Annotated in this window: 62 protein-coding genes, 1 tRNA gene and 2 pseudogenes (2 of these 65 cut by a window edge); 33 read left to right on the top strand and 32 right to left on the bottom strand. The window is 59.9% G+C overall.

What is annotated here, in order from left to right; genetic code table 11:
* Nucleotides 1-1,153 carry the 3' portion of a sigma-54-dependent Fis family transcriptional regulator gene (locus AACY44_RS20720; protein ID WP_339420837.1) on the top strand. The gene continues 665 nt to the left of window position 1, outside the view, so the window shows 1,153 of its 1,818 coding nt (coding positions 666-1,818); the start codon falls outside the window, past its left edge; its stop codon occupies nt 1,151-1,153.
* On the opposite strand, the gene AACY44_RS20715 is transcribed toward AACY44_RS20720, so the two are convergent.
* The 4 genes from AACY44_RS20715 to AACY44_RS20700 all read right to left on the bottom strand — a co-directional run bounded on the left by AACY44_RS20715 (nt 1,150) and on the right by AACY44_RS20700 (nt 5,311).
* Complete coding sequence (locus tag AACY44_RS20715; protein ID WP_339530956.1) at nt 1,150-2,082, bottom strand: FecR family protein; 933 nt, start codon at nt 2,080-2,082, stop codon at nt 1,150-1,152. The genes AACY44_RS20720 and AACY44_RS20715 overlap by 4 nt on opposite strands.
* Nucleotides 2,079-2,621 carry a sigma-70 family RNA polymerase sigma factor gene (locus tag AACY44_RS20710; RefSeq protein WP_339436949.1) on the bottom strand — a complete coding sequence of 181 codons (543 nt, stop codon included), beginning with the start codon at nt 2,619-2,621 and terminating at the stop codon, nt 2,079-2,081. The genes AACY44_RS20715 and AACY44_RS20710 overlap by 4 nt, the downstream gene beginning before the upstream one ends.
* A 129-nt stretch (nt 2,622-2,750) precedes the next feature.
* A complete protein-coding gene (locus AACY44_RS20705; RefSeq protein ID WP_339530955.1) occupies nt 2,751-4,862 on the bottom strand; it encodes a TonB-dependent receptor family protein in 2,112 nt (703 codons plus the stop codon).
* 179 nt (nt 4,863-5,041) lie between these two features.
* Nucleotides 5,042-5,311: a hypothetical protein gene (locus tag AACY44_RS20700; protein WP_339420845.1), complete on the bottom strand. Its 270-nt coding sequence runs from the start codon at nt 5,309-5,311 to the stop codon at nt 5,042-5,044.
* 239 nt (nt 5,312-5,550) lie between these two features.
* Between AACY44_RS20700 and AACY44_RS20695 the strand changes: the two genes are divergently transcribed.
* Nucleotides 5,551-5,832: a hypothetical protein gene (locus AACY44_RS20695; RefSeq protein ID WP_339420847.1), complete on the top strand. Its 282-nt coding sequence runs from the start codon at nt 5,551-5,553 to the stop codon at nt 5,830-5,832.
* 65 nt (nt 5,833-5,897) lie between these two features.
* Here the strand turns inward: AACY44_RS20695 and AACY44_RS20690 are convergent.
* A pseudogene (locus AACY44_RS20690) lies at nt 5,898-6,047 on the bottom strand (GAF domain-containing protein); the annotation flags it as partial.
* 185 nt (nt 6,048-6,232) lie between these two features.
* On the opposite strand from AACY44_RS20690, the gene AACY44_RS20685 reads away from it, so the two are divergent.
* The 3 genes from AACY44_RS20685 (at nt 6,233) to AACY44_RS20675 (ending at nt 8,475) form a co-directional block, all read left to right on the top strand.
* Nucleotides 6,233-6,367, top strand: a complete 135-nt coding sequence (locus AACY44_RS20685) for a hypothetical protein (RefSeq protein ID WP_339420849.1) — start codon at nt 6,233-6,235, stop codon at nt 6,365-6,367.
* A 28-nt stretch (nt 6,368-6,395) separates the two neighbouring features.
* A complete protein-coding gene (locus AACY44_RS20680) occupies nt 6,396-6,566 on the top strand; it encodes a DUF2256 domain-containing protein (protein WP_339420851.1) in 171 nt (56 codons plus the stop codon).
* A gap of 91 nt (nt 6,567-6,657) precedes the next feature.
* Nucleotides 6,658-8,475: a sensor domain-containing phosphodiesterase gene (locus tag AACY44_RS20675; RefSeq protein ID WP_339530953.1), complete on the top strand. Its 1,818-nt coding sequence runs from the start codon at nt 6,658-6,660 to the stop codon at nt 8,473-8,475.
* Here the strand turns inward: AACY44_RS20675 and AACY44_RS20670 are convergent.
* Nucleotides 8,426-9,175: a hypothetical protein gene (locus AACY44_RS20670; RefSeq protein ID WP_339438322.1), complete on the bottom strand. Its 750-nt coding sequence runs from the start codon at nt 9,173-9,175 to the stop codon at nt 8,426-8,428. The genes AACY44_RS20675 and AACY44_RS20670 overlap by 50 nt on opposite strands.
* A 476-nt stretch (nt 9,176-9,651) precedes the next feature.
* On the bottom strand, nt 9,652-9,969 hold the full coding sequence (locus AACY44_RS20665) for a hypothetical protein (protein ID WP_339420879.1): 318 nt from the start codon (nt 9,967-9,969) through the stop codon (nt 9,652-9,654).
* Between the two features lie 341 nt (nt 9,970-10,310).
* On the opposite strand from AACY44_RS20665, the gene AACY44_RS20660 reads away from it, so the two are divergent.
* From AACY44_RS20660 to AACY44_RS20650, 3 genes are all read left to right on the top strand, one after another.
* Complete coding sequence (locus AACY44_RS20660; RefSeq protein ID WP_339420859.1) at nt 10,311-10,586, top strand: hypothetical protein; 276 nt, start codon at nt 10,311-10,313, stop codon at nt 10,584-10,586.
* A 355-nt stretch (nt 10,587-10,941) separates the two neighbouring features.
* Complete coding sequence (locus AACY44_RS20655; protein ID WP_339428211.1) at nt 10,942-11,373, top strand: glycine zipper domain-containing protein; 432 nt, start codon at nt 10,942-10,944, stop codon at nt 11,371-11,373.
* Between the two features lie 216 nt (nt 11,374-11,589).
* Nucleotides 11,590-12,459, top strand: coding sequence for a sensor domain-containing diguanylate cyclase (locus AACY44_RS20650; protein WP_339428210.1), 870 nt, complete (start codon nt 11,590-11,592; stop codon nt 12,457-12,459).
* A 146-nt stretch (nt 12,460-12,605) separates the two neighbouring features.
* Here the strand turns inward: AACY44_RS20650 and AACY44_RS20645 are convergent, their stop codons facing one another.
* Nucleotides 12,606-13,115: a hypothetical protein gene (locus AACY44_RS20645; RefSeq protein ID WP_339420865.1), complete on the bottom strand. Its 510-nt coding sequence runs from the start codon at nt 13,113-13,115 to the stop codon at nt 12,606-12,608.
* 461 nt (nt 13,116-13,576) lie between these two features.
* A complete protein-coding gene (locus AACY44_RS20640) occupies nt 13,577-14,050 on the bottom strand; it encodes a hypothetical protein (RefSeq protein ID WP_339420866.1) in 474 nt (157 codons plus the stop codon).
* A 376-nt stretch (nt 14,051-14,426) separates the two neighbouring features.
* Between AACY44_RS20640 and AACY44_RS20635 the strand changes: the two genes are divergently transcribed.
* Nucleotides 14,427-14,981: a hypothetical protein gene (locus tag AACY44_RS20635; RefSeq protein WP_339530952.1), complete on the top strand. Its 555-nt coding sequence runs from the start codon at nt 14,427-14,429 to the stop codon at nt 14,979-14,981.
* A gap of 65 nt (nt 14,982-15,046) precedes the next feature.
* Here the strand turns inward: AACY44_RS20635 and AACY44_RS20630 are convergent, their stop codons facing one another.
* Entirely contained in the window at nt 15,047-15,271 is a 225-nt protein-coding gene (locus AACY44_RS20630) for a hypothetical protein (RefSeq protein WP_339456339.1), read from the bottom strand.
* Nucleotides 15,272-15,372: 101 nt separating this feature from the next.
* On the opposite strand from AACY44_RS20630, the gene AACY44_RS20625 reads away from it, so the two are divergent.
* The 4 genes and pseudogenes from AACY44_RS20625 (at nt 15,373) to AACY44_RS20610 (ending at nt 17,766) form a co-directional block, all read left to right on the top strand.
* Complete coding sequence (locus AACY44_RS20625) at nt 15,373-16,173, top strand: hypothetical protein (protein WP_339456337.1); 801 nt, start codon at nt 15,373-15,375, stop codon at nt 16,171-16,173.
* Nucleotides 16,174-16,215: 42 nt separating this feature from the next.
* Nucleotides 16,216-16,446: pseudogene (locus tag AACY44_RS20620) on the top strand (hypothetical protein).
* Nucleotides 16,447-16,457: 11 nt separating this feature from the next.
* A complete protein-coding gene (locus tag AACY44_RS20615; protein WP_155002921.1) occupies nt 16,458-16,694 on the top strand; it encodes a DUF4224 domain-containing protein in 237 nt (78 codons plus the stop codon).
* Between the two features lie 4 nt (nt 16,695-16,698).
* Nucleotides 16,699-17,766 (top strand): tyrosine-type recombinase/integrase, encoded by a 1,068-nt coding sequence (locus AACY44_RS20610; RefSeq protein ID WP_339530951.1) that lies wholly within the window; start codon nt 16,699-16,701, stop codon nt 17,764-17,766.
* 117 nt (nt 17,767-17,883) lie between these two features.
* Here AACY44_RS20610 and AACY44_RS20605 read toward each other — a convergent pair.
* Nucleotides 17,884-17,974, bottom strand: a tRNA-Ser gene (locus tag AACY44_RS20605).
* A 152-nt stretch (nt 17,975-18,126) separates the two neighbouring features.
* Here AACY44_RS20605 and AACY44_RS20600 point away from each other — a divergent pair.
* Nucleotides 18,127-18,798 (top strand): Bax inhibitor-1/YccA family protein, encoded by a 672-nt coding sequence (locus AACY44_RS20600; RefSeq protein WP_003174664.1) that lies wholly within the window; start codon nt 18,127-18,129, stop codon nt 18,796-18,798.
* 76 nt (nt 18,799-18,874) lie between these two features.
* On the opposite strand, the gene murB is transcribed toward AACY44_RS20600, so the two are convergent.
* The 8 genes from murB to AACY44_RS20560 all read right to left on the bottom strand — a co-directional run bounded on the left by murB (nt 18,875) and on the right by AACY44_RS20560 (nt 25,705).
* Nucleotides 18,875-19,894 (bottom strand): UDP-N-acetylmuramate dehydrogenase, encoded by a 1,020-nt coding sequence (murB, locus tag AACY44_RS20595; protein WP_339436956.1) that lies wholly within the window; start codon nt 19,892-19,894, stop codon nt 18,875-18,877.
* The gene (locus AACY44_RS20590; RefSeq protein ID WP_339421075.1) at nt 19,891-20,355 is read right to left on the bottom strand and encodes a low molecular weight protein-tyrosine-phosphatase; all 465 of its coding nucleotides are present in this window, start codon (nt 20,353-20,355) and stop codon (nt 19,891-19,893) included. The genes murB and AACY44_RS20590 overlap by 4 nt, the downstream gene beginning before the upstream one ends.
* The gene (gene kdsB / locus AACY44_RS20585; RefSeq protein ID WP_339530949.1) at nt 20,355-21,119 is read right to left on the bottom strand and encodes a 3-deoxy-manno-octulosonate cytidylyltransferase; all 765 of its coding nucleotides are present in this window, start codon (nt 21,117-21,119) and stop codon (nt 20,355-20,357) included. The genes AACY44_RS20590 and kdsB overlap by 1 nt, the downstream gene beginning before the upstream one ends.
* A complete protein-coding gene (locus AACY44_RS20580) occupies nt 21,116-21,301 on the bottom strand; it encodes a Trm112 family protein (protein WP_003174668.1) in 186 nt (61 codons plus the stop codon). Before AACY44_RS20580 ends, kdsB begins: the two co-directional genes overlap by 4 nt.
* A gap of 24 nt (nt 21,302-21,325) precedes the next feature.
* On the bottom strand, nt 21,326-22,336 hold the full coding sequence (lpxK, locus tag AACY44_RS20575) for a tetraacyldisaccharide 4'-kinase (protein WP_339530947.1): 1,011 nt from the start codon (nt 22,334-22,336) through the stop codon (nt 21,326-21,328).
* Entirely contained in the window at nt 22,336-22,764 is a 429-nt protein-coding gene (locus tag AACY44_RS20570) for an ExbD/TolR family protein (protein WP_339421069.1), read from the bottom strand. The genes lpxK and AACY44_RS20570 overlap by 1 nt, the downstream gene beginning before the upstream one ends.
* Nucleotides 22,761-23,396 carry a MotA/TolQ/ExbB proton channel family protein gene (locus AACY44_RS20565; protein ID WP_339421067.1) on the bottom strand — a complete coding sequence of 212 codons (636 nt, stop codon included), beginning with the start codon at nt 23,394-23,396 and terminating at the stop codon, nt 22,761-22,763. Before AACY44_RS20565 ends, AACY44_RS20570 begins: the two co-directional genes overlap by 4 nt.
* 83 nt (nt 23,397-23,479) lie before the next feature.
* Nucleotides 23,480-25,705: a DNA internalization-related competence protein ComEC/Rec2 gene (locus AACY44_RS20560; protein ID WP_339530945.1), complete on the bottom strand. Its 2,226-nt coding sequence runs from the start codon at nt 25,703-25,705 to the stop codon at nt 23,480-23,482.
* Between the two features lie 135 nt (nt 25,706-25,840).
* Between AACY44_RS20560 and AACY44_RS20555 the strand changes: the two genes are divergently transcribed.
* Nucleotides 25,841-26,356 (top strand): DUF2062 domain-containing protein, encoded by a 516-nt coding sequence (locus AACY44_RS20555; protein WP_339421063.1) that lies wholly within the window; start codon nt 25,841-25,843, stop codon nt 26,354-26,356.
* Between the two features lie 10 nt (nt 26,357-26,366).
* On the opposite strand, the gene AACY44_RS20550 is transcribed toward AACY44_RS20555, so the two are convergent.
* Together AACY44_RS20550 and AACY44_RS20545 are read right to left on the bottom strand one after the other, a co-directional pair.
* A complete protein-coding gene (locus AACY44_RS20550; protein ID WP_339530943.1) occupies nt 26,367-27,737 on the bottom strand; it encodes a sensor histidine kinase in 1,371 nt (456 codons plus the stop codon).
* Nucleotides 27,724-28,452 (bottom strand): response regulator transcription factor, encoded by a 729-nt coding sequence (locus tag AACY44_RS20545; protein WP_339438315.1) that lies wholly within the window; start codon nt 28,450-28,452, stop codon nt 27,724-27,726. The genes AACY44_RS20550 and AACY44_RS20545 overlap by 14 nt, the downstream gene beginning before the upstream one ends.
* A gap of 205 nt (nt 28,453-28,657) precedes the next feature.
* On the opposite strand from AACY44_RS20545, the gene AACY44_RS20540 reads away from it, so the two are divergent.
* The 4 genes from AACY44_RS20540 (at nt 28,658) to AACY44_RS20525 (ending at nt 33,337) form a co-directional block, all read left to right on the top strand.
* Nucleotides 28,658-31,411, top strand: a complete 2,754-nt coding sequence (locus tag AACY44_RS20540; protein WP_339436961.1) for a response regulator — start codon at nt 28,658-28,660, stop codon at nt 31,409-31,411.
* Nucleotides 31,412-31,434: 23 nt separating this feature from the next.
* Nucleotides 31,435-32,424, top strand: a complete 990-nt coding sequence (locus AACY44_RS20535; RefSeq protein WP_339438314.1) for a 2-hydroxyacid dehydrogenase — start codon at nt 31,435-31,437, stop codon at nt 32,422-32,424.
* Nucleotides 32,425-32,495: 71 nt separating this feature from the next.
* Nucleotides 32,496-32,936, top strand: coding sequence for a hypothetical protein (locus tag AACY44_RS20530; protein ID WP_339421055.1), 441 nt, complete (start codon nt 32,496-32,498; stop codon nt 32,934-32,936).
* Nucleotides 32,933-33,337, top strand: a complete 405-nt coding sequence (locus AACY44_RS20525) for an META domain-containing protein (protein WP_339436963.1) — start codon at nt 32,933-32,935, stop codon at nt 33,335-33,337. Before AACY44_RS20530 ends, AACY44_RS20525 begins: the two co-directional genes overlap by 4 nt.
* 108 nt (nt 33,338-33,445) lie before the next feature.
* On the opposite strand, the gene AACY44_RS20520 is transcribed toward AACY44_RS20525, so the two are convergent.
* Entirely contained in the window at nt 33,446-33,907 is a 462-nt protein-coding gene (locus tag AACY44_RS20520; protein ID WP_339421053.1) for a TlpA family protein disulfide reductase, read from the bottom strand.
* Nucleotides 33,908-34,022: 115 nt separating this feature from the next.
* Here AACY44_RS20520 and arsC point away from each other — a divergent pair, with 115 nt between their 5' ends.
* Genes arsC through AACY44_RS20505 form a run of 3 tightly spaced genes read left to right on the top strand, consistent with a single transcriptional unit; the run spans nt 34,023 to nt 35,378 of the window.
* Entirely contained in the window at nt 34,023-34,376 is a 354-nt protein-coding gene (gene arsC / locus AACY44_RS20515; protein WP_339436964.1) for an arsenate reductase (glutaredoxin), read from the top strand.
* On the top strand, nt 34,373-34,987 hold the full coding sequence (gene wrbA / locus AACY44_RS20510; RefSeq protein WP_339421050.1) for an NAD(P)H:quinone oxidoreductase: 615 nt from the start codon (nt 34,373-34,375) through the stop codon (nt 34,985-34,987). The genes arsC and wrbA overlap by 4 nt, the downstream gene beginning before the upstream one ends.
* On the top strand, nt 34,971-35,378 hold the full coding sequence (locus AACY44_RS20505) for a DUF2069 domain-containing protein (RefSeq protein WP_339421048.1): 408 nt from the start codon (nt 34,971-34,973) through the stop codon (nt 35,376-35,378). The genes wrbA and AACY44_RS20505 overlap by 17 nt, the downstream gene beginning before the upstream one ends.
* On the opposite strand, the gene AACY44_RS20500 is transcribed toward AACY44_RS20505, so the two are convergent.
* A complete protein-coding gene (locus AACY44_RS20500) occupies nt 35,375-36,046 on the bottom strand; it encodes a DNA-3-methyladenine glycosylase I (protein WP_010209632.1) in 672 nt (223 codons plus the stop codon). The two genes, AACY44_RS20505 and AACY44_RS20500, sit on opposite strands and share 4 nt — an antisense overlap.
* Nucleotides 36,047-36,113: 67 nt before the next feature.
* Complete coding sequence (gene ttcA / locus AACY44_RS20495) at nt 36,114-36,938, bottom strand: tRNA 2-thiocytidine(32) synthetase TtcA (protein ID WP_339436966.1); 825 nt, start codon at nt 36,936-36,938, stop codon at nt 36,114-36,116.
* Nucleotides 36,939-37,311: 373 nt separating this feature from the next.
* Between ttcA and AACY44_RS20490 the strand changes: the two genes are divergently transcribed.
* Both AACY44_RS20490 and AACY44_RS20485 read left to right on the top strand, forming a co-directional pair.
* Nucleotides 37,312-37,914 carry a Yip1 family protein gene (locus AACY44_RS20490; protein WP_065872086.1) on the top strand — a complete coding sequence of 201 codons (603 nt, stop codon included), beginning with the start codon at nt 37,312-37,314 and terminating at the stop codon, nt 37,912-37,914.
* Nucleotides 37,915-38,041: 127 nt separating this feature from the next.
* The gene (locus AACY44_RS20485; protein ID WP_065872224.1) at nt 38,042-38,536 is read left to right on the top strand and encodes a SprT family zinc-dependent metalloprotease; all 495 of its coding nucleotides are present in this window, start codon (nt 38,042-38,044) and stop codon (nt 38,534-38,536) included.
* A gap of 105 nt (nt 38,537-38,641) precedes the next feature.
* On the opposite strand, the gene AACY44_RS20480 is transcribed toward AACY44_RS20485, so the two are convergent.
* The gene (locus AACY44_RS20480) at nt 38,642-39,823 is read right to left on the bottom strand and encodes a CaiB/BaiF CoA transferase family protein (RefSeq protein ID WP_339421041.1); all 1,182 of its coding nucleotides are present in this window, start codon (nt 39,821-39,823) and stop codon (nt 38,642-38,644) included.
* Between the two features lie 157 nt (nt 39,824-39,980).
* Between AACY44_RS20480 and tusD the strand changes: the two genes are divergently transcribed.
* From tusD to AACY44_RS20450, 6 genes are all read left to right on the top strand, one after another.
* Nucleotides 39,981-40,373, top strand: a complete 393-nt coding sequence (gene tusD, locus AACY44_RS20475) for a sulfurtransferase complex subunit TusD (protein WP_339421039.1) — start codon at nt 39,981-39,983, stop codon at nt 40,371-40,373.
* A 1-nt stretch (nt 40,374) separates the two neighbouring features.
* Nucleotides 40,375-40,725: a sulfurtransferase complex subunit TusC gene (tusC, locus tag AACY44_RS20470; RefSeq protein WP_339456330.1), complete on the top strand. Its 351-nt coding sequence runs from the start codon at nt 40,375-40,377 to the stop codon at nt 40,723-40,725.
* Complete coding sequence (gene tusB, locus AACY44_RS20465) at nt 40,725-41,003, top strand: sulfurtransferase complex subunit TusB (protein ID WP_339436967.1); 279 nt, start codon at nt 40,725-40,727, stop codon at nt 41,001-41,003. Before tusC ends, tusB begins: the two co-directional genes overlap by 1 nt.
* Nucleotides 41,000-41,335, top strand: a complete 336-nt coding sequence (locus AACY44_RS20460; protein ID WP_339421036.1) for a TusE/DsrC/DsvC family sulfur relay protein — start codon at nt 41,000-41,002, stop codon at nt 41,333-41,335. The genes tusB and AACY44_RS20460 overlap by 4 nt, the downstream gene beginning before the upstream one ends.
* Entirely contained in the window at nt 41,332-42,333 is a 1,002-nt protein-coding gene (locus AACY44_RS20455) for a glycosyl transferase family protein (RefSeq protein ID WP_339436968.1), read from the top strand. The genes AACY44_RS20460 and AACY44_RS20455 overlap by 4 nt, the downstream gene beginning before the upstream one ends.
* 88 nt (nt 42,334-42,421) lie before the next feature.
* Nucleotides 42,422-43,420 carry a glutathione S-transferase family protein gene (locus AACY44_RS20450; protein WP_339421033.1) on the top strand — a complete coding sequence of 333 codons (999 nt, stop codon included), beginning with the start codon at nt 42,422-42,424 and terminating at the stop codon, nt 43,418-43,420.
* Nucleotides 43,421-43,454: 34 nt separating this feature from the next.
* Here AACY44_RS20450 and cysG read toward each other — a convergent pair whose 3' ends face one another.
* The 6 genes from cysG to AACY44_RS20420 are packed head-to-tail and all read right to left on the bottom strand — an operon-like array spanning nt 43,455 to nt 50,951.
* The gene (gene cysG, locus AACY44_RS20445; protein WP_339421031.1) at nt 43,455-44,849 is read right to left on the bottom strand and encodes a siroheme synthase CysG; all 1,395 of its coding nucleotides are present in this window, start codon (nt 44,847-44,849) and stop codon (nt 43,455-43,457) included.
* Entirely contained in the window at nt 44,850-46,130 is a 1,281-nt protein-coding gene (gene serS / locus AACY44_RS20440) for a serine--tRNA ligase (RefSeq protein WP_339421029.1), read from the bottom strand. It abuts the gene before it with no gap.
* A 15-nt stretch (nt 46,131-46,145) separates the two neighbouring features.
* Complete coding sequence (gene crcB / locus AACY44_RS20435) at nt 46,146-46,520, bottom strand: fluoride efflux transporter CrcB (RefSeq protein WP_339421027.1); 375 nt, start codon at nt 46,518-46,520, stop codon at nt 46,146-46,148.
* A complete protein-coding gene (locus AACY44_RS20430; RefSeq protein ID WP_339421025.1) occupies nt 46,520-47,842 on the bottom strand; it encodes a replication-associated recombination protein A in 1,323 nt (440 codons plus the stop codon). Before AACY44_RS20430 ends, crcB begins: the two co-directional genes overlap by 1 nt.
* Nucleotides 47,843-47,869: 27 nt before the next feature.
* Nucleotides 47,870-48,493 carry an outer membrane lipoprotein chaperone LolA gene (lolA, locus tag AACY44_RS20425; protein WP_339421023.1) on the bottom strand — a complete coding sequence of 208 codons (624 nt, stop codon included), beginning with the start codon at nt 48,491-48,493 and terminating at the stop codon, nt 47,870-47,872.
* 52 nt (nt 48,494-48,545) lie between these two features.
* Nucleotides 48,546-50,951, bottom strand: coding sequence for a DNA translocase FtsK (locus tag AACY44_RS20420; RefSeq protein WP_339421021.1), 2,406 nt, complete (start codon nt 50,949-50,951; stop codon nt 48,546-48,548).
* 497 nt (nt 50,952-51,448) lie between these two features.
* Here AACY44_RS20420 and aat point away from each other — a divergent pair, with 497 nt between their 5' ends.
* The 3 genes from aat (at nt 51,449) to infA (ending at nt 53,211) form a co-directional block, all read left to right on the top strand.
* The gene (aat, locus tag AACY44_RS20415) at nt 51,449-52,129 is read left to right on the top strand and encodes a leucyl/phenylalanyl-tRNA--protein transferase (RefSeq protein WP_339421019.1); all 681 of its coding nucleotides are present in this window, start codon (nt 51,449-51,451) and stop codon (nt 52,127-52,129) included.
* A gap of 55 nt (nt 52,130-52,184) precedes the next feature.
* Complete coding sequence (locus AACY44_RS20410) at nt 52,185-52,892, top strand: arginyltransferase (RefSeq protein WP_339421017.1); 708 nt, start codon at nt 52,185-52,187, stop codon at nt 52,890-52,892.
* Nucleotides 52,893-52,992: 100 nt separating this feature from the next.
* Nucleotides 52,993-53,211 carry a translation initiation factor IF-1 gene (infA, locus tag AACY44_RS20405; RefSeq protein WP_002553999.1) on the top strand — a complete coding sequence of 73 codons (219 nt, stop codon included), beginning with the start codon at nt 52,993-52,995 and terminating at the stop codon, nt 53,209-53,211.
* Between the two features lie 146 nt (nt 53,212-53,357).
* Here infA and clpA read toward each other — a convergent pair whose 3' ends face one another.
* On the bottom strand, nt 53,358-54,463 hold the 3' end of the coding sequence (gene clpA / locus AACY44_RS20400; RefSeq protein ID WP_339417863.1) for an ATP-dependent Clp protease ATP-binding subunit ClpA. The gene runs 1,165 nt beyond the window's last position; the window shows 1,106 of its 2,271 coding nt (coding positions 1,166-2,271); its start codon lies off the right edge, out of view; it ends in the stop codon at nt 53,358-53,360.

Genomic DNA, 54,463 nt, shown 5'->3' with positions numbered 1-54,463 from the left:
AGTGCTGTCGGCCAACCGTCGTGCCGACAACCTGTTGGGCATCAGTTTGTCGCGGGTGATGATCGACAGTTTGTTCAAGGTGTCGTTGCTGGAATTGTTGAACCAGCCGGAGGGGTTGCCCTTCTCGCTGCAAGCGGCGGGACGCAACCGGTTCCAGTGCCTGTTGAAGCGGCCTCAGCAGAGGCCCGTGCAGGCCCGCATATTCACTGAACCGGTGCCGGCGAAACCCACGTCGATTGGCCTCAATACCCTGCATTTTGGTGATGTGCGCGTGGAGAAAGCCGTGCGTCAGGCCGAGCGCTTACTGGAGAAGGACATCCCCCTGCTGATCCACGGTGAAACCGGCGTGGGCAAGGAAGTGTTCGTCAAAGCTCTGCACCAGGCCAGCTCGCGTAGCCAGAAGGCGTTCATTGCGGTGAACTGCGCGGCGATTCCCGCTGAACTGGTGGAATCGGAACTGTTCGGCTACGAAAAAGGCGCGTTCACCGGCGCCAATCAAAAAGGCAGCATCGGCCTGATCCGCAAGGCCGACAAGGGCACGCTGTTTCTGGATGAAATCGGTGATATGCCGCTGCCGACACAGGCCCGCCTGCTGCGGGTATTGCAGGAGCGTTGCGTACAGCCGGTGGGCAGCAGCGAGTTGTTCCCGGTGGATTTACGCATCATCTCGGCCACCAACCACGCGTTACGCGAACGCGTGAAGGCTGGGCGGTTTCGTGAGGATTTGTACTACCGTATCGGCGGCCTGACGCTGGAGCTGCCGCCGTTGCGCGAGCGTACGGACAAGCAGGCGCTGTTCCAGCAACTGTGGCAGCAACACCGCGAGCCGACCCAATGGGCGGGCCTGAGCGCCGAAGTGCTGGCGCTGTTCGATCAGCATCCATGGCCGGGGAACTTGCGCCAGGTCAGCAGTGTGCTGCGGGTGGCACTGGCCATGGCGGAGGAACAGCCGATCCGCCCGGAGCATCTACCGGATGACTTTTTTGTGGATTTGGACGTAGCGGCGCCACGGCCCGCCAATGACGAGCTGGATGACAGCCTCGACCTGAACCAGCGCTTGAAGGCTGCCGGCGGGAATATTTCCCACCTGGCACGCGAGCTGGGGGTGAGCCGCAATACCTTGTACAAGCGCCTGCGCCAGAACGAAGGCTAGCGCGGCTTGACCACCACCAGCAGGTCGGTGAAGTACTCCACCTGGATCGGCAGGTTATCCGCCAGTGACGACAGCGCCGCCGCCGTGTCATCCAGCTTGAAGACGCCCGATACCCGCAGGTTCTGCAGGGCCTGAGGGTCGAAGCGCAGCATGCCATGGCGATAGCTGGCGAGGGTTTGCAGCACCTCGCTCAGGGGTTGGTCGTTGACTTTGAGCAGGCCGCGGGTCCAAGCATCCGGGTCGGCATCGACGATGGCTTGCGGCGGCTGGGCGCGGCCGTGGTCAAGGACCGAACGCTGGCCGGCCGTGACCTTGACCCCATCGCTGGCTTCACCTTTGACCGCCACGCTGGACTCGATCACCGTGACGACCGTGGTGCCGTCTGCCGCCCGCTTGACCAGATAGCGTGTACCCAATGCGGTGGCCGTGCCTTGGTCGGTGCGGACCACAAAAGGCCGCTGCGCATCCTTGGCCACTTCGACCCAGAGTTCACCTTGCAACAGCTCGATCACGCGTTGATGCCCGTCGAATTTCACGTCGACTGCCGAGTTGCTGTTGAGCTGCAACTGGCTGCCGTCTTCGAGGGCAATCTGCCGGCGCTCGCCGACGGCGGTGCGCTGGTCGGCCATCCAGACCGGCACGTGTTGCAAGCCCAGCCAGCCGCACAAGACCACGCCGAGCAAGCCCGCCACCTGCGCACCACGCGGACGTTGCGGGGTAAACGCGCGGTTAAGGGCAACACGGGCGGGCTTGGCGGGCAAGGTGTCGAGGCTGCCCCACAAGGCGCGCATGCGTTCAATGGCCACGGCGTGACGCGGGTCGGCCTGGCACCAGGCATTAAACGCGTGACGGTCGGCGTCGCTGGCATCCTCGTCGTGCAGGCGGGTCAGCCACTGCGCCGCTTGCTGGATGATCTGCTCGGCGCTCATTCCAGCGTGTCTGTCGGGTGCAGGCTGTGGTAGCAATGCACCAGGGCGCTGGAGATGTAGTTTTTGACGGTGCTGGAAGAGACGTCCAGGCGCGTGGCGATTTCGCTGTAGGTCAGCCCATCGAGGCGACTCAACAGGAACGCTTCGCGGACGTTGGCAGGCAAGCCCGCGAGCATCTCGGCGATACGTTCCAGGGCTTGCAGCGCCACATGAATCGCGGCCGGGTCCGGCATGCCGGCATCTTCGCACTGGATCACCAACGCTTCCATGTAGGCTTTTTCGATACGGCGACGACGGGCGCCGTCGATCAACAACCGCCCTGCCGTGGTGGCCAGGAAGGCACGGGGTTCCTTGATATTTTGCGGTTCGGCCAGCATCAGTACACGGATGAACGCGTCATGCGCCAGGTCGGCGGCATGCTGGGAGCAACCGAGTTTCTTGCGCAGCCAGCCGTGCAACCAGCCGTGGTGCTCGCTGTACATCGCCGTGAGGGTCTGCTGCCGGACGGAGTCATCCAGCGCGGCGGGAATGTCATGCATGCGCAAAAATATCTCAAATGGGAAGTGTTACCAATTGCGCAGACAATGCCAGTAAATGGGTGAAGGAGCAAGGGCCACCCCCTTTCTGAGAGCACCGTTGATTGCATTGTTTGGAAGGTCGCGCGCCTGTCAGCGCCAGCTCCAGGAGACGCCGGTGTAGAGGCCGCGGCCATCCGCTGGCGTCGAACGCGCTACATCCAGGCCTTTGTCGTCATAGCCTGGCGTGACCGTATTGGCGTACCGGCGGTTGGTGAGGTTGCGCAGGTCGACCCAGGCTTGCCAGTCTTGCTTTGGCGCGTTGTAGCCGAAGGTGGCGCCGAGGATGGTGTAGGACGCAGCGTAATAGGAGTTGGCGTAGTCGACCGCCACGCGCGAGGAATATTCGCTATTGAGGCTGGTAAAGAAACCCGTCGGGTGGCTGTAGCGCACTTGCGCCTGGTAGTAGTGCTTGGGGATGCCCGGCAAGGTGTTGTCGCCGAAACGGTCGTCGTCGCGGTAGTGGAAGTCGCTGAAGGTATAGGCCTGACGCAGGGAGAGCTGGCCGTTGCGGCCGCCGTCCCACAAAGGGCTGAGCAGGCTCACTTCCAGGCCTTGGTGCACAGTGGGGCTGGCATTGGCTTCGGCGACAATGGCATTGCGGGTGGCCGTTTGGGCCTGGGTTTCCACGCTGAGCAGTTCGTGGCGCACTTCAGAGCGGTACAGCGCCAGGTCCCATTGGCCGAGCCACGCTTCGCCACGCCCGCCGATTTCCAGGGTGGTGGCGGTCTGGTTTTCCAGGCTCACGCCTTCGCGCGCCAAACCTTTGGCCGGCCCACTCGTGAAGTATTTGTTGGAGCCCCATATCATCGACCACGCGTGCGGCGGCTCGACCGAGCGGCTCAGGTTGCCGTACACCTGCAATTGCGGTGTGAAGTCATACCGCAGGCCGATGCGCGGCGCGTAGTCCCAGTCGTGCTGGCTGAGCGGCGCCTGGCCTTCGGGGTAGGTGACCTGGGTTTCGCGCCGGGTGTAGATCGCGGCCAGGCCGGTCGTCAGCCACAGGTCAGGGACCAGCTCCAGATCGTTGCCGATGTGCAGCACGGTGTCGGCGCCCAGATAACTGTAGTCGCGGGTCTTGGTGCCGGGGGCGTAGCCAGCGGTATTGTCGGCCGGTGTGCGCACATATTCCGACGCGCCGTTGTTGGGCATCGCTTGGGTGGTGCGCAGGCCCAACGTAGTTTTGCTGTCGTGGCCGAACAGCGTGTCCTGGCGGATGTAGTTGAGGGTGCCGCTGACATCGGTGTAGGCAACTTTAAGACGGTTGGTGCCTTCGCGTAGGTCCATCGGGTAGTCGTGGTAAGCCAGCCCGAGTTCGACCCGGGAATTGTCGTCCAACTGCAAGGTGGTCTTGTTGGCGATCCAGGTGGAGCCCGGTTGCAGGCGCTTGGAGTCGCGGGCGGCGTTGAGGCTGTTGGCCGCGCGCAGGTCATGGCTGATTTGCGCGCGAGTGAGCTTGCCGGGGGTGTCGTTGGTGGTTTCGCGGTAGCGGAAATAGAAGCGCGTCTCCAGGTCCGGGTTGAAACGGTAGCCGAAGTTAGCGGCCACGCCCTTGCCGGTGCCGGCGCTCTGGCGCTGATAGCCGTCAGACTCGGCGTCGGTGAGGCTGATGTAATAGTCGACATCTCCCAAGACCTGGCCGGAACTGATCTCGCGCTGGGCGTAACCCTTGCTGCCCGCCTCGTATCGCACCTGCAACTTAGGCGCATCGTAGCCCGTGTGGGTCACGTAGTTGACCGCGCCACCGAGGGCCAGGGCGCCCTGGTCAAAACCATTGGCACCGCGCAGCACTTCAACGCGGCTCTGCCACAAGGGGTCTTTCAACTCATAGGGGGTACCACCAGGCCCGGTCAGTGGCAGACCGTCGAACATTTCATACACGCCGGAGGCATGGGAACCGGGGCTGCGGTTCAGGCCCGAACCGCGAATCGAGAGTTTCACCCCTTCATTGTTCGCTGCCTTGGCGTACACCCCGGCCTGGTACTTGAACACGTCTTCGTTGGTGCTGACCCGCCCCTGCTGCACGCTGTTCATGTCGATGTAGTTAGTACCGCCGGGCACGCTTCTGAGCTGCGCCTGCGCCATTTCACCGGCGCTGGCTTCGCTGCCGGTGACTTCGACCGGGGCCAATTGCAGGTCTTCGGCGTGCACCAGTGTGCTTAACGTCAGGGCGGCAAACAGGAACGGAGGGTGGCGCAACAGCATCGGGCAAGTCCTTGGAATTCGGGGGCACGAGGTGGGAAGACTGGTACGCCCGCGAGGTCACTCCCTATTATTGGAAACGTCTGCGCCCACTGATCGAAATACTGTGAAAGCCAAACTTGCAGCACACTCAGTTCACCTGTAGATCGTTCGCAGATCCTGTCACTTTGGACGCAAAGAACTCAGCCGCCAGGTTCCCCTAACATGCGCATCAATTCTTCTGCTTCTGATCCTGGAGCAAACCTGAACCCAACCATTTCATCAGTGCCGAGAATTTCGCCCAACGTTTTCAATACCTGCGCCTCAGTCGGCGACTCGCGCAGCAATTTGTGCGCTGGCAGTAACAACTCGGAGGAAACACCTTGAACGCTTGCCGCGTCGATCACCGCGAAGAGGATAAAGCGCAGGCGTATTTCGCGTTCAGTCGGCCAAACCGTTTTTCGCTTACCCATCGTGAAGGCTTCACTTTCAGAAAAATCCGAGGCTATTGCCGGAAGACAGGTGTTTCAAGCCACGGGGCGCAGGATAGGCCGCCTCCTACATGCAAAACGGGAACCCCCTACTGGCGGATAGGGCCGACCATCCAGTTTTCTCTAAGGCCTTGCATAACCGGCCATCAATCCGTGGAAACCTCTGGCTCAGGCAGGAGGTCTACCGCCTGAATCCGCCCGCTATTAAAGGAAGCAATCTCATGTCTCAAACTTATCAAGGCACTGCCAGTGTGTTGTTGGCTTCTCGCCACTTGGGCGTTGAGCCAGACGAGTGCTTGAATGAAAAGGTGACCGTGCGCCTTTCGGAAAGCGGCACGCCGACCATCGCACGCCTGGAAGTCGATCAGCCCGTACAGTGGCCAGGACACGCTAACCACGTGGAAGTCAGGCTGCCTGATGGTAGCGTTGTGAAGGGTGTGATCGTGGAAATCAACCGTCAGACTGAACACGCCGCATGGTTGACCTTCAGCCTGGACGATTGACGGGATGGCGTTGTCAAGGCGCCGCTTTCACAGTTTTGTTGCGTTGCAGCTCCAGCGTGGTGCTGATGAGCCGCGCAGGCGACCCAAAGGCGATCGGTCATTTTGGAAATCGCCGAAAACCGCATTCCGGTCAAGCGCGTTGTAAGCCGCAAGATGCTGGATGTCGTCTCGATCTCGGCGATGGCATCCAATTCCTCAACAGTTAGGTATTTGATAACACCCTCCTTGAATCACAGCATCCGGTTTCAACCGGGCTTACCACTGCATCGGCGGCTGGCTGCGAGGCATAAGCGTTTACCGACGAAATGCAAACAACGATGCCCCCGTAAAAAATTGAATGTGTAGATTGTACTTTTGGTCAGGGATTGTGAACGCAGACATTCTGGCGAGGTGAAAGCTCATGACTCTTCAAGCAGAAACACTCGTACAACTGACCGAAGCGTTGCAGGGGCGAGGGCTGTATCTGGTCTGCAACGTTCACCTCACGCGCGCGCCCTACCGCCACAATCACCTTTGGGTGTGTTCAGTGGCCTGAAGCAGCCTCGCCAGGACGGGACAATACGATGAAAAAAGGCCAACTCCCGTCCAAAACCTGCCCTGTGTGTGGACTGGCGTTCAACTGGCGCAAGAAATGGGCACGTTGCTGGGACGAGGTGCGCTATTGCTCCGAGCGGTGTCGACGAGGCAAGCGTTCGCCTCCACCGCCGGCACAAGGCTGCAACCCTGCGCAATGATTTGCTATTGTCCTGATAGCTAAGTAGGTAATCCGGTAGGACACCGTAGCTGATAGGTTTCAGGCGAGTTTACGTATACGCAGGGGTCAACATGGGCGAAGCAACTCCGACTTCAGACTATGAAGTACAACGCTTGCAGCGCGTCGCAGCCTTGTGCGCTCGCGATGCCGAACACGACGTCGCCTTCGAAAAACTGGTCGCGATGACCTCAAATTATTTCGGGGCGCCCATCGCGCTGATTTCAATCATCGATGAGCATCAGCAATGGTTCAAAGCCCGCGTTGGCATTGAAGAAGAGCAAACCGCGCGCGAAATTTCATTTTGCGCTTATTCGCTGTTCGACCGGGTACCGCTTGAGATTCTCGACTCGCACAACGACGAGCGCTTTATAAACAACCCGCTGGTCACCGGCACGCCCTACATTCGGTATTACGCCAGTGCGCCACTGATGACGGCTGACGGCTTCTCGCTGGGCAGTCTGTGTATCATCGATACCGTGCCGCGCGAGCCGATGAGCGAGCGTGATTTTTCCATGCTGGTGTATTTCGCTGAGCTGGTGATGATGCACATTACTGGCGCGCGCGCTCGCATTTACATCGACCAGCCTACCGGGCTGTTCAACCGCCTGCGGTTTGAGGAAGACATCCGCCAGGCAGCGGCGACGTCCGAGTATTTTCACGTTTTTGCCGTTGATATTGTCTCCCCGGCCTTCTTGAACAACGTGGTCAAAGCGCTCGGCTACAACTTCGTCCAGGACCTGATCCTGGCGATCAAAGCACGTTTGCACACGCTCCTGCCCAGCCAATGCCTGTTATATAAAATCAGCCCGACACGCTTCGGCTTTTTGTCAAAAGGCAGCGCGCCTCTGGAGCGCGTGTGCGCCAGGATTCTTGAAGATTTTCATACCCCAGTCGAGTGCCACGGGATCCCGATTCTCATGCATGCCGGTATTGGTGTCCTGGCAGTCACCAGCAGCGAGCCGCAGGATTGGATCAGGCTCGTCGTTGCCGCAGCGGACGACGCCAGGGACAGAAACCTGGGGTGGTCGCTTTATCAACCGCACAACGATGCGGCTCAGCAGCGTGCTTTTATGCTCTTGAGTTCGTTGCCGGACGCTATGCGTGACAGTCATCAATTAAGCCTGGTATTCCAGCCGAAGATCCAACTGCCGCAGGGTGAATGCAGCAGTGTCGAGGCATTGCTGCGTTGGGAGCATCCGCTATTCGGCCCGATCCCTCCTTCGGAATTTATTCCCTTGGCGGAAACAACCGAGCTGATGCATTCGATCAGTTTTTGGGTACTCGACGCAGTCCTCCGACAGGCACTGTCCTGGAAACAGCAAGGGCTGGTGATTCGGATCGCTATGAATGTCTCCGCGGGCGACCTGGAAACACCGCGTTTTATCGACAAGATGATCGATGACATCCACAGGCTCCAACTCGACCCTGCCACGTTCGAGCTGGAGTTTACCGAAAGCGCGTTGATGACTGATGCAGACACGGTCAGCCGTCAACTTGGACGAGCCCGCGGATACGGCATAGGCGTTGCTATTGACGACTTCGGCACGGGCTATAGCAATTGGACGTACTTGCGCCAATTGCCCATTGATTCGGTCAAGCTGGACCAGTCATTGATCAGCAACATAAAAACCCATGAAAAAGATGCGCGTCTGGTCAAGAGCCTGATCGAGTTGGCACGGGGGCTCAGCTACAAGGTGGTCGCAGAGGGCGTGGAAACTGCGGATATCCTTGAACTGATCACTCAATGGGGCTGCTCGGAGGCCCAGGGGTTCTTGATCTCCAAACCTATGGGGGCAGACGCCCTCGCCCAGTGGTTTGAGGCAGGCGGCTACCGCACGATTACTGCACCGGCAGAAAATTCATCAGCAACAAGCTCTGCGCGTAGTTGACACCTATGCGCCGGTAGCGCTCATCGAGTATCTGGGTCAGCAGATCGAGGCGCGCGACAATCTTGCCGAACTCCACCGCGAAACTGAGGTTGCTGCCCTCCTCCGATATCTCGTTGGAAAACAGCAGCAACACCCCATTCGCATCCTGGCGCTTGCCCAGCAGCCAGGTGGCCTTCTCGATATTGCGCGCAGCATTGCTCACGAATTCAGGGTGGATCGCATCGGTGATGTAAAACTCCGTGCGCCCACCGTGAGCAGTCACGATCATACTGCCGATAGCATAGATAAAAGCGCCGACGCGGTCGCCTTTGAATTCCGGGCTTAAGGAATAGCTAAGGGCCGCCAAGTCACTGCGTTCCCCCAGCGCAGGAAGGGATCGGCGTTGCTCGATGGCCTGGCGAATCTCCCGCGCAGCAGTCACCGCATCCGGGTAACCCGACTGACGCCACTGGCTGGGATTACGCAGATAGAGCTTGTTCATGAGCAAATACAGGCTTTGCAAATTGTCGCGCATGCCCAGTGTTGCCATGCGATCGACACTGGTCTGAAAGAATTCATCAGGCTTGCCATTGCTGAACTGCTTGGCGATATCCCGACCCTGTTGCTGGCTGCAACCGCTGGCGCAGAGCAACAACACGGCAGCCAGCAGCAAGGGCTGGCGTAGCGGTCGACTAATGAAACGAGGAAACGTGCGATCCATCGGCACCCGATCTGGTTCATCTGCCCACGCGGGAATCGGCGGGGCTGGGACAAGGATAGAGCGGAGAAATCAAAAAAAGTGCAATGGCCCTGGCTAGATAGTTGTAAGCAGATACCGTCCGGCCGGTGAACGGGCTCAAACGTGAAGATTTTTTTTTAGGCTCTATACTGTTTGCAACAGCTGCGTGTGTTGTTGGCGACCCAGGGTGGCATGTCAACCTTTTAACGGCTTGGCGCGTTTATCTATATCGCCCCGGCATACTCCCCAGCAGCTGTACCTGAGGGAGACGGCAATGAAACATCCAATTCGAGCTCAAATGGTTGTTCAGTTGATTTGCCTGCTTTCGGTGGCTCAGCTTTTTTGTTGAGCGGCGTGTGACTGCCTTCACATTCAGTTGCAGTTGCGGCAGCGAGAGGTATTGCCAGCTATAAGCCATAATCTGGCCCGACATTCGATTGCCGGGCCAGAGCGTGCAGCTATAGCAAGATCGTGGACAGCATGCCTAAGGCGCCCAGGCAAAACCCGATCAGTGCGCCTCTCCCTGGGAGCTCCTGAAACAGCGCCCAGATCACGATGGGCTCCAGCAGTAATAAAGAGGTAACGGATACAACCGTCACTACCCAGATGTCACCGACCGCAAGATACCCCAGCCAATAAGCCCCCAGCAGACAAAGCCCGGCAAAGCACATCAACACAACAGGCATGATGAAAGCGTGCCATGAGCCGTCGCCCGCTTGAGCCAGCTTGGCGGTCACCACCTCACTGTAGATTGCACAAAACTCACCGATGATCATCAACCCTAGAGCAGAAACTCCGAGTAGTTCTTTGGACATATCAAAAACTCCTTCGTATTCAACGCAATATTTTTCAACTCCCAGCGGGCAATGCCGCTGCCCAGAGTTTCGTTGCAGTGATACGAAGCAGCCTTGAACAGGCCTGAATTACCGAAGTGCTTTTCCATCCTCATGTCCTTTATAGAAGGTGAAGCTTAGCGACCAGATGAGGCGCTCGGCCTGATCATACGTTTCGGCGAGTATTAGGAACAACCTTGGCCGTGGAACCGCCGAAACGGACTGTTTATTTCTCCGTGCTTGTATAAGCTTGCCGTTCGTTTTTTCGAGATCAGGAGGGGTAAATGAGTGACGACAATGCAAAGCGCTTGCTGATTAATCAGCAGCACATTTGCATGGCTGCAATCTCGCTGATTTTCTCCAGCACCTGTGTTGCCGCAGACACTTACTCGGAGCTGAGCACGCCTGATAAATCGGGATTCATGTGGGGTCAGGTCTACCAGCATACAAAAGCCGCATGTGACACTCTCCCGCAAGACCTTGAAGACGATTACGCAAAGGCGATCCGGCTCTTTCAGAGGCCAGCCCAGAATTTGGACCGACCTTTAATGACGGCCTGAAGCCCAGCCTTAAGAAGGCCCCTCTAAAATCAGCCGAGGAACTGGAAGACGTATGTGTCAAAGTTCAGACAGGCCTCAGAAACCAAGTGAAGCTCGCCAGATACTGGTTTACGGAAAAGTGGTGAGTGTTGAATAGCGAGACGGCGAGATTGGCTATCAGGCGCTACTTCCAGTGCCTTCCACCGTCTATGTGCTCGTGAGGTCGGCATCTGCGTTTCAATGTCAGATTCAATGTCGCGATTCGGGGACCAGCATTCTTGCCATAGGCCGCCCGCGCAGAACTTCGAGCTTTGGGTTTAATCCCAAGCGTGCTTTAAACATTAACACCTGCTGACAGCCCATAGAGGTTCACAAAATGAAAATGACACTACCCGCCCTGGCTTTGGGTGTTCTGATATCGCAAGGAGCGATAGCCGCCGGTGATGGTACAGCCGCTCTTGGAGGTGGCGTTGGGGGTGCACTTGGCAATATCGTCGGCCAACAGCTGGGGGGGTCAACTGGCGCGGCAGTAGGCGCAGGCTTAGGTGGTGCCGCCGGTGGAGCAGTCGGTGCCCAGAAGGGTAAGAGGACAGAAGCTGCAATAGGCGGCGGCGTTGGCTCTGCTGGTGGGTCACTTATAGGCAATCGTCTGGGCGGCACAACGGGTTCGACTATCGGAGCGGGTCTCGGTGGCGCTGCAGGTGGCGCGCTCGGCAACAACCTGGCGGATGATAAGAGCAACCATCGATCTGACGGAAAAAAGCACAAAGGCAACAATAAGCACAAGCATAAGAACAAGCGCCACTGATGAGCCATGGCTCGTGCTTGCAGTAGGTGCAAAAAATGCAGACGCCTTGTGGCGGGTCAGCTTAGCGAACAAGTGAGGGGCTGGGCCTGATCATAGGTGTGAGCACCTGTTCTGAATAACCGGGCTCGACGGGTATGAACGATATTAAAAACTCGCAGGACTCCCCGCCGCCCGTCATGATCGGGCTATGCTCAGGCCATCTGAACCGGACGCCCCATGCCCGTTGACCTACAAGCGCTCTATCCAAAACTGATCCACTTGATGCTGGATACGGTATTTGTCGTCGACAGCGACAACCGGATTGTCTTCGTGAGCAACGCCTGTGAGTCCCTGCTGGGCTACCGCGCCGAAGAGCTGATCGGCACCCTGATCATCCACTACATGCACCCTGAAGACCTGGCGCGTACCCGCGCTTCCATAGTTCGGGTCATGAGTGGCCAACCCCACGTCGACTTCCGCAACCGTTATCTGCGCAAGGATGGCAGCGTCGTACACATTTTGTGGGCGGCCTTCTGGTCCAAAGAAGTCGGTGCGCGGATCGGAGTCGCGCGGGACATAACGGCGCTCACCCAGGCCGAGGAGGAGTTACGCTTCCTCGCCCATCATGACCCGCTGACGGCCCTCACCAACCGATCGCTGTTCAACGATCGGCTCGACAGTGCGCTGCAAAGCGCACAGCGCCATAACCGGAGCTTGGCATTGCTGTTTCTGGACATCAACGACTTCAAGTGCATCAACGATGTGCATGGTCATGCCATGGGCGATCGCGTGCTCTGTGTGATTGCACGACGGCTAGAGCGCTGTGTGCGCGAAGGCGATCTAGTGGCCCGGATGGGCGGTGATGAATTCACGGTACTGATCACGGATATCCAGTCGCCAGATACGGTTGCCGGGAAGGTGGCGCAGATACTTGCGGTCATGGCTGATCCACTGGGGGCCGAGTTTGGCGGAGTGAAAATGCCGTCTTGCAGTGTCGGCGTGGCGTTTTATCCGAAGGATGGAGAGGATGCGGATACGCTGTTGAGTCATGCGGATGGGGAGATGTATCGGGTGAAGAGGTTGCGGGTGAGTGAAGATATGAAGTAGACCGTAGCCTAGGGTCTGGCAACCCGCGTCGTTAAAAAGCCAATGCCCCGACGAGTCGGGGCATTGGCTTTTATGGTCCTGGATAAATCAAAAGGGCTTTTCAGCCTTACGGGTGAAGAACCACTTGCTGACCATCATGCACGAGGCTATTTGGCTTGGCGAAGCACAAGCTCCGATAGACGGGTCTTAACGCGGAAGCAGAACTCACGAATTTGAAATTGATAAGCGGGCATAACCATGTAGTTTAAGTCAGGACCTAATGAGTCTTTGATTTCCATATATTTAGCGGTCTTGGCAGCGATGGTTTGGTACTCCGCCTCGTACTTAACGTAAGACGCCTTGTTGTAAACCTTCAAAACGTCCAGCTCTTTACGGCATTGCTCTGCACGGTTTTGGTTTAAGTTTGTTTCTGATTCCGACTGATCAGCTTCCGTAGAGGCAGGGACGTGGGAGTCAGCACTGGCGCCCGCAGGTGCAGCCTCATATCGCACAGTCCAATTGGGTGGTGTCGAAGGTGCGACTTCAGGGGGGGCTTCATGGGGCGCTTCCTGGACGACGGCAGGAGGTGGAGTCACTTTGGATTTTTCTGGCGTTTTCGTAGCGCATCCAGAGAGGGCAAGTCCTACCACTACAGCGATGCCACACAGTTTATACATCGGTTTCACCAAGAAGTAATTATGGTTGGCTGAGTCGTTAGGTGCTGGGTAAAAGTAAAACTCACTCAATGATCAAGTGTAAATTTTCTACCAGACTCAAGGCGCTCAGCCTCTCTTCCTTGAGTGCGCAGGTGAGTGATAATAGTAAAAAAACAAAGAGATGACGAGTAAAAGCTCGTCAGAAAAGCCACAGATTAATGGGACAATTGCGGTGGGTCCAAGCTGAGCATGCACCCTCATTGTGCGGCGTTCGGATCGCAGGGAAAAATGAGGAGACTTCATGGTCTACGTTAAATCTGAAACGTATCGACACGTCAGCAGATGTGGGTTTCGCGTAGAAGCGCGATTTCCAGTCCCGTGGTGAGTACCTGACGTGCTCGAAAACGTTTTTACACAGCCTCGGCCAAAAGCTGCCCGTGATGATAGGTAGCTTTTTACGAAAAAGGCCCGATCGAATCAAATCACTTTTTAACCGGTGCATCCCAGCATTCGGGATTAAGCGAGCATACGTTGTATTGCCGATCCATCAACGCCATGCGGTTGAGATGGGCATCAGTGGCGGCGTTCAGTGATTGCTCACTGGTGACCATGTAGCGCGCGGCTCTATCGCTCATGCGCGCACTCCATTGGCGCCGAATCTTTTCATCCAAGGCTTTTGGTGACGTGGCCATGGCTTGGAGCGTACCGTCGCCTACTCGGCTCAACTCGTCGCGGTAGGTTTCGATGTACTGGGTTCGTGCAGCGTCGTGCTGGTGATTTAGGTCGTACTGGAGCGATTCCAAATTTTGCTTGTAAAGGGTCCAGTAACCGTCAGGTAGCACGCCACCGTCTTTCTTTCGTAGCGCGGCAATACGCCCATCGTTGTCGGTATTGGCGCTGAGTACCGGCTTGAGCGACGAGATGACAACGGGGTCATTGCTGATAATCTGGTTCATCAGCACAGTACGTAAACTAGTCTGAGGCAGACTCTGGCCCAGGGGCTCCACGTGGATCGGCGCCGCTGGTTTCAGGGATACAGGTTGGCTCGCGCAACCTGTAACCAACAAGGCCAAAAAGAGGATCGACGAGAGAGGATGACGTAAAAACATAAGCTACCCATGCGCATGGTTGGTTAGGGAACCGAGCATAGCACCCGCCAACCGATAGTGTCATTTTGATACCACCTCAACCCTGTCACCCTTCCTTTTAACGAAGTGCACTGCCATTCCGACTGGGGATCGTCATCGCTGGAGCGCAATAGGCCAGCGTGACCCGCGCTACGGCTTCTGCGTATTTGGCTCGACCGAAGCAGGGTGCGCAAAGGAACTGGAAGTGTACGCACCTTGCCCCTACGGCAAGCCCGGCGACCGGCTGTGGGTGCGCGAGACCTGGTACTGCGATCACTTCGAAGTCATGCGCGGCCCCTACCTAAAACCGGATGACCTGGAGGTCGGTGAAGCGATCGAAGACGGGACACTGGTCTACGCCGCCGACGGGCTGGCCCCGTACGAGCAGGAGCAGCCGACCTGGAAGCCAAGCATCCACATGCCCCGCTGGGCCAGCCGCATCCTGCTGGAGATTACCGAAGTGCGCGTCGAGCGGCTGAAGGACATCAGTCGCGGCGATATCCGTGCGGAAGGCCTGCAGTGTCCGCCGGAGCCGGCAAGCGATGACGTTTCACCGAATTACCGAGACTGGACCCGGCGGCCTGGCGGGAGTTATGGGAGTCCACTGGCGGCGACTGGGAAGCCAACCCGTGGGTCTGGGTGGTCGAGTTCAAGCGGCTGTAGCGCAAGCCGAGGAATGTCAGCGCTTGGCTCGTTGGGCGAGCCCGATAGCCATAAAGGCGATGCCGGGTATCCAAAAGCCAGGGTTAGATGTCCCTAAGCCGACCGCAAGTAGTGACACACCGACAGCAAACATATGCGCTCCTCCCTGAAAAACTATCCATTTCATATCCACCAATTTAAGCATAAACCGGCCATCAAAACGGCCAAGGACGAAGTCATGCCTGAAGAAAAAGTCGTGATGTACGAATCCCACAAGCTGCCAGCATCCAAACCGTGACAGGCTGGGTAGGCGCTGATGGCCGCTTCTGGGGCAAAGATGAGCATATGGCGCGCTGGTGTGGCGCCACCCATCGCCAATGCGAGAAGAATCCGGATCATCCGATCCACTACACTTCCATCAATTGTTGTCCGAAGATAGTAATTCAACACAGACCAAACCCCAATCCCCCTACATGCCTGCCGGTGAGCGGCGGGCGAGGTATTCCTGCATGTTCGAAATCATAAAAGTTTGGTGGGCCCGCAATGTTTTCCGGGCGAATCCATGGCACGACAAGTTCGTGCTGCTGAACTTCATCGACCTCTACTACAAGGGCCAGCGTGACAGCATATTCGGCATCGCCATCGACTCCGGCGACAATGGCGACTACCCAGGAAACAAGCTGATCATCCATGTCTGGAAGTATTCAGCCTGGATAAAACTTCCCAACATCATCAAGCCTTGGGCGCAGAAGCACACCTTCACTACATTGAGCCCAGAAGCTACAGCGCGACGGCTTGAACAGTTTGGGCATCTCGACTACTTCGAATATCACGCTCGCAAGTACGGGTTCCGCCTGCAAACCCGAGGAATCCACACGAATTTCGGGCCTAGCACAATGGACTCGCAATCCGAAAAGTCTCGGTACTTCTCATTCCCTTGGCGCGAATTCGATCTGGTCGTGAATGCGCTGTGTGACGCAAACGGCGTTGAGCATATCGAGAAGAGCAAAGGTGTTCGCCTTCGCTACAAGGAAGCTCAGGCCATAAAAGACACAATGCCCCGCTATGTGTTTTTGCTTAAGGACTATGACGGCCAGGAAATACGAGCCTATTGCCATATGGAGAAGCGCGTTTACCGAATCGGTACCGGCTGGGTGAAAAAGTACTTCGGTGCAATGCGCCCTACGCGAACTTTCGTTGAGCTGGATATCGCATTTGATGGCGAGACCGGCCCCGAGAAAGGCTCGTGGAAAGGCGGAACGACTGCCAGTGCCGAGCGTCGCGGCGAAACTTACGCCCCACTCGCATAACCCATCACCACCTTCTGCCGCCCAGCGCGGCAAGGACACCACATGTTCGCAATCAAACTCATCCTGATCCTACTGGGCGCTTTGCTGTACCTGGTCGGCAGCGGCGGCTGGTTCTTTTGAATCGCTCCACGCCTTCTGGCCGACGGCGAAACGGCCGACATCCTCTACGCCTTCGCCGGCACCTGCTGCTGGCTCCTGGTCAGCTTCGTCCTGGCCGTTCATATCATCAAGACAGCGCGGCCTAAGGGCTCACTCGACAAACCAGAGGTATAGGAGTGCATACGATGGAAATGCAAAGCGAAACCCTTGCCGAAGAAGAGATAGCGGCAATCACTGGCTATATGATCCCTTCGCGCCAGATCGCGTGGCTCAATCTGAACGGCTGGAAGTACGTTCTGACCCGATCGCGCAGACCTGTGGTGGGCCGGGTATACGCCCGCATGAAGCTGGCAGGCGTGAAACCATCAGCAGAAAATGTTGCGGCCGAAGCCTGGTCGCTGGACTTGTCACGGGTAGGATGACGAAATGCGAGCGAAAAAGGCGGCAAACAGGGACCTGCCGCCGCGAATGATTCGGCGTGTACGCGCGCTGAAAGGCGGTAAAGAGTGGGTTGGGTACTACTACGACGGGAGTAATGAAGACGGGAAGCGGGTGGAGATCCCGCTCGGGGGGGGGGATTTGGATATCGCAAAGGCTGAATGGGCAAAGCTCGATTGCAAGCCGGTGCCGAAGAAGAATGCCATGCTGGCCCAAGTGTTTGATCGGTACGAACGCGAAATCATCCCAGGTAAGACGCCCAAGACCCAGAGCGATAACCATTTAAGCCTGAAACAGCTGCGCAACATGTTCAGTGACGCGCCTATCGATGCGGTAACGCCGCAGATCATTGCGCAGTATCGCGACAGCCGCACCGCCAAGGTTCGCGCCAACCGGGAGATCTCCCTGCTGTCACACATCTACAACATCGCACGCGAGTGGGGATTAACTGAAGCCAACCCAGCGGCCGGTGTGCGCAAGAACAAAGAGGCGCCGCGCGACTTCTACGCCAGCGAGGAAATCTGGAGCGCCGTATATGCCGTGGCAGCCTCAGAGCTGCGCGACGCAATGGACCTGGCGTATCTGACCGCCCAGCGCCCGGCCGACACGCTGTCGATGCGGGAGGCCGACGCGGTTAACGAATTCCTGCAGGTATCTCAGGGCAAGACGTCAAAGAAGCTGCGAATCCGCCTGACAGCCGCCGGCGCGATGAATGATTTAGGCGCGTTGGTTGAGCGCCTGATCGCACAGAGACGCGCCCGTGGAGTTAGAAACCCTTATCTGATCGTCACTGAGGATGGGAGGCAGGTGACCAGGCACATGCTGAGGCTGCGCTTTGACGATGCGCGGGATAAGGCGATTGTCATCGCCAGGGAGGCAGGTGACGGGGTTCTGGCAGCAAGCATCCGTCAGTTCCAGTTCCGTGACATCCGCCCGAAAGCCGCTAGTGAAATCCTAGACCTGGGCGATGCCAGCCGCCTACTGGGGCATACAGACAAACGCATCACCGAGACGGTTTACAGGCGTGTCGGGGAGATCGTGAAACCGACCCGCTGACATTGAGTTGCGGAAACTGCCTGAAATGATGCGGAAACGATCAGGTGTTCAACTGAAAGAGTCACCGGATGCCAGAAACACAAAAGCCCCGCTTTCGCGAGGCTTTCGTCTGAATCTTGGCGGGAAACCAGGGATTCGAACCCTGGGAACGCTATTAACGTTCGCCGGTTTTCAAGACCGGTGCATTCAACCACTCTGCCAATTTCCCTTGCGCATCACAGGATTATAGTAGCCTATCCTGTCTCAGCGGGCGCCATAATACCCGAATGAAACACACTGTCAAACTCTCGGCATCGCTTGTTACAGAGCGTCTGTTATGATCTTTGCGACTGAACGTTTCAAAACCGAAGGAGTGTCGCCATGCGCGAACAGAATTACGCAGTGAATGGCAACGCGCAGGCTGAGCAGCTTGAAGTCAGCCGCGTGTTGCGCAACACCTATGGCTTGCTCGCCCTTACGCTCGCATTCAGCGGCGTAATGGCGTTTGTGGCTCAGCAGATGCGCGTCGGTTACCCGAACATCTTTGTCGTACTGATCGGCTTCTATGGGCTGTTCTTCCTGACCAACAAGCTGCGGGACTCGGCCTGGGGTCTGGTGTCGGCGTTTGCCTTGACCGGTTTCATGGGCTTCATCCTCGGCCCGATCCTCAACCGTTACCTCGGCATGGCCGGCGGTGCGGAAGTGGTCAGCTCGGCGTTTGCCATGACGGCCTTGGTGTTTGGTGGCCTGTCGGCCTACGTGCTGATCACCCGTAAGGACATGAGCTTTCTGGGCGGCTTCATCACCGCAGGCTTCTTTGTGCTGCTGGCGGCTGTGGTCGCAGGTATGTTTTTCCAAATCAGCGGCCTGCAACTGGCGATCAGCGCGGGGTTTGTGCTGTTCTCCTCGGTGTGCATCCTGTTCCAGACCAGCGCCATCATCCACGGCGGTGAGCGTAACTACATCATGGCGACCGTGAGCCTGTATGTGTCGATCTACAACCTGTTTATCAGCCTGTTGCAGATCTTCGGCATCATGAGCCGCGATGACTGATTAGTTAACGCAATAAAAAATGCCCCGTATCGAAAGATACGGGGCATTTTTGTTTTTACGCCGTTAAGAGCAGGTTTCAGTATTTGTTGGGTTCCATCTCCAGATCAACCTTGAAGCGCTGCGCAATATCCTGCTGGATCCGCTGAGCCAGGTTGGCAATATCGTGCCCCGAGGCGCCTCCATAGTTGACCAACACCAGCGCCTGCAGTTTGTGCACACCTGCATCCCCCTCACGAAAGCCTTTCCAGCCAGCCTTGTCGATCAGCCAACCGGCCGCGAGCTTCATCTGCCCATCGGGCTGCGGATAAGCCACCAGGTCCGGGTACAGTGCCTGCAGCTCAGCCGCCAACACCTGGGACACCAAGGGGTTCTTGAAGAAGCTCCCGGCATTGCCAAGCTCTGCCGGGTCCGGCAGTTTTTCCCGGCGGATGCTGCAGATCGCACGGCTGACGTCGCTCGGCGTCGCTTCAGTGATCCCCTGCCCCGCCAGGCGTTGCTGCACCGGGCCATAGTCGAGTTTCAGGTGGCGGGTGCGGCTCAGGGCAAAGCGCACCCGCAGGATCAGCCAGCGGCCGGTTTCGTGCTTGAACACGCTGTCACGGTAGGCAAAGTTGCATTCTTCCAGACTGAATTCGCGCAGTTCGCCGGTGTGGCGATCCAAGGCGGTCAGGCCAGCGAATACGTCCTTGATCTCCACGCCGTAGGCGCCGATGTTCTGCATCGGTGCTGCGCCAACGGTACCGGGGATGAGGCTGAGGTTTTCCAGGCCACAGAACCCCTGTTCCAGGGTCCACAACACGAAGGGGTGCCAGGCTTCGCCCGCTTGCGCCTCGACCACCACCTGCGTGCCGTCATCGTGGACCACGCGGACGCCGTGGGTCGCCATGCGCAAGACCAGCGCAGGAATGTCCTGGGTCAGCAGCAAGTTGCTGCCACCGCCGATCACCAACAGTGGCACCGCATGTGCGGCTGAATAAGCCAGGGCCTCGCGGACGTCATCGTCGCTGTGAGCCTCGGCGAACAACTGGGCGCGTACGTCGATGCCAAAGCTATTGAAGGGCTTGAGCGATACCTGCGAGAGCACCTGCAAGGTCATAACCGGCCCTTCAATTCGATCACCAATAAATCACAGGCGCGTTCAATCAGGTCCAGGACCCGCTCGAAGCCTTGTTCACCTTCGTAATACGGGTCTGGCACTTCGTCCACTTCGCCATCGTAGCGGCGCAGGAACAGGTCCAGCTCCGCTGTGCCTTGGCCCGGCTGCATAGCCTTGAGGTTGCGCAGGTTGCTGTGGTCCATGGCCAGGATCAGGTCATAGCGCGCAAAGTCGGCACGGGAGACCTGCTGGGCTCGCTGGGCCGACAAGTCATAGCCGCGCACCAGCGCCGCACGCTGGCTGCGCTTATCCGGTGGGTTGCCAATATGCCATTCACCCGTACCGGCGGACGCTACCTCGACCTGCCCTGTCAAACCCGCTTCGCGCAACTTATGGCGCAGCACGCCTTCTGCGGTGGGCGAGCGACAGATATTGCCCAGGCAGACAAACAAGACCTCCATCAGGCCCCCAGCAGGCGACGGACGCGCTCAAGGTCTTCCGGCGTATCGACACCAGCCGGCGGCGCTTCCAGCGCATCGCCCACATGAATGCGCACGCCGTGCCACAAGGCACGCAGTTGCTCCAGCGATTCGGTGTTTTCCAGCCAGCACGGGCCCCAACTGACGAAGTCATGCAGGAAACCGGCACGGTAGGCATAGATGCCGATATGACGGCGATACGGCACGCCTCTCGGCAATACGTCGGGTTTTTTGGCGAAGGCGTCGCGCGCCCACGGCAAGGTCGAACGGCTGAACGTCAGCGCCAGGCCATTGATGTCGCTGACCACTTTCACCACGTTCGGGTTGAACAGGGTGTCGATGTCTTCGATCGGTTCGGCCAGGGTCGCCATGCGCGCTTCGCCATGGGCGGCCAGGTTGGCCGCCACTTGGTCGATCACGCTCGGCGGAATCAACGGCTCGTCACCTTGCACGTTGACCACGATGGCATCAGGTGCCAGGCCGAGTTTTGTGGCCACTTCGGCCAGGCGATCGGTGCCGGAGTTATGGTCTTCGCGAGTCAGCACGGCCTCAGCGCCGAAGCCTTTGCAGGCTTCGATGATGCGCGGATCATCGGTGGCCACCACCACGCGCTCGGCGCTGCTTTTGCAGGCCTGTTCCCACACCAACTGGATCATCGGCTTATCGCCGATCAGTTGCAGCGGCTTGCCCGGCAAACGGGTCGACGCGTAGCGGGAAGGAATGACAACGGTAAAGGCTGTGGTCATTTATCCAGGCGCTCATCGGTAGTCAGGGTGCGGGCTTCGCTTTCCAGCATTACCGGGATGCCATCACGGATCGGGTAAGCCAGGCCGGCGCCTTTGCTGATCAGCTCGGTTTTGTCGGCGCTGAGCTTGAGCGGGCCTTTGCAGATCGGGCAAGCGAGGATATCGAGCAGTTTGGTGTCCATGAGTGTTTCCTGGATAGAAGCGGTTTAAGGCAAGAGACGGGCAGGCAACAGGCGCATCAGCTGCGTGTCGAACCAGGCGACAAACGCCGGCGACGGCAGCGCATCCACCGCAAGGTACCACCAGTCGGGCTGGGCAAAGGCGCGGCACTTAACCGCGTCCTTTTCGGTCATGACCAGCGGCAATGACGGTGTAAAATTCAGGACTTCGGCGCTGTACGGCGCGTGGTCGGCAAACGCATGGGGTATCGGCTGCCAGTGTAGCGTTTCAAGGGTGTTGAAGAAACGCTGCGGGTTGCCGATGCCGGCGACCGCATGCACCTGCTGGCCCGCCGCAAAGTGATCGACCGGCTGACGCTCGCCGGTCTTCAGATTGACCAGTGCGCAAGGCTGCAAGCGAAAGGCAAAACCATCGTCTCGGTCGCTTGCGGCGCCGTTATACAACAGCGCATCGACACTCTGCAGCCGCTCCACCGGTTCGCGCAACGGCCCCGCCGGCAGGCAACGGCGGTTGCCCAGGCCACGGGCGGCGTCGATCAGCACCAATTCAAGGTCGCGGGCCAGGCGGTAATGCTGCAGGCCATCGTCGGAGAGGATCAGGTCCAGGGTTTCACTGGCCAGCAGCGCCTTGACCGCACGGCTGCGATCGGGGTCGATCACTAACGGTACGCCGCAGCGCTGCACGATCAATAAGGGTTCGTCACCCGCCACTTCAGCACTGTGGCTGGCTTCGACCCGCCACGGCAACTGCGGCGGCTTGGCCCCATACCCTCGGCTGACCACCCCCACGCGCAAGCCGCTACGTCGGCAGTGCTCAATCAACCACAGGATCAACGGCGTCTTGCCGGTGCCACCCACCGTGATATTACCGACCACCACCACGGGCACCGGCGACTGATAGATCTCGCCCTCACCCGCAAGGAAACGTGCGCGCTTGCGCTGCACCACTCGGCGGTACAAGGATTCAAGCGGCCGCAGCAACGTGAGCATCGGATGGCCCTCGTACCAGGCCTTGAGCAAACGATCGGACATGGCCATCAGGGTTGGCTCGCTGCCTCGACGGTGGTCATGCGCAGATGGCTGAAACCGAGCTTGCCGGCGGCATCCATCGCAGTGATCACAGCCTGGTGCTGGGTCTTGCCATCGGCACTGATCGACAGCGGCAGCTTGGTATCGCCGCCGGACTCTTTCTGCAAGGCATCCATCAGGCTGTTGAGATCGTTCTTTTCGAGCAACTGGTTATTCACTGAAAACACCCCGTCGGCGCTGATGGCGATGTCCAGTTGCTTGACCTCCTGGTCTTCGGCCGGCGAACCGCTCACGGCTTCCGGCAGGTCGACGCGCAGCTCGGTTTGCCGGGTAAAGGAGGTGGTGACGACAAAAAACAGCAGCAGGATAAACACCACGTCGATGAGCGACGCGAGGTTGATATCGACATTTTCCCGGTGCTTGCGGCGAAATTTCACGCTTTGCCCCCAACCAGGTCAACGTCACGGTCGCCCTGCACGACTTCCACCAGTTTGATGGCTTCCTGCTCCATGCCGACCACCAGCTCATCGATGCGCCGTTGCAGGAAACGGTGGAAGAACACCGAAGGAATACCGACCATCAGGCCCGCTGCCGTGGTGATCAGCGCCTTGGAGATACCACCTGCCAATACGGCCGCGTTGGTGGTCATGCCGGAGCCCATGAACGAGCTGAAAATATCGATCATACCCAGCACCGTCCCCAGCAAACCGAGCAATGGCGCCATGGCAGCGATGGTGCCGAGGGCATTGATGTAGCGCTCCAGTTCATGGATGACGCGGGCGGCAGCCTCCTCGATGCACTCTTTCATGATCTCGCGACCATGCTTGGAGTTGGCCAGGCCGGCCGCAAGGATTTCACCCAACGGGGAGTTGGCGCGCAGTTCCTTGAGTTTTTCCTTGTCCAGTTGCTTGTTCTTGATCCAAGCCCAGACCTGCCCCAATAGATGCTCGGGGGTAACGCGACTGGCACGCAGGGTCCACAGGCGTTCGGCGACGATGCCGAGTGCGGCGATAGAACTTATGATGATCGGCAACATCATCCAGCCGCCGGATTTGACCAATTCCCACACAGTGAATGCCCCCTTGAAAAAGTGCGCCACTTTACCATATAGGTTCGTCGGCCACAGACCCCATCGGCTGCGGCCACAAGCGCCTAAGGTAACCGTTCACGCCAGAACCTGCGTTGACTGCGCGCAACAACCGGTGGTGCAAATGCCCCCAGTTGCAGGCGCACGGCGCCCTGCTCGGCGCTGTCATAGACCTCGCTGCCCAACCGCTGGTAGCGCGCCATCACCTGCGGATGCGGATGGCCGAACGCATTGCTGCGCCCTCGTGAAATGAGCACAGAACGAGGGGCAAGGCGTTCCACAAACGCCCAGGACGAAGAGCTGCGACTGCCATGGTGTGGCGCCTGCAACCAATGGGTGGGCACTGCCAGAGGTGAGGCGAGCATTGCCTGTTCCGCCGCGCGGTCGATATCGCCGGTCAACAGTAAACGCTCGCCATTGGCCTGCACCTGCAACACGCAGGACTTCGGGTTGCCGCTGATAGCGTCCGGCCACTGCCACAGCTCGAACGTCACATCGTCCCAGGTCCACCGTTCGCCACTGTTGCACGGCTGCGTACCGAGAAACGCCGGCAGGCCCTCGGTTTCCCCGCCCACCACGCGTTTGATTGGCATCCCCTTGGCAATCGCCCCCGCGCCGCCGGCATGATCCGCGTCGGCATGGCTGATCAACATCATGTCTAACGTCTTTACTCCGAGTTTTTGCAGCGACGGCAACACAACGCGCGCGCCCAGGTCAAAGGTTCCGGAGCGCGGGCCGGCGTCGTAGAGCAAGGTGTGATGGCGAGTGCGCAAGATCAGCGACTGCCCCTGGCCAACGTCCAACTGCACCACCTCCACTTGCCCATGGGGCACCAGTTCACGCGGGGGAAACACCGCCAGCAACAGCATCGGCAAGCCCAGCAACCGAAATGGCACGCCCTTGGGCAACAGTAACAGCAGCGCACCGAGCAGGCTCAGCAGCCAATACCCCTGCGGTACGTCGGTCGGAATCCAGGCAGGCAGTTGTCCGGCAAGCCACGCCAAGCCCTTGAACAACCCATCCAACGCCCCGCCCGCCAGCCACAGCAATCCCTCCCCCATAAACGGCAACGCCAGCAACGCTGTCCCAAGCAACGCCAGCGGCAACACCACTAGGCTGATCCAGGGCACGGCGACCAGATTGGCCAGCGGCGCACTCAGGCTGATGGGCAACCCCAGCACCAGCAAAACAGGAAACAATCCAACGGCAATCAACCACTGGGGGCGGGTCCACGCCTGCCACACGCTCCACGGTCCCAACCGCCCACCAAACGCCAGGATCAGCACTGCCACCGCCGCAAACGACAACCAGAACCCCGGCTGCAAACTGGCCAACGGCTCCAGCACCAACACCCCATTGAGCGCCAACAGTAACGGCCACCACAGCCCAAGGTGCCGGAAGCGCAGCCGCCATAACAACACCAGCCCCACCATCACACAGGCGCGCTGCACCGGCACGCCAAACCCGGCCAGCAAGCCGTAACTCAGTGCAGCCGTGAACGCTAGGCCACACGCCCACGGCAGCCACGGCCAGGTTCGGGGCCAGAGCCCATAACGTGCCAACCCGGCGATCAACCCGTAGATCAAGCCCGCCAGCATGCCGATGTGCTGGCCGGATATAACCAGCAGATGCACAGTGCCGGTGTGCTTTAACACCTGCCAATCAGCGGCGGCCAATCCAGAGCCGTCTCCCAGCACCAGGGCGATCAGGCCTGCTTCCCGACCAAAGGCATCCACCGCCATCAAGCGCTGGCGCACGCCGTCCCGCCAGGCGCTGTGCGCCGCAGCCAGACGTTCGCCGTCCTTCACCGTGCCCGTGGCGCCAATACGCTGGGCGAGCAGCCAGGCTTCCCGGTCAAATCCGTGAAAATTCAGCAACCCGGCCGGCCGCTTCAGGTTAATTGCCAGGCGCCAGCGCTCACCGCTGCGCACAGGCGGCCCGCCACGCCAGGACACTCGGATGCGTTTGGGCAAGCGGGCCTTTCGCGACCGGCTGTCGGCCAATTCGAAACGCACCCCCTCGCCCGTTTGCTGCGGCAGCCCAATGACTCGCCCCTCCACCCAACGTGTCTGGCCGTCCAGAGTCGGCTTCAGGCGATCATCCAGCGCCCACTGCGCACTGATGCATGCCCAGCTCAGCCCCACCAGGAAAAACGCCAGTGGGTATGTGCGAAACGGCAACAGCATCAACGCCAGCACCAGCAAGGCGATCAGCCATTCCGTGGGCGGCAATGCAGGTAAAAAACGCAGGGCCAGTAACCCCAGCGCCAACGCGAACATCCCTGTCCTCATGGATCATCCCTTTAAAGTGATCCACTCAGTCTTAGCCGGGCGTCCGACATTGCCTATGATGTTTTGTCACAAAGTCTGAATTTTCTGTTTATAGAATGCGAGCATACTTGCCCCTCGAACTGACCTGGACCCCTTATGCCACGGCGCTTATTCAAACGGTACATGCCTGACCCCAGCAGTATCAGGGAACACAAGTCATTACAGTTTCTCGGCACATTGCTGCATGACCCGAACCTCTGGCACCTCAACCGGCACTCGGTCGCGCGCGCGATGGCCGTAGGTTTGTTCGCGGCCTTTATCCCGATTCCCTTGCAGATGCTGCTGGCGGCCGTCCTGGCGATTACCGTGCGCGGCAACATGCCCATCGCGGTCAGCCTGGTGTGGCTGACCAACCCGATCACCATGCCGGTGGTGTTTATCTGCACCTACATGACCGGCGCGTGGCTGATGAACGTGCCCCCCCGCAGCCTGCCCGACGACCTGAGCTGGGAATGGATCAGCGGGCAACTGAGTACGTTGTGGCAGCCGTTCCTGCTGGGCTCAGTCGTTTTGGGGTTGGTGCTGGGCGCACTCGCCTATTGCCTGACGATGGGCTATTGGCGCTGGTGGGTGGCGCACCAATGGAAACAGCGCAAACAGCGTCGCGCCTAGCCTGTCGTGCTCAGCAAGCGCGCAGGCGCAGGTGCACCCGCAGGCCCTGCCCGGTGTTTTCCGCCCACAGGGTACCGTCCTGGCGTTGCACGGCGTTGCGGGCAATGCTCAAGCCCAGGCCGAAGCCACCGTCGCCGGGGCGTGAACCGTCCAGGCGGGTAAAGGGCGCGAAGATCCGTTCCAGGTCTGCGTCATCGATCCCGCCGCCCTGATCCTCCAGCCACACATGCCAATAATCCCCCTCACGCCGGCCATCCAGGCTGACCACGCCGCCCACAGGCGAATGGCGGATGGCGTTGCGCAGGATGTTTTCCAGGGCCTGCGCCAACGCATTCAGGTTGCCCCGTACCCAGCAATCCGCGCCTAGCAGGCAAGGCAGGCGCGACGCCGGCCAATCGCTCTCAAAACACGCGTTTTCGCGCAACATGTCCCACAACGCCTGAAGCTGGATATCTTCCTGGGGCAGCGGCGCGCGCTCGGTGTCCAGCCAGGCCAGTTGCAGGCTGTCTTCGACCAGGCGCTGCATGGCGTCGATCTCACGCCCCAGCCGCTCGCGCAGTTGCGCCAGGTCTTGCTCACTGTCACAGGCCACCCGCAAGCGGCTCAGCGGCGTACGCAGTTCATGGGACATGTCACGCAGCAACTGCTGCTGCAACACCACAGTGCCCTGCAAACGCTCGGACATGTGGTCGAACGCGCGGCCCAGTTCGCCCAGTTCATCCTGCCGGCTGGTGGCATCGAGGGAAAGCCGCGTATTCAATTGATCGGCGCGCCAGGCATTGGCCTGCTCGCGCAGTTGGTTAAGGGGCATGATCAGCAGCCGATACAAGCCAATGCACAGCAACAGGGTAAACAGGCCAGGGATCACCCCGTTGGTCACCACGCGCCAGAACAGTTGGTAGCGCCCCGGCAAGAAGCGTTGCGGCAACTCGATCACCAGCGAACCCGCGCCGGGGTCGTCGGGAAACGGGATTTTCAGCCATGGCAGGCCGATGACATGCCGGCTCACCGGCCAATCCAGGCCACGCAGAAACGTCAGGCGCTGGCTTTCCTTGTCGGTCAGCGGGTAGCTGCTCAGCGATTGCAGGTCATTCCCGATCACTCCCATCCAGATGGTTTCACGCTTGCCCATCGCGTGCAGCCAAGCGTCGACGCCCGCACTCCCTCCACGACTCCACGTCTGCTCAGCCTCCACCGCGTAACCACTCAAGGTGCTCCGCGCCTCGTCGGACAGGTAGGCGTTCTTCTGTTCCATGTAACGGCCCCATGACCAACTGAGCCAGATCATCAGCAAGCAGAAAGCGATCAGCAGGCAGGCCAGTTTCCAGAATAATGAGTGCTTGCCCGGCAGTCGTTTCAAGGACCGTTCAGAGGCCGTCATCGTGACCGCTCAGCACATAGCCCTTGCCCCACACCGTGCGCACTTCGCGCTCGGAGTAGCCGATGGCCTTGAGCTTGCGACGGATCTGGCTGATATGCATGTCGAGGCTGCGGTCATGAGGGGCGTAACCACGTTGCAACACATGCTGATAAAGGAAGGCTTTGCTGAGGACCTCTTCGCTGTTTCGATGCAGGGTTTCGAGCAAGCGGTATTCGCTGCGGGTCAGGCCGGCGCGGTGCGCCAAGTGGAAGACATCGCACAGTTCGTCGTCGAAGCGCAGGGTTCGCGCATCCTCGCGCGCGGGTGCGGGCGCTGGCAGCGGACCACGGTCCAGTGCCACACGACGCAGGATGGCTTCAATGCGCACACGCAACTCGATCATGCTGAAAGGCTTGGGCAGGTAATCATCGGCGCCAAGGCGAAACCCACTGACGCGATCGGCTTCGGCGCCCAGTGCAGACATCAGGATCACCGGGATCGAATGGCTCTGGCGCAAATGGGTCAGGATCGACAACCCATCAAGCCCCGGCAGAAGGATATCCATCAACACCAGGTCGAAGGCCCGGTCGCGCGCCATCTGCAGGCCCTGCTGGCCGTTCTGGCACCAGGTCACATGGAAACCACAGCGCCCCAGGTGCTCATGGACATAGGCGCCCAGCACGGGGTCATCTTCGATGGTCAGGATACTGGGCAGGCCGATTGATGCGGGATTCATTAGTATCTGCAAGTCATTCTCAATGGCCGATTATTCAAGATTACCTTGCCGCAGGCAATCGCCACCGGGCGCCAAATGACCTCAAGATTGCCGTACGTCATTAATTTGCAAGATTCCACGCCGCGCAAATGGCTACACTGCGCAGGTGGCGCGGGCCGGATGCCCGTGCGAATCATAGATATCAATGTGGTGGCAGGAGAGTAGCGTGCTGACAAGAATGGGGATAAAAGGCCGCGTACTGTTGCTGACCTTATTACCGACCAGCCTGATGGCCTCGTTATTGGGGGGCTACTTCACCTGGATGCAACTCTCGGAACTGCAGACCCAATTGCTGCAACGCGGCGAAATGATCGCGGAGCAATTGGCTCCGCTGGTGGCGCCGGCCTTGAGCGCCCGCAACACCGAGCTGCTGGAGCGCATCGCCACTCAATCCCTGGAACAGCCGGACGTGCGCACCGTGGCGTTCCTCAGTCCGGACCGCATCTCCCTGGCCCATGCGGGCCCGACCATGCTCAACCAGGCGCCCATCGGCAACAGTTCCCATTTGTTGCAGCGCACCGGTAATGACGCCACCCGCTACCTGCTGCCGGTGTTTGGTCGTCATCGCAACCTCGCGGGCGACCTGATCCCGGATGAAGCCGACCGCCTGCTGGGCTGGGTCGAGGTGGAACTGTCCCACAACGGCATGTTGCTGCGCGGCTACCGCAGCCTGTTCGCCAGCCTGCTGCTGATTGCCATCGGCTTGATCTGCACCGCGGCATTAGCCCTGCGCATCAGCCGCACGATCAACTCACCAATCGGCCAGATCAAGCAGGCGGTCGCCCAACTCAAGGACGGCAACTTGCAAACCCGCTTGCCTGCGTTGGGCAGCCAGGAGCTGGACCAGCTCGCCTCGGGCATCAACCGCATGGCCGAGACCCTGCAGAACGCCCAGGAAGAACTGCAACACAGCATCGACCAGGCCACCGAAGACGTGCGCCAGAACCTGGAAACCATCGAGATCCAGAACATCGAGCTGGACCTGGCGCGCAAGGAGGCCCTGGAGGCCAGCCGCATCAAGTCGGAGTTCCTGGCCAACATGAGCCATGAGATCCGCACGCCGCTCAACGGTATCCTCGGCTTTACTCACCTGCTGCAAAAAAGCGAACTGACCCCACGCCAGCTCGATTACCTGGGCACCATCGAAAAGTCTGCCGACAACCTGCTGGGCATCATCAACGAGATCCTCGATTTTTCGAAAATCGAAGCCGGTAAGCTGGTGCTCGACAGCATCCCGTTCAACCTGCGCGACTTGCTGCAAGACACCCTGACCATCCTCGCCCCTGCCGCCCATGCCAAGCAACTGGAACTGGTCAGCCTGGTCTACCGCGACACGCCGCTGGCGCTGGTCGGCGACCCGCTGCGCCTCAAGCAGATCCTGACCAACCTGATCAGCAACGCGATCAAGTTCACCCGCGAAGGCACCATCGTGGCCAGAGCGATGATCGAGGACGAGCAAGAAGACAGCGTGCAACTGCGCATCAGCGTGCAGGACACCGGCATCGGCCTGTCCAGCCAGGACGTGCGCGCGCTGTTCCAGGCGTTCAGCCAGGCCGATAACTCACTGTCGCGCCAGCCCGGCGGTACAGGGTTGGGCCTGGTGATCTCCAAGCGCCTGATCGAGCAGATGGGCGGTGAAATCGGCGTCGACAGTACGCCGGGCGAAGGTTCGGAGTTCTGGATCAGCCTGAACCTGCCCAAGACCCGTGACGATGTCGAAGACCTGCCTTGCGCGCCACTGCTGGGCCATCGCGTGGCCGTGCTGGAAAACCACGAACTGGCGCGCCAGGCGCTGCAACACCAGCTGGAAGACTGCGGCCTGGAAGTCACCCCGTTCAACAGCCTGGAAAGCTTGACCAACGGCATCACCAGTGCCCATCAGACCGACCAGGCGATTGACCTGGCGGTACTTGGCGTGACGGCCAATGACATCCCGCCCGAGCGTCTCAACCAGCATCTATGGGACCTTGAACACCTGGGCTGCAAGGTGCTGGTGCTGTGCCCCACCACTGAACAGATGCTGTTCAACCAGTCCGTACCCAACCCCAACAGCCAGTTGCAGGCCAAGCCGGCGTGTACGCGTAAGCTGCGCCGCGCGCTGTCCGATCTGATCAGCCCGCGTCCATCGCGCAGCGAACCGGGCGAGCCGCTGTCCAGCCGGGCGCCGCGCGTATTGTGCGTGGATGACAACCCGGCGAACCTGCTGCTGGTCCAAACCCTGCTGGAAGACATGGGCGCGCGGGTGCGTGCAGTGGAAAGCGGGTATGCGGCTGTCGACGCCGTGAAACAGGACACTTTCGACCTGGTGCTGATGGACGTGCAAATGCCTGGCATGGACGGCCGCCAGAGCACCGAGGCGATCCGCCAGTGGGAAAGCGAGCGCAGCGGCACGCCGTTGCCGGTGGTCGCCCTCACCGCCCACGCCATGGCCAACGAAAAACGCGCCTTGCTGCAAAGCGGCATGGACGACTACCTGACCAAACCCATCAGCGAACGGCAACTGGCCCAAGTGGTGTTGAAATGGACCGGCCTGGCCCTGCGTAACCAAAGCCCGGAACGCCCAACGGACGGCCTCGGCCCTGGCGTGCAATTGCCGGTGCTCGACCATGAAGAGGGCCTGCGCCTGGCCGCCGGCAAGGCTGACCTGGCGGCGGACATGCTCGCCATGTTGCTGGCCTCCCTGGAAGCCGACCGCCTGGCCATCACCATCGCCCGCGATGCCAATGACAACAACGCCCTGATCGAACGCGTGCACCGCCTGCATGGCGCGACCCGTTATTGCGGCGTACCGCAACTGCGTGCCGCCTGCCACCGCGCCGAGACCCTGCTCAAACAGGACGACGCCAAGGCCTTGCACGCGCTGGACGAACTGGACATGGCGATTGCACGGCTTGCGAGTGAAGCGAGGGTCAATGCCTGAATTCATCAACAAGGAAGCCTTTGATGCGCGTCATTCTTTACAGCAGCCAGACCTACGACCGCGACAGTTTTCTCGGTGAACCGCTGCCACCGGGCCTGGAGCTGCAATTCCAGCCTGCACGGCTCAACCTCGACACCGTGGCCCTGGCCGAACAGCACGAAGTGGTGTGCGCCTTCATCAATGACGACCTCAGCGCCGCGGTGCTGGAGCACTTGGCCAAGGGCGGCACGCGGCTGATCGCCCTGCGCTCGGCGGGCTACAACCATGTGGACCTGGCCGCCGCCAAGCGCCTGGGCCTGACCATCGTGCGCGTGCCGGCCTATTCGCCCCACGCGGTGGCCGAACATGCGGTCGCACTGATCCTCGCCCTCAACCGCCGCCTGCATCGCGCCTACAATCGCACCCGCGATGGCGATTTCAGCCTGCATGGCCTTACCGGTTTCGACCTGGTGGGCAAGACCGTCGGCGTGGTCGGCACCGGGCAGATCGGCGCGACGTTCGCCAGGATAATGGCCGGCTTCGGTTGCCAACTGCTCGCCTACGACCCCTTCCCCAACCCGCAGGTCCTGGCATTGGGGGCGCGCTACGTGAGCCTGCCTGAGTTGCTGGCCCAGGCGCAGATCATCAGCCTGCACTGCCCGCTGACCGCCGACAGTAAACACTTGATCAACGCCCGCTCCCTGGCACAGATGCAGCCGGGTGCGATGCTGATCAACACCGGTCGCGGCGGGTTGGTCGACACCCCGGCGCTGATCGAGGCACTCAAGGACGGCCAACTCGGCTACCTCGGGCTGGATGTGTATGAGGAAGAAGCGCAGCTGTTTTTCGAGGACCGCTCCGACCTGCCGCTGCAGGACGACGTACTCGCGCGCCTGCTGACCTTTCCCAATGTGATCATCACCGCCCACCAGGCGTTTCTCACTCGCGAAGCCCTGGCGGCCATCGCCGGCACCACCTTGGCCAACATTGCAGCATGGGCCGATGGTCGAGCACAGAACCTTGTCGAAGGATGATCAGCGGTCACACACCAGGCTCATGATAGGCAGGCACCCGTGATAGGATGCCGCGCCTATTTGGAGGATCCATGGCCGAACACGATTTCCGCTTCAGTTTGCTGAGCCCGCAACACACCCTGATCGAATGCCGCGCCCTGGTGCCGGGCCGTTATCAGGTGACTGGCAACGGTGGTTCGATCAAGCATGGCGACGTGCTGATCGTCACCCTGCGTGGCAGTAAAACCCTGTCGATGCGCCTTACCGTCGAAGGTGACGCACGCTACTCCATCCGCCCGGCCGGCCAATGGGTCGCCATGGCCCAGGGGCCGAAATTCGGCGAGTTGGAGATTCACACCTGGAAGGTCAACTGCGACAGCTGCGATGCGGTGTTGGCGTTCGAATTCGCGGTGGAAACCAAGCTGACCAAAGAACCCCTGCAACCGGCGGCCAATGCGCGCATTGCCGACTTGGGCTGGGCCAGCGAAGGCGACAAGCACCGCTGCCCGAAATGCCAGAAGGCCGCGCAATGAGAGGCCTGCTCTTGCTCGCCGCCCTCGGGGCGGCCCTGACGGGTTGCGCCGGGGACGCGGTCACGCTCAAGCGGGATCATAGCTACGTGGTGGAATGGATTGGTGAGCGGCCGTTGATGGATTACGCGCACCTGACCGTCACCCTAGGCACCGATGGCCGCGCCTACGGCAATGGCGGTTGCAACCACTGGTTTGCGCCGTACACGGTCGAGGGCGACACGCTCAGCTTCGGCAAGATCGGCAGCACCCGCAAGCTGTGCGCCGAGGCGTTAATGGAGCAGGAGCAGCGCTTCTTCCAGGCCCTGCAAGGGGTGCAGCGCTGGGATGTCTCGCCGATCGAGCAAACGCGTTTCTGGCCGGCCGAGGGCAAGCCGATTCGCCTGTGGCTGGAAGAAGGCTAATTTCACTGCGCACTGGCTTTCCTGTGGGAGCTTGCCTGCGATGCAGGCGACTCGGTGTGTCTGTGGTACCGAGTCGATGCGATCGCAGGCAAGCCAGCTCCCACAGAATCAGCCACGTAGAGCCTTCAGCTTAGCCAACACCCCTTCCGCCGTCTGCTCACCCATCAGTTGCTCGCGCACCTTGCCCTTGTCATCAATGATGTAGGTCACCGGCAACGCTTCGCTGCGCGGGATATCAAAAATTCCCTCCGGGTTCTGCGCCAGCACGGTGAACTTGATGCCCAGCTTGTCACTGGCGGCTTTCAGCTCTTCACCCTGCACGTTGTCAAAATTGACCCCGAACACCCCTACGTTCTGCGCCTTCAGCTGTTCGGCCAAGGCATTGAGTTCAGGAATTTCCGTGCGGCACGGGCCACACCATTCGGCCCAGTAATTGACCACCAGCCACTGCTTGTCCAAGCGTTCGGCCGCCACTTTCTGGCCATACTGGTCAACGCCGTAGTCATTACCGCAGCCGCTGAGCAGCAGGGTTGTGATGATCGCCAATGCACCGATCAATCGCTTAGTCATGGGGTAATCCTTCGCAAAAATGAACGTTGACTGCGACCTATCGCCTCTTACGGTTTAAGGACGGGCCGTAGCGCGGGTAGAATACCCGCCACCTTACGCAAGATGCGACCCGCACATGACCGATCTGACGCTTTATCACAACCCGCGCTGCTCGAAATCCCGCGGTGCGCTGCAATTGCTGGAAGCCCGCGGCCTCACCCCGACCGTGGTGCGCTATCTGGAAATCCCGCTGAACGCCGCGCAATTAAAGGCGCTGCTCGGCAAGCTGAGCATCAGCGCGCGCCAACTGCTGCGCACCGGTGAAGAGGAATACAAGACCCTCAACCTGGCGGATGCCAGCCTCAGCGAAGCACAGTTGATCGCCGCCATCGCCGAGCACCCGAAGCTGATGGAACGCCCGATCCTCGAAACCACCGATAAAGCCATCATTGGCCGTCCGCCAGAGAACGTGCTGGAGATCCTGCCGTGAGCGCGCCGTATGTGCTGATCTTGTACTACAGCCGCAACGGTTCGGTCAGCGAAATGGCCCGACACATTGCCCGAGGCGTCGAACAAGGCGCAATGGAGGCCCGACTGCGCACCGTGCCGGCGATCTCCACCGAGTGCGAAGCCGTCGCGCCGAGCATTCCGGACGAAGGCGCACTGTATGCCAGCCTCGATGACCTGAAAAATTGCTCGGGCCTGGCCTTGGGTAGCCCAACCCGCTTCGGCAACATGGCTGCGCCGCTCAAGTACTTTATCGACGGCACCAGCAACCTGTGGCTCACCGGCGCCCTCGTCGGCAAGCCGGCCGGGGTGTTTACCTCTACCGCCAGCCTGCACGGCGGCCAGGAAACCACGCTGATGTCGATGCTGTTGCCGCTGTTGCACCACGGCATGTTGATCACTGGCCTGCCCTACAGCGAACAGGCATTGCTCGACACCCAGGGCGGCGGTACGCCTTATGGCGCCAGCCACCATGCCGGGCCTGACGGCAAGCGCATGCTCGATCAACACGAAATCACCCTGTGCCGCGCCTTGGGCCTGCGCCTGGCTAAAACCGCTACGTTGCTGGAGAACGGCCGTGGCCAGGAAGCCTAAGGTCCTGCCCCCCCAGGCGTGGCTGGAGCCACGGGTCAAGGTGGCGCGCACGCTGAGCCTGCTGGCGTTTTTGGGCTTGGCGGGGTTGCTCTGCGTTTACTACCTGTTCGTCGCCGACCTGCACGGTGCCCGGCCGTGGGTGATCCTACTGATCGAACTGGTGCCGCTGCTGGTGCTGGCACCCGGCATGCTGCTGGGCAGCGCGCGCGGGCATTCGTGGATGTGTTTTGTGGTGAACCTGTATTTCATCAAAGGCGCGCTGGCGGCATACGACCCGAACCGGCAGTGGTTCGGGGTGTTGGAGATGCTGGCGAGTCTGGCGGTGTTTTGTACGGCGTTGCTTTATGTGCGGTGGCGGCACCAGTTGAATCGCCGCCTTGCTACAGGTTAGTGATTCACCGTATAGGCCAACATCATCGACAACTGACACATCGGCCGGCCACTCTCGGCATGCCACTGGTTGAAAGCGCCCTGCACCGTCGCCAAATCGCGCAGGCTGGTCGGCGCCTTGTCGACGATCTTCTGCGCGTTCAACGCCGCGACCACGTCATAACTCGGCACAAACGTGTCCTTGCCCACCATGCGCAAAAAACGCGGCGCTGACAGCCCGCCCAGTTGGTGGCCGTGCTTGCTCAGGTACTTCCACAGCCCAACGATATCGGTCACCGGCCAATCGGCGACAAACGCACCAAAGCTGCCTTTCTCCTGTTCAATGTCGAGGATCATCTGCGCATTGCGCGGCACGCTCTTGAGCTTGCCCAGGTGGCGGATGATCCGCGTGTCCTGCATCAACCGCTCCAGGTGTTCGGCGCCCATCAGCACAACTTTTTCCGGATCGAAGCCGAAGAACACTTGCTCGAACGCCGGCCACTTGGCGTCCACCACACTGTGCTTCAAACCCGCGCGAAATACCCGCAACGCCAATGTCGACAGGTAGCGGTCATCACTGATCTTGCGTAACTGCGCCGGGGTCTTGGGTACAGGCAGGTGGGCTTCCAGCTCGGCCGCCGAACCGAAGCGGTTCAGACAATATTCGTGCAGCCACTTGTAATCGCGCATGCCCTCTCCTGAGATTCGAATTGAAAACGGCGCTCGCGAGCGCCGTGTGTCAGAGCATTGAATAGGCTCAGAGGTTCACAACATTAACGAAGCGCGAAGCGGCGCTCTCATCAATTTTCAGGCTGGTGAAGTCAAACAGGTTGCGGTCGGCCAACTGCGACGGCTGCACGTTCTGCAGGCTGCGGAAGATACTTTCGGTGCGACCGGGCATCTTGCGCTCCCAGTCCAGCAGCATCTCCTTGACCACTTGGCGCTGCAGGTTTTCCTGGGACCCGCACAGGTTGCACGGGATGATCGGAAATTGCTTGAGGTCGGAGTAGGCCTGGATGTCCTTCTCGTTGCAATACGCCAGCGGGCGGATTACCACGTTGCGCCCGTCATCGGCGCGCAGCTTGGGCGGCATGGCTTTGAGCGAGCCATTGAAGAACATATTGAGGAAAAAGGTTTCGACGATGTCATCGCGATGATGACCCAGGGCCATCTTGGTCGCGCCGATCTCATCGGCGAAGGTATAAAGCGTGCCACGGCGCAGGCGCGAACACAGCGAGCAGGTGGTCTTGCCTTCCGGGATCAGTTCCTTGACCACCGAATAGGTGTCTTTTTCGACGATGTGGTAATCGACGCCCAACGCTTTGAGGTAGGCCGGCAGCACATGCTCGGGGAAGCCCGGTTGTTTCTGGTCCATGTTGACGGCAACGATCTCAAACGTGATCGGCGCGACCTTTTGCAGGTGCAGCAGCACATCAAGCAGGGTGTAGCTGTCTTTGCCGCCGGAGAGGCAGACCATGACCTTGTCGCCGTCCTCGATCATGTTGAAATCGGCGACCGCTTCACCGGCCAGGCGACGCAGGCGTTTTTGCAGTTTGTTCTGGTTGACCGTAAGTGTGCCCATGGCGCTTGGATCCGCTGGAGGTGTGTGACGAAAAGCGCTGCATTTTACGCAAAAATACTTCAATGGGCGACGCCGATCCAATGTGGGAACTGGCTTGCCTGCGATAGCGGTGGGCCCGTCAACTTATCGAGTTCTGACAGGTTGCGATCACATGCAAGCCATCTGCCACAGTTGACCCTGTGGCGCCGACAGACCTAGCCGCGATTAAGCCCAATGTTTACAGCGCAATTTGCTCTAAAGGCCCTACAGTTATTCCGGGCATACCTTCCTATACTGCGACTAGAGGTCGCACAGCTATCCAGGACCTTTGAGGCCATTTGGCCCGTGGGCGCTCCGATGGGGGGCGATGGCAATAACGACAGGAGTGACTCGCATGATCCATCACGTCGTGGGGCTTTTTACCCATCCCGACCAGGAGTGGCGGGAAATTCGTGGCGATAAAGAAGAAAGCATCAGCCACATGTACCTCACTCACACACTGATTCTCGCGGCGATCCCCGCCGTATCAGCCTTTATCGGTACCACCCAGGTTGGCTGGGTCATCGGCAACCGCTCGCCGGTGATGCTGACCCAGGAAAGCGCGCTGTGGATGACCCTCATGTCCTACGCCGCCATGCTTGGCGGTGTGGCGGTGATGGGCGCGTTCATCCACTGGATGGCCCGTACCTACGACGCCAACCCCAGCATGGCGCGCTGCGTGGCGTTTGCCACCTACACCGCCACGCCGCTGTTCATCGGCGGGCTGGCGGCGCTCTACCCGCATATGTGGCTGGGCATGGTCGTGGGCACGGCGGCGATTTGCTACACGGTGTACCTGCTGTACGTGGGGTTGCCGACCTTCATGAACATCGACCCGGATGAGGGTTTCCTGTTTTCCAGCTCGGTGCTGGCCGTAGGCCTGGTGGTACTGGTGGCGATCATGGCGTTTACCGTGATTGTCTGGGGCCTCGGCGTAGGTCCGATCTATACCAACTGATCCGTTTAAACCGTAGGCAAGGCCACCGCAAGGTGGCTTTGTGCGTTATGCATGACCATTCGGCGCCTGACAGATTCGGAAACACTCAGCTTTGCGGCATACTGGGGTCTCTGGAGATATGTACAGCATGCCCGAGCAACTCAATACCCGCGTCGAAGATTGTTTCCAACAAGCTGAATCCTTTTTCAAACGAAGCTTCAAACGCCCCCAGGTCAGCCTCAAGCTGCGGGGCCAGAAGGCCGGTGTCGCGCATTTGCACGAGAACCTGCTGCGCTTCAACCCACAGTTGTACCGTGAAAACAGCCAGCATTTCCTGAAACAGACCGTGGCCCATGAAGTGGCGCACCTGATCGCCCACCAACTGTTCGGCGAGCGCATTCAGCCCCATGGCGAGGAATGGCAATTGATCATGCGCGGGGTTTACGAACTGCCGCCTGACCGTTGCCACACGTATGAGGTGAAGCGTCGTCAGGTGACTCGCTACATTTACCGATGCCCGTGTGCCGATAGCGACTTTCCGTTTTCGTCGCAGCGACATGGCATGGTGGCGCAGGGGCGGCGGTATTTGTGTCGGCGGTGTCGGCAGACGTTGGTATTTACCGGGGAAACTCGGGTGGAGTGAGGGCCTCTTCGCAGGCAAGCCCGCTCCCACATTCGACCGTGTTCTGACCTTGGAATACAGTCGAATGTGGGAGCGGGCTTGCTCGCGAAGACGCCGGTTCAGGCGCTACACAACGACTTTGGCACTGCGCAATTCCTCTATTCGCTGAGCACTGAACCCCAACTCCGCCAAGACCTCATCACTGTGCGCCCCCACTGCAACCCCGATATGCCGAGGCACTGGCACCCCCTCGGAAAACTTCAACGGGCAGGCCAGTTGCGCCTGGGTCGAACCGTCACCCCGCGGCACCTGGGTGATCAGTTCGCGCGCTTTTAACTGCGGATGATCCACTGCCTCGCTCAGGCTCAGCACCGGTTCGACACAAGCGTCGACCCCGGCAAACAACTCACACAACTCTTCGAAGCTACGCTTTTCAAACTCGACTTTCAGCGCCAGCTTAAGGTCTTTTTGCTGCTCCGGCTTGGGCAAAAAGCCTTGTGCCGCCAACTCCGGCCGTCCCAGCGTTTCACAGAGTTGCTGCATAAACCCTGGCTCCAAACTGCCCACCGACATCCAGCGCCCATCCCGCGAGCGGTAATAGTCGTAGAAACTACCGCCGTTGAGCACATGGCTCTCCCACTCCGGCTCCACCCCACACGCTAGGTAACCCGCACCGGCCATGGCATTCAGGCTGAACGAGCAATCGGTCATGCTCACATCCAGGTATTGGCCGACCCCGCTCTGCTGTCGGGCGATAACAGCCGCCAACAAACCCACCACCGCATGCAGCGAACCACCGCCCACGTCCGCCAGTTGCACGCCCAACGGCAGCGGCCCGCTGTCGGCACGGCCGGTGTAGCTGCCCACGCCGGCCAGTGCCAGGTAATTGATATCGTGCCCGGCGCGGTCCTTATAGGGCCCGGTCTGGCCGTAACCGGTGATCGACACGTAAATCAGCTTTGGGTTGATCGCCTTCAACGCCTCATACCCCAAGCCCAGGCGTTCCATCACCCCTGGCCGGAACTGTTCGAGCACGATGTCGTACGCCTTGACCAACGCCCGCACGACTTCCAGCGCTTCAGGCTGCTTGAGATCAAGCGCGAGGCTGCGTTTATTGCGATTGAGGTAGGCATGGCTCGCCGAAACACCCTGATCATGGGGCGGCAATACCCGCAGCAGGTCCAGGCGCGTGGGCGATTCGATACGCAGGACCTCGGCGCCCATGTCCGCCAGCATCAACGATGCAAACGGGCCAGGCAGCAAGGTGGAAAAATCCAACACTTTGAGGGACGCCAAGGGACCTGACATGGGCACTCCATTTTTGTTTTGAATGCACACAGACTAGGCAGCCTTGCGCTGACCGGCAATCGCCGGAACAGTCACCAACAGTGACCGTTTTGATCACGGCGGGCTTTTTCGTGGCAGCGGCTTTATCATTGCCCCACGTTTGCTTGCAGAGTGTTCCATGAAGTTCGCGATTGCACTGTTTTCCGCCGCCCATGCGCCCTCTTCGCGCCGTGCCCTGCTGTTCGCTCAAGCGGCGTTGGCCGGCGGGCATGAGATTGTGCGGCTGTTTTTCTATCAGGACGGCGTGCATAGCGCGTCCAATAACATCGTTGCGCCCCAGGATGAGCAAGACATCGCCCGCCAATGGCGTGAGTTTGTCAGCCAGCACCAGCTCGACGGCGTGGTGTGCATCGCCGCCGCCCTGCGGCGTGGCGTGCTCAACCAGGAGGAAGCCACGCGCTATCAACGCAGCGCGGTGAACTTGGACGCGCCGTGGGCGCTGTCGGGCCTGGGTCAGTTGCATGACGCCGCCCAGGCCGCTGACCGCCTGATCTGCTTTGGAGGGCCGTGACATGTCCAAATCCTTATTGGTGATCAGCCGCCAGGCGCCATGGTCCGGGCCAAGTGCCCGGGAAGCCTTGGATATCGTCCTGGCCGGTGGCGCCTTCGATCTACCGATTGGCCTGCTGTTCCTCGATGACGGCGTGTTCCAACTGGCGCCGCACCAGGACGCCAAGGCCTTGCAGCAAAAAGACCTCAGCGCCAACTTGCAGGCACTGGGCCTTTTTGGCATCGATGACGTATTTGTCTGCCGCCACAGCCTGGCCGAGCGCGGCCTCGCGCCGCCCGCCAGCGCCCAGCCGCTGGACAGCGAAGCGATCTCCCAGTTGATTGACCGTTACGACCAGGTGATGACCCTCTGATGTCGACTCTCCATGTGGTTTCCCACTCCCCGTTTACCGATAGCCGCCTCGACAGCTGCCTGCGCATCTGTGGCGCCAAGGACGCCATCCTGCTCTGCGGCGATGGCGCCTACGCGCTGCACAACCCGGCGCTGCACACCAAGGGCGTGAAGGTCTTTGTGCTGGCCGAAGACATGCAGGCGCGCCATTTGCCTCTGCCGGACTGGGCCGACAGCGTGGACTACCCAGGTTTCGTGCAGCTGTCGATCGACTACGACAAGGTCAACACCTGGCTATGAACACCCTGACCGTCGGCGCACGCACCTTGGAACTGGACAAGGACGGTTACCTGGTTGACCTGAACGAGTGGTCCGATGAGGTGGCAATCGCCCTGGCCGCCGCTGAGACGCTGGAGCTGACCCCGGACCATTGGGAGATCCTCCAACTGCTGCGCCAGTTCTACGCCGAATTCCAGCTGTCGCCCGCCACCCGCCCGCTGATCAAGTACACCGCCTTGAAGCTGGGCCCGGGAAAGGGCAACAGCCTGCACCTGAACAAACTGTTCAACGGCACTCCCGCCAAACTCGCCGCCAAGCTGGCGGGCCTGCCCAGGCCGACGAATTGCTTATGACCGACTTTGCCCCGCTGACCCTTGAAACCCCTGCAGAGCACCCGTTTGCGCAGTTCGTGCGCATCCTGGGCAAAGGCAAGCGCGGCGCGCGCAACCTCACCCGCGAGGAAGCCCGCGAAGCCATGGGCATGCTGCTCGACGAAAAAGTCGAAGACACCCAGCTCGGCGCCTTCTTGATGCTGTTGCGCCACAAGGAAGAAAGCCCGGAAGAACTCGCCGGCTTCACCGAAGCCGTGCGCGAACGCCTCAACGCCCCGGCGCTGAACGTGGATGTCGACTGGCCCACCTACGCCGGCAAGAAGCGTCACCTGCCATGGTACCTGCTTGCCGCCAAGTGCCTGGCACAAAATGGCGTGCGCATCCTGATGCACGGCGGTGGCGCGCATACGGCGGGGCGGCTGTACACCGAGCAATTGCTGGAAGGCTTGCAGATCCCGCTGTGCCGTAACTGGCAGCAGGTCGAGGCCGCCTATCAACGAGGCAACCTGGCGTTTATCCCACTGGGCGATTGGGCGCCGCAGTTGCAGCGCATGATCGACCTGCGCAACACCCTGGGCCTGCGCTCGCCGATTCACTCTCTGGCGCGCTTGCTTAACCCGATGAATGCACGCCTGGGCCTGCAAAGCATTTTCCACCCCGGTTACCAAGGCGTGCACCGCGATGCCAGCGGCCTACTCGGCGACAATGTGATTGTCGTGAAGGGCGATGGCGGCGAAATCGAGATCAACCCCGACTCGGCCAGCCACTTGTACGGCACCAGCGGTGGCGAAAGCTGGGACGAAGAATGGCCCGCCCTCTCCGCCCAGCGCCACGTCAAACCTGCCACGTTGGAACCCGAGCACTTGAAGGCCGTGTGGCGCGGGGATGTCGAAGACAGCTACCCACAACTGGCCCTGATCGCCACCATGGCCCTGGCCTTGCGCGGCTTGGATCACTCACGGGAACAGGCGTTCGTGTTGGCCCAGCAATACTGGGACGCGCGGGACAAATCGATTTAATCGATCATTCACCTTCAGTCTTTGCGCTTTTAAATCGAACTCAGCCCTTTAGACTGGCCTCCAACGCTTAATAGCAGAGGAGCCAGTCATGGGTTTGCTGATTGAAGGACGCTGGAAAGACCAGTGGTACGAAAGTAGCGCAGACGGCGCATTCCAACGGGAACAGGCGCAACGCCGCAACTGGGTGACCGCCGACGGTTCGCCAGGCCCGAGCGGCGAAGGCGGCTTCAAGGCCGAGGCCGGTCGCTACCACCTCTACGTGTCCCTCGCCTGCCCGTGGGCCCATCGCACCCTGATCCTGCGCAAGCTCAAGGGCCTTGAAAGCTTGATCGACGTGTCCGTGGTCAGTTGGCTGATGCTGGAAAACGGCTGGACCTTCGACAAGGCCCACGGCTCGACCGGCGACACGCTCGACGATTTCGCCTTCATGCACCAGCGCTACACTGCCGATACCGCCGACTACACCGGGCGCGTCACTGTGCCGGTGCTGTGGGACAAAAAACTGAAGCGCATCGTGAGCAATGAATCGGCGGAAATCATCCGCATGTTCAACAGTGCGTTCAACGGGATGACCGGCAACACCCTGGACTTTTACCCAGAAGCGCTGCGCCCTACCATCGACGCGCTGAACGAGCGCATTTATCCCGCGGTGAACAATGGTGTGTACCGCGCAGGCTTTGCCACTTCGCAGCAGGCGTATGAAAGTGCATTTGATGATGTGTTTGCCGAACTGGATCACCTGGAACAGCATCTGGGCGATCATCGCTACCTGGCCGGGGAGTACCTGACCGAAGCCGATGTGCGCCTGTTCACCACGCTGATTCGCTTTGATGCGGTGTATTACAGCCACTTCAAATGCAATTTGCGGCGGATTGCGGACTGCCCAAATCTGTCGAATTGGCTGAGGGAGATATATCAGTGGCCAGGTGTGGCCGAGACGGTGGATTTTGAACACATCAAGGGGCATTACTACGCCAGCCACCGGACAATCAATCCGACGGGGATTGTACCGAAGGGGCCGTTGCAAGCGTTTGATGCCGGACATGATCGGTACAAATTGACCGGCCAATCGGTATTTGGTTTGTAGTGAGCGAGCTTGCCCCGCTCACTACATCAGGTGTTCAGACTTGCGACTGAGCGCCTTCGAACCACTTGAGCTTCTCGCGCAACACCACGACTTCACCAACGATCACCAATGTCGGCGCATGCACTTCATGCTCCGCCACCATGCGCGGCAAGTCGGCCAGCGTGCCAGTAAACACACGCTGGTTGGACGTGGTGCCCTGCTGGATCAATGCCGCCGGGGTATCAGCTGCCCGCCCATGCTTGATCAGCTGTTCGCAGATGATCGGCAAACCAATCAAGCCCATGTAGAACACCAAGGTCTGCGAGGGGCCCACCAAGTCATCCCAAGGCAGTTCCGACGTACCGTTCTTTAAATGCCCGGTGATAAATCGCACTGACTGCGCGTAGTCGCGGTGGGTCAGCGGAATGCCCGCATACGCTGCGCAACCGCTGGCCGCCGTGATCCCCGGCACCACTTGGAACGGGATGCCGTGGGCTGCCAGTTCCTCAATCTCTTCACCACCTCGCCCAAAGATGAATGGATCGCCACCCTTGAGGCGCAGTACGCGTTTGCCTTGCTTGGCCAAGTCAACCAGTTGCTGGTTGATCTGATCTTGCGGCACAGCATGGTCGGCGCGACGCTTGCCGACGTACACGCGCTCGGCATCACGGCGGCACAACTCGAGAATCGCCGGCGCTACCAAGCGGTCGTACAGCACCACATCGGCTTGCTGCATCAGGCGCAAGGCACGAAAGGTCAGCAGGTCCGGATCGCCCGGGCCTGCGCCGACCAGGTAAACCTCACCCGGGGCATTTGGTGGTGCACCGTTGACCTTTTCAATCAATAGACGCTCAGCTTCAGCGCCCTGCCCGGCCAGTTGCCGATCGGCAATCGGGCCCTGGAATACTTCCTCCCAGAACGCGCGACGTTGCTGCACATCCGGGTACAAGCCTTTGACCTGGGCACGAAACCGCGCCGCCAACCCGGCCAACTGACCGTAGGTGGACGGAATCCAGGTTTCCAGCTTGGCGCGGATCAGGCGCGCCAGCACCGGCGCATCGCCGCCGCTGGACACCGCGATCACCAGGGGCGAACGGTCGACAATCGCCGGGAAGATCACGCTGCACAAGGCCGGCGCATCCACCACATTGACCGGCACACAACGACGCTTGGCATCGCTGGACACTTGCGCGTTCAGCGGCTCGTCGTCCGTTGCCGCGATGATCAGGGTGCAACCGTCGAGGTCGGCCTCCTGATAACCGCGCAACATCAGTTCCCCGCCACTGCCCTGCACCAGCTCACGCAACTGGTCTTCGATCTGGGGAGCAACCACCCGCAGCACCGCACCGGCGTCGGCCAGCAGCCGGGATTTGCGCAAGGCAATCTCCCCACCACCGACGACCAACACACGACTGCCGCGCAGGTTATGAAACAGCGGCAGAAATTCCATTTAGCGGATGACCTCAACGCCAGCCATGTAAGGCTTGAGCACGTCAGGCACACGGATCGAGCCGTCAGCCTGTTGGTAGTTTTCCAGCACCGCCACCAGCGTACGGCCTACGGCCAGGCCGGAACCGTTGAGGGTATGGACCAGCTCCGGCTTGCCGGTTTCCGGGTTACGGAAACGCGCTTGCATACGACGCGCCTGGAAATCACCGCAGTTGGAGCACGACGAAATCTCGCGGTATTTGTCCTGGCTCGGTACCCACACTTCGAGGTCGTAGGTCTTCACGGCGCTGAAACCCATGTCGCCCGTGCACAGCGCCAGCACGCGGTACGGCAGCTCCAGCAGTTGCAGGACGCGTTCGGCGTTGGCGGTCAGGCCTTCCAGGGCTTCCATGGAGGTCGACGGCTCGACGACCTGCACCATCTCGACCTTGTCGAACTGGTGCTGGCGGATCATGCCGCGAGTGTCACGACCCGATGCACCGGCTTCGCTGCGGAAGCACGGGCTGTGAGCCACGAACTTCAACGGCAGTTGCTTGGCGTCGAGGATCTCGCCCGCAACAATATTGGTCAGCGACACTTCGGCGGTCGGGATCAAGTACAGATCGGCGTCACCGTCGCGGCTGATCTTGAACAGCTCTTCCTCGAACTTCGGCAACTGGCTGGTGCCCATCAGCGCCGGCGCCTGCACCAGGTATGGGGTGTAGGCTTCTTCGTAACCGTGCTCGGCGGTGTGCAGATTGATCATGAACTGCGCCAGGGCGCGGTGCATGCGCGCGATCGGGCCGCGCAGCAAGGCAAAGCGTGCGCCGGACATCTTGGCGGCAGTCTCAAAATCCAGGCCGCCGGTCAATTCGCCCAGGGCAACGTGGTCCTTGATCTCGAAATCAAAGGCTTTTGGCGTGCCCCACCGGCGCACTTCGACGTTGCCGTCTTCGTCTTCGCCCATCGGCACAGACTCATGCGGTAAGTTGGGGATGCCCAGCAGGATGGAATCCAGCTCGGTCTGAATGCCTTCCAGCTCGATTTTGCCGTCAGAGAGCTCGGTGCCCATGCGCTCGACATCCGCCATCAGCGGCGCGATGTCTTCGCCGCGCTGCTTGGCCTGACCGATGGATTTGGAACGCGCATTACGCTCAGCCTGCAGTGCTTCGGTGCGGGTCTGGACGGTCTTGCGCTGTTCTTCCAGCGCTTCGATGCGCGCGACATCCAAGGCAAAGCCACGGGATGCCAGGCGGTCCGCTACGTCCTGAAGGTTGCTACGTAACAGTTTGGAATCGAGCATGTCGGTCTCTCGTTATCAAAGTTTGGTCAAGGACAGGCCAGCCCAGGTGGCGAGCAGCCCGCCGAACACGCTGATGCCCAGGTACACGAAAGCAACCAGGGCCTGCCCGCTTTCCAGCAGGCGCAGCGTATCCAGTGAAAAGGATGAAAAGGTCGTCAGACCGCCTACAAAGCCGACAATCAAGCCAGCCCGAATTTCAATCGGTACTTCCGGGCGCAGCAGGAACCAGCCGTACAACAGCCCGATGATCAAACAGCCCACCAGGTTGACCGCCAGGGTCGCCGCATAAAAATGCTTCGGCCAGTTGGCGCTGACCCAGGTGCTAGTGGCGAAACGCAATAATGTACCAGCGATGCCGGCTGCGGACACGGCAAGAATCATCTTGAGCACTACTTTCTCCGCTGTTTTGGGCTGAGTTGATCGAGTTGGGCGAGGTGATTGAGCTTTTCACCGATCTTCAGCTCCAAGCCACGGGGCACCGGCTGGTAGAACGGCTGTGGCTCAAGGTCGTCGGGGAAGTAATCTTCACCGGCAGCATAGGCGTCCGGTTCATCGTGGGCATAACGGTATTCATCACCGTAGCCCAGTTGTTTCATCAGCTTGGTCGGCGCGTTGCGCAGGTGCAGCGGCACTTCCAGGGAGCCGTGTTCGGCAGCTGCGCGCAGGGCGGACTTGAAGCCCATATACACCGCGTTGCTTTTAGGTGCGCAGGCCAAATAGGTAATGGCCTGGGCCACTGCCAACTCGCCTTCCGGGCTGCCCAGACGCTCCTGAACTTCCCACGCCGCCAGGCACAGGCTCAGCGCACGCGGGTCAGCGTTGCCGATGTCTTCGCTGGCCATACGCACCACGCGGCGGGCAAGGTAAAGCGGGTCGCAGCCACCGTCGATCATGCGCGCGAACCAGTACAGCGCGCCGTCCGGGTTGGAACCGCGTACGGATTTGTGCAGCGCCGAGATCTGGTCGTAGAAGGCTTCGCCGCCCTTGTCGAAGCGCCGACGCGTATCGCCGAGCAGGCTTTGCAGGAGCTCGACGCCAATTTCATTGCCGTCTTCGGCGAGGTCCGAGGCGTTTTCCAGCAGGTTGAGAAAGCGGCGCCCGTCACCGTCTGCGGCGCTCATCAGAATCTTGAAGCCTTCATCGCTGAGACTCAGCTGGCGCTTGCCCAGGCCCTTGTCTTCGCTTAACGCACGCTGCAACAGCTTTCGCATCGCCGCTTCGTCCAGGCTTTTCAGCACATAGACGCGCGCCCGCGAAAGCAAGGCGTTGTTCAATTCAAAAGAAGGGTTCTCGGTGGTGGCACCGATAAAGATCAGCGTGCCGTCTTCAACATAGGGCAGGAACGCATCCTGCTGCGATTTGTTGAAGCGATGCACTTCATCGACAAACAGGATGGTGCGCTTGCCGTATTGCCCGGCCTGCTGCTTGGCGACTTCCACCGCCTGGCGGATCTCCTTGACCCCGGCGAGCACCGCCGAGACCGTTTCGAAGTGTGCATCCGAGACCTTCGCCAGCAGCCGCGCCAGGGTGGTTTTACCCACGCCCGGTGGCCCCCAGAAGATCATCGAATGCAGCGCGCCCTGCTCCAAGGCTTCACGCAGAGGCTTGCCGCGCGCGAGCAGGTGTTCCTGACCGACGTACTCATCCAGATTGGTCGAACGCAAGCGCGCGGCCAGGGGTTGAGCAATCGGGTCACTTCGAAACAGATCCATGGGCAGCGTTTGAAACCTCTGGGGGATTTATTCCTGGATCACGTCGGCACCCTTGGGGATGTCGAACTTGAACTTGGACGCCGGCACAGGCTGGTTGGCCTTGACCCCGGAGAACAGGATATCGGTGCGTTGGCCGACGCTGTCGACCAGTCGCATGTTATTGATCACGCCGTTGCCAAACGACAGGGACAGTGTGTCAAACAGGGTGTCCTTGGATTTCGGCTTGAGGGTGAACTCAATGACGTTGCTGGTTTGCTTGGACGTGATGTCGAAGCTGTCGTTGATTTTCGACACATCGCCCGACAGCAACAGCGCCGGGGTCTGGTTCAGGCGCGGGTCGAGCTTCTTGATGGTCGCCTGTTCCAGGTCCGGGTCCCACAGAGTGACCTTCTGGCCATCGGAAACGATGGTCTGTTCAGCCTTGCCTTCCGTATGCCAGTAGAACAGGCCAGGGCGCTTTACAGCCATTTCGCCTGCGGTTTCCTGCAACTGGGTGCCGCCGGCATCCAGGGTCATCTGGGAAAAGCGCGCAGTCAGCGTTTGGGATTTGTCCAACAGGTTCTTCAGGCTGGCGACGGAAGCCGGGTCAGCGTGAGCCGAAACAGCGGTCAGGGCCAGTGCCGGCAACAACAGCATGCGGATAAGACGCATGGGAGTCCTCATTGAGTCGTTAGCGTGCCGCGTGCTGCCACGCGGCACGGGGTCAGTCGCGCATCTGCCCAGGGGCAATGACTTCGCGCGAGCCGTTGGTGTTCATTGCGGTCACGACGCCGGCATTTTCCATGGATTCGATCATGCGGGCGGCGCGGTTGTAGCCAATCTTGAGCTTGCGTTGCACGGCGGAAATCGACGCGCGACGGCTTTCCAGCACGAAGGCGACGGCTTCGTCGTACAGCGCGTCGGTCTCGGCATCATCGTCACCACTGCTGCCGCCGTCAAAGCCACTGCCGGCTTCTTCGACGCCCGCGAGGATGTCGTCGTTGTATTCCGGCGCGCCGCGCAGTTTCCAGGCTTCCACCACGCGGTGTACTTCATCGTCGGAAACAAACGCGCCGTGCACCCGGATTGGCAGGCTGGTGCCTGGCGGCATGTAGAGCATGTCACCGTGGCCCAGCAGTTGCTCGGCACCGCCCTGATCGATGATGGTCCGCGAGTCGATCTTGCTCGACACTTGGAACGCCATGCGCGTCGGGATGTTGGCCTTGATCAGACCGGTGATCACGTCCACCGAGGGACGCTGGGTGGCGAGGATCAAGTGGATACCGGCCGCCCGAGCTTTCTGGGCGATACGTGCGATGAGTTCTTCGACCTTCTTGCCGACGATCATCATCATGTCGGCAAATTCGTCGACCACCACCACGATGGTCGGCAGCTTGGTCAGCAGCGGCGCTTCGTCGTGAATGCTTTCGCGCTTGTACAGCGGGTCGGCCAGCGGTGTGCCGGCGTCCTGGGCCTCCTTGACCTTGGCGTTGAAACCCGACAGGTTACGTACGCCCATCTTCGCCATCAGCTTGTAGCGGCGCTCCATCTCGGCAACGCTCCACCGCAGCGCGTTGGCGGCGTCCTTCATGTCAGTGACCACGGGGCACAACAGGTGCGGGATGCCCTCGTAGATCGACAATTCCAACATCTTCGGGTCGATCATGATCAGTTTGGCGTCATCCGGGCCGGACTTGAACAGAATCGACAGGATCATCGCGTTCACACCCACCGACTTACCGGAACCGGTGGTACCCGCGACCAGCAGATGAGGCATTTTCGCCAGGTCAGTGATTACCGGCTTGCCGCCGATGTCGTGACCCAAGGCCAGGGTGACCGGCGATTTGAAGCTATCGTATTCCGGCGTCGACAGGACTTCGGAGAAGCGCACGATCTGGCGGTCTTCGTTGGGGATTTCGATACCCACGGTGGTTTTGCCGGGGATCACTTCCACCACGCGCACGCTGGTCACGGCCAGGGAACGCGCCAAGTCTTTCGCCAGGTTGGAAATACGGCTGACCTTGACGCCCGCCGCCGGCTGGATCTCGTAACGGGTAATCACCGGGCCGGGGTGGATCGAGTCCACCGTCACTTCGACGCCGAATTCCTTGAGCTTGATTTCCAGCAGGTGGCCGACGGCCGCCAGGGATTCAGGGGAATAATTAAGTTGTTTCTTTTCGGCCGGGTCGAGAATCGAGATCGGCGGCAAGGTACCTTCGACGGCGCTGTCGACAAACAACGGCGCCTGTTTCTCTTTTTGCACGCGAGCGCTGGGCTCGGGGGCCTTGGGCGGCGCCGGGGCAATCACTGGCGGCACCTGCTTCTCGCGGTCCGACATGTGCTTGCTCAGGGCTTGCTCGCGTTCGATCAGGCGTTCCTTGACCTTGGCCTGTTCGCGTCGGTCCGGCGTGCTCGGGGCCACCACCTCGTTGACGCGGGTGTCCACCTCACGCAGTTGGGCCACCATGCGTTTGCGGTCCACACGGGCCGACCACCAGCGATTAGCCGCGCCCTGGAATAGCTCCAGCAGGTCGAGGGTGATCTTGCCAGTCACGTCCATCACCTTGAACCACGACAGATCGGTGAACACGGTGAGACCGAACAGGAACAGCGCAATAAACATCAGGGTGCTGCCCTGGATATTCAGGCTCTTGCGCGCCAGGTCGCCGAGGCTTTCGCCCAGCGCACCGCCCGCACCCGCCGGCAGGCCGGTCGGCGCATGAAAATGGATATGGGCCAGGGCCGCGCCGGACAGCACCAGGAACACCAGGCCGATCAGGCGCCACGAAAACAGCCAACCGCTCCACTGCCATGGCTCGTGACGCTGGCGGAAGATCTGCCAGGTCTTTATCGCCAGCAGCAACGGGAAGATATACGCGAAGTAACCCAGCACCATAAACAGGATATCGGCGCTGTAGGAACCGGCGGGGCCGCCGAAGTTCTGCACGTCTTCGATCTTGCTGTTATGGCTCCAGCCGGGATCGTCCTTGCCATACGTGAGCAAGGCCATCATCAGGAACAGGCACAGCGCGCCGATAGCGATCAGCGCACCTTCCTTGAGGCGATAATGCAGGTGCTGGCGCCAGGCCGGCACGACTGCTGCTTTAGGTGTTGCGGCGGATTTCTTCAAAACGGGTCTTTTCCTGCGCCTTTAGCGCGTCCATCTGTTGAATGACTGCAAATACTGCCCAATCCGAGCAGCTGAAAAATGAACGAGTGTCGTTGAATCTACTTTTTAACATTGGGCGATTGCTGGATGAAATGAGGAAAGCGCCACAATGCCCGCATTGTACGGGTTTGTGACTGCGATGCCACGCCCTGGCCCTTCACCCGGCAGCCTAGCCAATTGAGTCTCACAACATGTTCAATTTGAGCATGCATTGTCTTTGCTGACAAAGGCTTATGAGCTGTTTTTATCAATCAAGGCCAGCTTGGCAAATGGCCTGCATCGAACCAACCCGATTACGACCGCGTCCCCGACACAGAGTTGCAGAAACACCTGCTCACGCTAATACGCATGAAAGGCCGATTCGGGCTGGCCCGATGGCGCCATGTCGACAATAATCAGCACTGCGCAAGCAGGTGTCATACCTGTCACTCCCCTCCCCTTCCGCAAGCCTGGATACCATGCTGACCTGGTTACAACGCGATTCACTGACCTTCCCCCCGCTGGCCAAGGCCATGCGTGAGCCCAATGGCCTGCTCGCGGCCGGTGGCGACCTGTCGGCCGAACGACTGGTGCAAGCCTACCGTCACGGCTGCTTCCCATGGTTCTCGGAGGGCCAGCCGATCCTCTGGTGGTCGCCCGACCCACGTACCGTCATACTCCCCGACGAGCTGCATGTGTCCCGCAGCCTGGGCAAACTGTTGCGCCAGCAGCGCTACAGCGTCACCTTCGACCAGGACTTCGCTGCAGTCATCCAGGCCTGCGCCGCACCGCGCGCCTATACCGATGGAACCTGGATCACCCAAAGCATCCAGAGCGCCTACCTGGAACTGCATCAGCGCGGTTACGCCCATTCGGTAGAGGTCTGGGACGACGGGGAACTGGTGGGCGGCCTGTATGGCCTGGCAATGGGCCAATTGTTTTTCGGCGAATCAATGTTCAGCCGCGCCGACAACGCTTCGAAATTCGGCTTTGCCACGCTGACTCGCCAACTACAGGCCTGGGGCTTTGTGCTGATCGACTGCCAGATGCCCAACGACCACCTGCACAGCCTGGGTGCCCGCGCCATTTCCCGCAGCGACTTCGCAGGCTTCCTGCGTGACCATCTGGACCAGCCCAACGCCGGGCCTTGGGTTTCTTAAGCGACTTGCGCACTCCTGACTTACACTTACTTCAAAGCTTATCCGAGGGTTGATCATGACCGAGTTGGCGCGTTTGAAGTTTTATGCCACTCAACCCCACTCTTGCAGCTATCTGCCCGACGAGCAGGCCACCACACTGTTCCTCGACCCCAGCCAGCCGATGGACGTGCATGTGTACGCCGATCTCTCGGAAATGGGCTTTCGGCGCAGTGGCGATCATCTGTACCGGCCGCATTGCCAGAACTGTAATGCCTGCGTGCCGGCGCGCATCCCTGTGGCGCAGTTTCTGCCGGACCGTAACCAGAAGCGCATCCTCAAGCGCAACGCCGACCTGACGGTGATGCCAGCCAAGCCGCGCTTCACCGAAGAATACTTCGACCTGTATCAGCGTTATATCGAGCAACGACACGCCGACGGCGATATGTTTCCGCCCAGTCGCGACCAGTTTTCCACGTTCCTGGTGCGCGACCTGCCCTTCTCACGCTTCTACGAGTTTCGTGCGGACGGCCGCTTGGTGGCCGTCGCCGTGACCGATTTGCTGCCTAACGGGCTTTCAGCGGTCTACACCTTTTATGAGCCTGACGAAGAACGCCGTAGCCTGGGACGCTTCGCGATCCTCTGGCAAATTGGCGAATCCCTGCGCCAGGAACTGGAGGCGGTGTACCTCGGCTACTGGATCAAGAACTGCAAAAAGATGAATTACAAGACCCAATATCGACCCATTGAACTGCTGATTAATCAAAGATGGGTCACACATAACTAGAACCCCTTGGCTTAAACACCCTTTTTCGGGCACAATGCACGCCGCTTTTGCCTGGCGCAGTTGCACCGGGCCATTCACTGGATACCGAGGGCTTTACTGCATGTCGAAAGAAGACAGCTTCGAAATGGAAGGCACTGTCGTCGACACCCTGCCCAACACCATGTTTCGTGTGGAGTTGGAAAATGGGCACGTCGTAACCGCGCATATCTCCGGCAAGATGCGCAAGAACTACATTCGTATTCTTACCGGCGACAAAGTGCGCGTCGAGCTGACGCCCTATGACTTGAGCAAAGGGCGCATCACTTACCGCGCTCGCTAAGCAAGTCAATACAAAACGCCCGGTTATGCCGGGCGTTTTTGTGTGTGCTCTTTACCTAACAAGCCCGCTCCCACATTTAATCTCCTTCGTTTTCAAGACAGCAAAAAGGCGCCTTTCGGCGCCTTTTGCTTTGTTGCGGTCAGCTATCAGGCCATTTCAGCCGTGGTTTCGAACTCGAAGGCCAGCTCGCCGTCCTTCAGGTCGATGTGCACCACGCCACCATGGTCGGAAAGCTCGCCAAACAGGATCTCTTCGGCCAGCGGCCGCTTGATCTTGTCCTGGATCAGACGCGCCATCGGGCGTGCGCCCATTGCCGCATCGTATCCGCCTTCGGCGATCCAGCTGCGCGCCGCTTCCGAGACTTCCAGTTGCACGCGCTTGTCTTCCAACTGCGCCTGGAGCTCGGTGAGGAACTTGTCCACCACACTTTTGATGACCTCATGGCTGAGGCGACCAAACTGGATAATAGTATCCAGGCGGTTGCGGAACTCCGGCGTAAAGCTTTTCTTGATCACTTCCATGGCATCAGAAGAGTGATCTTGATGACTGAAGCCAATCGAAGCCCGCGCGGCCGTTTCGGCACCGGCGTTGGTGGTCATGATCACGATCACGTTGCGGAAGTCCGCTTTGCGCCCGTTGTTGTCGGTCAGGGTCCCGTGGTCCATCACCTGCAGCAGCAGGTTGAAGACTTCCGGGTGGGCCTTCTCGATTTCATCGAGCAGCAACACGCAATGCGGCTGCTTGGTGATCGCCTCGGTCAACAGGCCGCCCTGGTCGAAACCGACATAGCCCGGAGGCGCGCCGATCAGACGCGACACGGTGTGCCGCTCCATGTATTCGGACATGTCGAAGCGCACCAGCTCGATGCCCATGGCCTTGGCCAACTGCCGCGCCGCTTCGGTCTTGCCGACGCCGGTCGGGCCTGCGAACAGGAACGAACCGACAGGCTTGTCCGGCGACTTGAGGCCAGCACGCGATAGCTTGATCGCGGTGGACAGCGCATCGATGGCCGCATCCTGGCCAAAAACGGTGAGCTTGAGGTCGCGCTCCAGGTTGCGCAGCAGCTCCTTATCGGAACTGTTGACGTGTTTAGGTGGAATCCGCGCGATCTTCGCCACGATGTCCTCGACTTGAGGCACGTCGATGCGTTTCACACGCTTCTCGACCGGCTGCAGGCGCTGGTAAGCCCCCGCCTCGTCAATCACGTCGATCGCCTTGTCCGGCATGTGCCGGTCATTGATGTAGCGCGACG

Origin of the sequence: Pseudomonas sp. RA_15y_Pfl1_P11, assembly GCF_963970975.1 — a bacterium.
Lineage (GTDB): Bacteria > Pseudomonadota > Gammaproteobacteria > Pseudomonadales > Pseudomonadaceae > Aquipseudomonas > Aquipseudomonas tritici.
Note: the sequence above shows the minus strand (reverse complement) of the source record. Positions and strands in the feature narration are given on the sequence as shown.

Coding starts and splice junctions, on each gene's coding strand:
- AACY44_RS20460 (WP_339421036.1), top strand. CDS start 41,000: ATGAACACCCTGACCGTCGGCGCACGCACCTTGGAACTGGACAAGGAC.
- AACY44_RS20600 (WP_003174664.1), top strand. CDS start 18,127: ATGCGCGAACAGAATTACGCAGTGAATGGCAACGCGCAGGCTGAGCAG.
- AACY44_RS20520 (WP_339421053.1), bottom strand. CDS start 33,907: ATGACTAAGCGATTGATCGGTGCATTGGCGATCATCACAACCCTGCTG.
- AACY44_RS20655 (WP_339428211.1), top strand. CDS start 10,942: ATGAAAATGACACTACCCGCCCTGGCTTTGGGTGTTCTGATATCGCAA.
- AACY44_RS20485 (WP_065872224.1), top strand. CDS start 38,042: ATGCCCGAGCAACTCAATACCCGCGTCGAAGATTGTTTCCAACAAGCT.
- kdsB (WP_339530949.1), bottom strand. CDS start 21,119: ATGACCACAGCCTTTACCGTTGTCATTCCTTCCCGCTACGCGTCGACC.
- AACY44_RS20705 (WP_339530955.1), bottom strand. CDS start 4,862: ATGCTGTTGCGCCACCCTCCGTTCCTGTTTGCCGCCCTGACGTTAAGC.
- arsC (WP_339436964.1), top strand. CDS start 34,023: ATGACCGATCTGACGCTTTATCACAACCCGCGCTGCTCGAAATCCCGC.
- AACY44_RS20645 (WP_339420865.1), bottom strand. CDS start 13,115: ATGTATAAACTGTGTGGCATCGCTGTAGTGGTAGGACTTGCCCTCTCT.
- AACY44_RS20500 (WP_010209632.1), bottom strand. CDS start 36,046: ATGCGCGATTACAAGTGGCTGCACGAATATTGTCTGAACCGCTTCGGT.
- AACY44_RS20450 (WP_339421033.1), top strand. CDS start 42,422: ATGGGTTTGCTGATTGAAGGACGCTGGAAAGACCAGTGGTACGAAAGT.
- ttcA (WP_339436966.1), bottom strand. CDS start 36,938: ATGGGCACACTTACGGTCAACCAGAACAAACTGCAAAAACGCCTGCGT.
- tusC (WP_339456330.1), top strand. CDS start 40,375: ATGTCCAAATCCTTATTGGTGATCAGCCGCCAGGCGCCATGGTCCGGG.
- aat (WP_339421019.1), top strand. CDS start 51,449: ATGCTGACCTGGTTACAACGCGATTCACTGACCTTCCCCCCGCTGGCC.
- AACY44_RS20695 (WP_339420847.1), top strand. CDS start 5,551: ATGTCTCAAACTTATCAAGGCACTGCCAGTGTGTTGTTGGCTTCTCGC.
- AACY44_RS20545 (WP_339438315.1), bottom strand. CDS start 28,452: ATGAATCCCGCATCAATCGGCCTGCCCAGTATCCTGACCATCGAAGAT.
- serS (WP_339421029.1), bottom strand. CDS start 46,130: ATGCTCGATTCCAAACTGTTACGTAGCAACCTTCAGGACGTAGCGGAC.
- AACY44_RS20650 (WP_339428210.1), top strand. CDS start 11,590: ATGCCCGTTGACCTACAAGCGCTCTATCCAAAACTGATCCACTTGATG.
- AACY44_RS20480 (WP_339421041.1), bottom strand. CDS start 39,823: ATGTCAGGTCCCTTGGCGTCCCTCAAAGTGTTGGATTTTTCCACCTTG.
- AACY44_RS20670 (WP_339438322.1), bottom strand. CDS start 9,175: ATGGATCGCACGTTTCCTCGTTTCATTAGTCGACCGCTACGCCAGCCC.
- AACY44_RS20640 (WP_339420866.1), bottom strand. CDS start 14,050: ATGAACCAGATTATCAGCAATGACCCCGTTGTCATCTCGTCGCTCAAG.
- cysG (WP_339421031.1), bottom strand. CDS start 44,849: ATGGAATTTCTGCCGCTGTTTCATAACCTGCGCGGCAGTCGTGTGTTG.
- AACY44_RS20590 (WP_339421075.1), bottom strand. CDS start 20,355: ATGGAGGTCTTGTTTGTCTGCCTGGGCAATATCTGTCGCTCGCCCACC.
- AACY44_RS20410 (WP_339421017.1), top strand. CDS start 52,185: ATGACCGAGTTGGCGCGTTTGAAGTTTTATGCCACTCAACCCCACTCT.
- AACY44_RS20455 (WP_339436968.1), top strand. CDS start 41,332: ATGACCGACTTTGCCCCGCTGACCCTTGAAACCCCTGCAGAGCACCCG.
- AACY44_RS20660 (WP_339420859.1), top strand. CDS start 10,311: ATGAGTGACGACAATGCAAAGCGCTTGCTGATTAATCAGCAGCACATT.
- AACY44_RS20430 (WP_339421025.1), bottom strand. CDS start 47,842: ATGGATCTGTTTCGAAGTGACCCGATTGCTCAACCCCTGGCCGCGCGC.
- AACY44_RS20525 (WP_339436963.1), top strand. CDS start 32,933: ATGAGAGGCCTGCTCTTGCTCGCCGCCCTCGGGGCGGCCCTGACGGGT.
- AACY44_RS20490 (WP_065872086.1), top strand. CDS start 37,312: ATGATCCATCACGTCGTGGGGCTTTTTACCCATCCCGACCAGGAGTGG.
- AACY44_RS20685 (WP_339420849.1), top strand. CDS start 6,233: ATGACTCTTCAAGCAGAAACACTCGTACAACTGACCGAAGCGTTGCAG.
- AACY44_RS20580 (WP_003174668.1), bottom strand. CDS start 21,301: ATGGACACCAAACTGCTCGATATCCTCGCTTGCCCGATCTGCAAAGGC.
- AACY44_RS20680 (WP_339420851.1), top strand. CDS start 6,396: ATGAAAAAAGGCCAACTCCCGTCCAAAACCTGCCCTGTGTGTGGACTG.
- AACY44_RS20715 (WP_339530956.1), bottom strand. CDS start 2,082: ATGAGCGCCGAGCAGATCATCCAGCAAGCGGCGCAGTGGCTGACCCGC.
- AACY44_RS20555 (WP_339421063.1), top strand. CDS start 25,841: ATGCCACGGCGCTTATTCAAACGGTACATGCCTGACCCCAGCAGTATC.
- lolA (WP_339421023.1), bottom strand. CDS start 48,493: ATGCGTCTTATCCGCATGCTGTTGTTGCCGGCACTGGCCCTGACCGCT.
- AACY44_RS20675 (WP_339530953.1), top strand. CDS start 6,658: ATGGGCGAAGCAACTCCGACTTCAGACTATGAAGTACAACGCTTGCAG.
- AACY44_RS20615 (WP_155002921.1), top strand. CDS start 16,458: ATGGAAATGCAAAGCGAAACCCTTGCCGAAGAAGAGATAGCGGCAATC.
- AACY44_RS20710 (WP_339436949.1), bottom strand. CDS start 2,621: ATGCATGACATTCCCGCCGCGCTGGATGACTCCGTCCGGCAGCAGACC.
- murB (WP_339436956.1), bottom strand. CDS start 19,894: ATGACCTTGCAGGTGCTCTCGCAGGTATCGCTCAAGCCCTTCAATAGC.
- AACY44_RS20560 (WP_339530945.1), bottom strand. CDS start 25,705: ATGAGGACAGGGATGTTCGCGTTGGCGCTGGGGTTACTGGCCCTGCGT.
- AACY44_RS20625 (WP_339456337.1), top strand. CDS start 15,373: ATGTTCGAAATCATAAAAGTTTGGTGGGCCCGCAATGTTTTCCGGGCG.
- lpxK (WP_339530947.1), bottom strand. CDS start 22,336: ATGGCCATGTCCGATCGTTTGCTCAAGGCCTGGTACGAGGGCCATCCG.
- AACY44_RS20700 (WP_339420845.1), bottom strand. CDS start 5,311: ATGGGTAAGCGAAAAACGGTTTGGCCGACTGAACGCGAAATACGCCTG.
- AACY44_RS20550 (WP_339530943.1), bottom strand. CDS start 27,737: ATGACGGCCTCTGAACGGTCCTTGAAACGACTGCCGGGCAAGCACTCA.
- AACY44_RS20530 (WP_339421055.1), top strand. CDS start 32,496: ATGGCCGAACACGATTTCCGCTTCAGTTTGCTGAGCCCGCAACACACC.
- AACY44_RS20610 (WP_339530951.1), top strand. CDS start 16,699: ATGCGAGCGAAAAAGGCGGCAAACAGGGACCTGCCGCCGCGAATGATT.
- tusB (WP_339436967.1), top strand. CDS start 40,725: ATGTCGACTCTCCATGTGGTTTCCCACTCCCCGTTTACCGATAGCCGC.
- infA (WP_002553999.1), top strand. CDS start 52,993: ATGTCGAAAGAAGACAGCTTCGAAATGGAAGGCACTGTCGTCGACACC.
- AACY44_RS20535 (WP_339438314.1), top strand. CDS start 31,435: ATGCGCGTCATTCTTTACAGCAGCCAGACCTACGACCGCGACAGTTTT.
- tusD (WP_339421039.1), top strand. CDS start 39,981: ATGAAGTTCGCGATTGCACTGTTTTCCGCCGCCCATGCGCCCTCTTCG.
- AACY44_RS20665 (WP_339420879.1), bottom strand. CDS start 9,969: ATGATCATCGGTGAGTTTTGTGCAATCTACAGTGAGGTGGTGACCGCC.